The sequence below is a fragment of the Vibrio sp. R12-SG2-ISO1 genome (genome assembly GCF_059834045.1).
Map to the genome: position 1 here is coordinate 1 of NZ_JCBDGO010000027.1, position 57,475 is coordinate 57,475.

Below are 57,475 nucleotides of genomic sequence, written 5' to 3' on the forward strand. Positions count from 1 at the left end.
TTATCACCGGCAGTCTCCCTGGAGTTCCCACCCGAAGTGCTGGCAAACAAGGATAAGGGTTGCGCTCGTTGCGGGACTTAACCCAACATTTCACAACACGAGCTGACGACAGCCATGCAGCACCTGTCTCAGAGTTCCCGAAGGCACCAATCCATCTCTGGAAAGTTCTCTGGATGTCAAGAGTAGGTAAGGTTCTTCGCGTTGCATCGAATTAAACCACATGCTCCACCGCTTGTGCGGGCCCCCGTCAATTCATTTGAGTTTTAATCTTGCGACCGTACTCCCCAGGCGGTCTACTTAACGCGTTAGCTCCGAAAGCCACGGCTCAAGGCCACAACCTCCAAGTAGACATCGTTTACGGCGTGGACTACCAGGGTATCTAATCCTGTTTGCTCCCCACGCTTTCGCATCTGAGTGTCAGTATCTGTCCAGGGGGCCGCCTTCGCCACCGGTATTCCTTCAGATCTCTACGCATTTCACCGCTACACCTGAAATTCTACCCCCCTCTACAGTACTCTAGTCTGCCAGTTTCAAATGCAATTCCGAGGTTGAGCCCCGGGCTTTCACATCTGACTTAACAAACCACCTGCATGCGCTTTACGCCCAGTAATTCCGATTAACGCTCGCACCCTCCGTATTACCGCGGCTGCTGGCACGGAGTTAGCCGGTGCTTCTTCTGCAGCTAACGTCAAATGAGTGTGCTATTAACACACCCACCTTCCTCACTGCTGAAAGTACTTTACAACCCGAAGGCCTTCTTCATACACGCGGCATGGCTGCATCAGGCTTGCGCCCATTGTGCAATATTCCCCACTGCTGCCTCCCGTAGGAGTCTGGACCGTGTCTCAGTTCCAGTGTGGCTGATCATCCTCTCAGACCAGCTAGGGATCGTCGCCTTGGTGAGCCCTTACCTCACCAACTAGCTAATCCCACCTGGGCATATCCTGACGCGAGAGGCCCGAAGGTCCCCCTCTTTGAGCCGAAGCTATTATGCGGTATTAGCCATCGTTTCCAATGGTTATCCCCCACATCAGGGCAATTTCCCAGGCATTACTCACCCGTCCGCCGCTCGACGCCGTTATCGCCACCCGAAGGCTTTGATAACTCGTTTCCGCTCGACTTGCATGTGTTAGGCCTGCCGCCAGCGTTCAATCTGAGCCATGATCAAACTCTTCAATTTAAAGTTTTGTTGGCTCAATGAATACTGATAAGTTTCTAGTGACTAGAAGCTAGTTCCTAGAAAACTTGAATTGACTGTGCTCGAATGCCCATCCTTTAACAAGGAAAGTCATTCAAATGGTCACTCAGTTCATTGAAACCTAAATTGTTTCCGAAGAAACTATTTGGATTATCATTAACGAGTGCCCACACAGATTGATAGGTTTATATTGTTAAAGAGCGTTCTTGGCTGTGACCTTGGTCACTCACAAGAGGCGGTCATTTTAGCGATTCAAGTTTTAGTGTCAACCACTTTTTTCAAACTTTTTTCAAGCATTTTGCTTGGCTATTTGACCTTGCTGGAAAGGTTTCAACTTATTCAGTCGTCTTCCCTTGTCAGCGAGGGGGCATTATAGAGATCGGCGTCACATTGGCAACCCCTTTTCAGCGATTTTTTTGATTTTTTTACTGTTTGCGTATTTTCTATGCGCAACGGGCTATTTTTGCCACTATTCTTGGCAACATATCGTGCTATCGCATATAGGAGAAGAGATGAGTTCCCTACGCAGTTATAAAGGTATCCAACCTCAAGTTGGCGATCGTGTCTATATAGATAGCAGTGCTGTCTTGGTTGGCGACATCACACTGGGCGATGATGCCAGTGTTTGGCCTTTGGTGGCCGCTCGTGGAGACGTCAACCATATCCGAATTGGTGCGCGTAGCAACATTCAAGATGGTTCGGTGCTTCATGTCACCCATAAGAATGCAGAAAACCCTCAAGGCTACCCACTGATTATCGGTGATGATGTGACCGTGGGTCATAAAGTGATGCTGCACGGCTGTACCATTGGTCATCGCGTGCTCGTTGGCATGGGCGCGATCGTGCTCGATGGTGTGGTCATTCAAGATGAGGTGATGGTGGGAGCAGGCAGTTTAGTTCCACCGGGAAAAACATTGGAAAGTGGCTATCTGTATGTCGGCAGTCCGGTTAAGCAGGCTCGCCCTTTGACAGACAAAGAGCGTGCTTTCTTACAAAAGTCTGCCGATAACTACGTGCAGAATAAAGACGACTACTTAAATGAGGTTGAGATCATTGCTGGTTGAGCTCAATTTCACCGCGGCTGTTAAACATCTCGTCTTCTATTAAAGACTCCGCTTGCTCTTCGAGGTCAAAGCGCCATTGTTCAAACAGTTCGATGGCGTGTTGGCCCGATGTAATGCTTTGCTGCGCATACGACTCCAGTACCGCTTGGCTCACCACACACTCAATCAAGGCACCCGCTTGCTGAGCAGGGAAGCAAACCGCAGCGCGCTCTTCATCCCAATGCTGTCGATCGGGAAACAAAATCGATTGATTCATCTTTTACCCTTGTAAATTTCTACGCAGCTCGCGCAGCACCTGCTTAGTGCCTGGGCGTAAACCTCGCCACAGCATAAAGCTTTCTGCCGCTTGGCCAACCAACATCCCTAAGCCATCATAGCTGACGGGCGCACCCGATTGTTCCGCCCAGGCATTAAAAGGCGTTTTACCTGCGCGGTAGACCATGTCATACACCACTTGGCAACCTTGAAAAATGGTCGGTGATACCGCTGGCAACTCACCACTCAATCCCGACGACGTTGAGTTAATGATGACATCAAAGCCAGTCTCGACCTCTTCCAGTGAGGCGGCTTGCACCACACCAAACTCAGCGAAAAGCTCTGCCAACTGTGATGCTTTGGCTTTGGTGCGATTGGCGATCACTATTGAATGCGGGTGCTGGTCGAGCAGCGGTTTGATCACGCCGCGCGCCGCGCCGCCTGCGCCAAGCAATAGTATTCTCGCCCCTTTCAGCACCACTTGCTGGGCAAGCAAATCTTGCACTAATCCTTCACCATCAGTGTTATCACCAATGATGTCTCCATCATCTAACTTCTTTAAGGTATTAACGGCACCGGCCAATTGCGCTCGCTCAGTCAGGCGGGTCGCAAACTGAAACGCCTCTTCTTTAAACGGTGCAGTGATGTTGCACCCCTTACCACCTGCGGCAAAGAACTCCGCTACCGCCGTTTTGAATGTGCCGATCTCAGGCTGCTGCGCTTGATAGGTTAACGCTTGGTTGGTCTGGCGAGCAAATAAGGTATGGATAAAAGGCGATTTACTTTGGCTAATGGGATTGCCAAACACCACATAGCGGTCAAGAGGTTGTGTCATGTCCTTACCTACACAAAAATAAACGGGTCAACGGTCATTGACCCTATCACTATCCCGGCCAGGATCAAGCGCTATGCCGAGATAAACATGTTACCAATCACGCGGTTTGAGGAAATCGCGATACAAAACCGCTTCAGGGCTGTCTGGCTCAATCTGATAATTGTACTCCCAGCGAGCCAGTGGCGGCATCGACATCAAAATCGACTCGGTTCGGCCACCACTTTGCAAACCAAACAAGGTTCCTCGGTCATAGACGAGATTAAATTCCACATAGCGACCACGGCGATAAAGCTGAAATTGACGCTCTCGGTCAGTGTAGGGGGTCTCTTTGCGGCGCTCAACAATCGGCAAATACGCCTGGGTATACCCTTCACCGACCGCTTTGATGTAATCAAAACACTTATCAAATGGCCACTCGTTGAGATCATCAAAAAATAGCCCACCGACGCCACGCGTTTCATCACGGTGCGGCAGATAGAAGTAATCATCACACCATTTTTTGTGCTTGGCATACACATCATGACCAAAAGGTTCACACACCTCTTTCGCACTGCCATGCCAGAACTGAGCATCTTCTTCAAATGGGTAGAAGGGGGTCAAATCGAACCCGCCGCCAAACCACCATATCGGCGCCTCGCCCTCTTTTTCGGCAATAAAAAAGCGCACGTTGGCATGGGAGGTGGGCACATAAGGGTTATTCGGATGCATCACCAACGACACGCCCATGGCTTCAAAGCGTCGCCCGGCGAGCTCTGGGCGATGGGCAGTGGCCGAGGCGGGCATCGCTTTGCCAGAGACATGAGAGAAGTTGACGCCGCCTTGCTCAAACACCGCGCCCGCTTTCATCACTCGGGTGCGACCACCGCCACCGAGCCGCTCTCCGGGTTCACGCTGCCAAGCATCTTCCACAAACAGCGCTTGGCCGTCGGCCTGCTCAAGCTGCTGACAAATGGTATCTTGCAGTGCCAACAAAAACTGCTTCACCGCCTGCTTATCTATTACTGACATTTTACTTCCTTGCAGGGTAGGCCCTGTTTCACCACGCAGTCACTGGCTGCGTCTTTTTGGGATGAGACTCAGTGTACAAAGAATCTGCGTCGAAGACTAATCACTGCGCGGTTCAAAGTGCGCGCAAACGTTTGCTTGCCAGGAAAAACGCCGTATAATGCGCACAAATTGACGATGTGGTTGTACTGGGTTTACGACACATCCTGTTTTTCATTCCACACAAAAGGTTGAAGGAGTTTGAGATGAAAGTCGGTATCATCATGGGTTCAAAATCAGATTGGCCAACAATGAAGCTCGCCGCGGAAATGCTGGATAGATTTGGTGTTGAATACGAAACTAAAGTCGTCTCTGCGCACCGCACTCCTCAATTATTGGCAGACTACGCCAACAGCGCGAAAGAGCGCGGTCTGAAAGTGATCATTGCTGGCGCTGGCGGCGCTGCGCACCTACCGGGCATGGCTGCGGCGTTCACAAGCTTACCTGTCTTGGGTGTTCCTGTTCAATCACGTGCCCTAAAAGGGATGGATTCGCTACTTTCTATCGTGCAAATGCCAAAAGGCATCGCGGTCGGTACACTGGCGATCGGCGAAGCGGGCGCAGCGAATGCGGGTATTTTGGCCGCGCAAATCATCGGTACCCACGATGAGACCGTGATGGAGAAAGTCGAAGCGTTTCGCCAAGAGCAAACCGAGACCGTCCTTGCTAACCCAAACCCAGCCGAGGACTAAACCATGCATGTGTTGGTGTTAGGTGCAGGCCAATTAGCACGAATGATGTCTCTTGCGGGCGCACCACTGAACATTGAGATCTCGGCGTACGATGTCGGCAGTGAAAACATTGTCCATCCTCTCACCCAACACGTGGTGGGCCACGGTCTTCGCAATGCCATTGAGAGTGCCGATGTGATCACGGCTGAGTTTGAACATATCCCACACGATATTTTGACCCTCTGCGAGCAAAGCGGGAAGTTTTACCCGTCAGCAGAAGCGATCAAAACCGGTGGCGATCGCCGTATTGAGAAGGCGCTATTAGACAAAGCGGGCGTTCGCAACGCCAACTACCATGTCATTGAGAGCCGGGAAGATTTTGATCGCGCGATCGAAAAAGTCGGCATTCCTATGGTGCTGAAAAGTGCCCTAGGTGGCTACGATGGTAAAGGCCAATGGCGATTGAAAGACGCCGCTCAAGCGGACAGCATTTGGCAAGAGATGGCACAATGCATCCAAGCCAGTGAGACACAAGCGATTGTGGCGGAAGAGTTTGTCCCGTTTGGCCGAGAAGTTTCCTTGGTGGGCGCACGAGCCAAAGACGGCTCGGTCGCTGTTTACCCGCTGACTGAGAACGTCCACACCCAAGGGGTGCTGAGCCTATCGACCGCCATTTCTGACCCTGAGCTGCAAGACCAAGCGCAGGCGATGTTTAGCGCTGTAGCCGAGAGTCTCGACTACGTGGGCGTGCTTGCCCTTGAGTTTTTCGATGTCGATGGCACCCTGCTCGTGAATGAGATTGCACCGCGCGTGCACAACTCCGGCCACTGGACGCAGCAAGGCGCAGAGACCTGTCAGTTTGAAAACCACCTAAGAGCCGTGTGTGGCTTACCGCTTGGCAGCACCAAACTGGTTCGTGAAACGGCGATGATCAACATCCTTGGCGAAGACACACTGCCACAAGCGTTGCTGGCCATTGAAGGGTGCCATATCCATTGGTACGGCAAAGAGAAGCGTGCAGGACGCAAGATGGGTCATATCAATGTCTGCGGCGACTACAGTGGTGAGCTGCAACGAAAGTTGTGTGAACTGGCCACCCTGCTCGACAGTGATGCCTTCCCTGCGGTGCATGAGTTTGCTCAAAACTTCGAATCGTAATCGAATCAAATGAGTGTCGACTCTACGAACACTGGATTGAAAAAGGCGCTCATGGCGCCTTTTTTGTCTTTGATGACATTGTATTTGCGGAAACGCTCGGCCGATCCGATGTCGCCTTACCACGGTATAGTCTTAAGCCACGATATAGTCTTAAATAGGCACTCGCCCAAAAATTAAGACTGAATGGCCTGACAACGGCGAGCCGCACACTGCAACTGTTGGCCTTTCGCGCTGTGTTTTTCCACCAGCAGTGGAAACCCACACACTTGGCACTCCCCACTGACGGGCGGCTGATTGACGGCAAACTTGCATTTCGGGTAGCGGTCACATGCATAAAACAGCTTACCAAAGCGAGATTTACGCTCGGTCAGCTGACCTTGATGGCATTCAGGGCAGGCGATGGCGACGTTGTCCTCACTCGGCTCTGCGGGGGCATCGATCGACTCAATGTGGTGACACTCAGGGTAATGACTGCAACCGACAAACATCCCATAGCGACCTTGGCGCAGCACCAACTCATGACCACACTCAGGACATGGCACACCTAACTCTTTAACGATGTGGCCATCATTTTGATGCAAAGGTTTGATGTAATCGCATTGCGGGTACAAGGTGCACCCCAAGAAAGGACCATGTTTGCCATGGCGCAGCGACAGCTCCCCCGCCAAGCCTTGAGCTTGGCATTTCGGGCACGCCTGATGTTCTAAGGCGTGCTCGTGGGCAGAAAACAACTGATGGTCGATTTTTTTACTCATATCACTTAGGGTCGCAAAGCGACGGTATCAGTGCAAGATACCCTGCTCTTTGGTGTAAAGAAGCTCTTCCATAAGCGTGTATTCATTTTCATTGCCCGGTACATTAAACAGCACCATTAGGACAATCCACTTGAGGTCATCAAGCTCAAACTCATCGGTTTCGAGCCCCATCACTCGGTCAATGACCATCTCACGTGTTTCCGCCGTCAAAACGCTCACTTGCTCTAAAAACATTAAAAAGCCACGACACTCAAGGCTGAGGCGGTCGCACTCTTTGGCGGTATAGATACGCGTAGACGGAGACGAGGTACTGACAGAGATCGCCGAGTGCGCTTCCGTTTGCTGGAGCGCCGCCAACTCTTCTAACCAGACCAGGGCCTTATATATGTCTTTCTGATGAAAACCAGCGCGAAGTAACTCTTCTTCTAGCTCATCTTGGTCGACCTGTAACTCTGCATCGCTATGGATGTAGGTCTCAAACAGATACATCAAAATATCCATCATCATAGCTAGCCCCTCCCCTTTAAAATGTAGCCACCGGAAACTGCAACAACGTGCCCTAAAAGCTCGAGCTCCAAGAGCTGCATCATGACATCCTGCACGGGTATATGGGTCCGCGATGCTAAGATATCAACTGGTGTAGCCTCATTACCTACGTTAGCTAACAGCTCGGGAAATGGCAATTCTTCTTTACTCACTTTCGTCGCTTCTTTATCGTTAGAAGATAAAAGCGCTCGGAAATGCGAGCAGCTCGGCGTCTGGGTGCGGGATTCGCTCTGTTTATCCGCCTGTTGCCGCGACCAAGCTAGCAAGCTGTCAAGTTCGCACAAGATGTCCTCAACCTCTTGGACTAAGCTCGCCCCTTGCTGAATTAAACGGTGGCAACCGCGCGCATAGACTTGATGAATAGAGCCGGGAATGGCAAACACTTCTCGGCCTTGCTCAAGGGCATAACGCGCGGTAATTAATGAGCCGCTTTTCTCGGCCGCTTCCACCACCAGCACGCCCAGCGATAAGCCACTGATAATGCGATTGCGGCGAGGAAAGTGATCCGCCTTAGGTTTGGCCTGCGGATGCAACTCACTGACCAACGCGCCTTGCTGAGTGATACGATCTGCCAGCGCTCGGTGGCGAGCAGGGTACACTTCGCCAAGACCACTGCCGAGCACCGCGACCGTCTCGCCGCCCGCTTTCAGCGCGCCATCATGGGCATAGCCATCGATGCCGAGCGCTAGTCCGCTGGTGATACACAGCCCCTCTTTGACCAACGCACTGGCAAACTCTCTGGCGAGCGAAAGCCCATCCTGACTAGCATTGCGACTGCCCACCATGGCCAATTGCGGTAAGTGAATCGCCTCAAGCTTGCCTTTGACAAACAGCACCGCCGGCGACGCAGGGGCGTTGGCGAGCAGTGGCGGATAGTCACTCGCGTCACGGGTGACGATATGGTGATCCGCCTCGCGCTCGCGCCAAGCCAAACACCCATCCACCTCTTTTTCTGCGCGCCGCTGAATATACTCCACCTGATGCTCACTCAAGCCAAACGCGCGCATCTCGTCGCTCGAACTGGAGACAATCTCGTGCGGCTCGGCCACCTTTAGCAAACGCTCAAAGGTCTTCGGACCAATTCTGGGCGTAAAATAGAGCGTCAGCCAAGCGCGCAGCTCACGCTCTGTCATCCTTGCTCCTTACCCTGTAGCTCTGCGTCCACAACGTCTTCAGCGGATTTAAGCGTCGCCAGGGGAGAGCGCAAACGGGTTTCAGTGGCAATCGGCTGCTCACTCTGAGTAACCAGCGCCAGACTAAAATCTTGATAAGGACGAATCACCATCAAATGCCCAATGCGCACATCCGGCAATTGCTGCACCTCTTGCCTAGCCAATACCCCTTGGCCAGCTTTGGCCACCTTGTGACCCGGCTGATAGAGGTCGAACATACTGCCTTGACGCAGCGCATCGCGCGCGCCGCGATCGATGACCACCACTTGATGCTTGCCCACATATTGGCTGCCTTCCAGCGACCCCAAGATGGACGCATCGATGGCCTTAGGTGAAGGCTGGGGATAAAAGCGTTGACTGAAATCAGACTGAGTCTCACGCACGGGCAAGGCGATGTCTTGCGCGAGAATTTCCTGCGTTTGTTGGCGAACTTTGAGCGCCGTCATGTCCGTATCGCTCGGCGCCGCAGGCTCATCCGCAGACTCGGCGACTGCGATTTTTTTCAGCGCAATGACGCGCTTATCATCGCGTGTAAAGGTGGTCATTTTGCGGTAAATATGCCACTCACCTTGCGCTTGTTGCCCCGTGACATAGAGCAGTTGCTGCCCGGTGAGATATTGCAAGCCATTGCTCGATCCAATCACCTTGGCGCTCTCTGCCAATAACGACTCGTCAAGCAAGAGATCCGATTCGAGGTACGGCAACACCCACTCTTCACGCAGCGTCGGCAGCGCTTGTTTATCAAGCTTTCTGACTTTAGGGCTCAGCTTGTGCATTGGTTTCACCGTCAGAACCGGCTCGCCATTGCGCCAGATCAGATTGAGCTTGTCACCGGGATAAATCAGGTGAGGATTATCAATATCGGGATTGACCTGCCATAGCCTTGGCCAAAGCCAAGGGCTATCGAGGTAGAGCGCCGAAATATCCCACAAGGTATCGCCTTTGACCACGACATACGTCGTGGGCGCATCGGGTTTGAGGGTTAACACCGACGAGACAGAGAAAGGAACCCAAGCCACCCACAGGGTCGCCACGCAGAGAAGTGGCCTGCGCCAACTGGAACACCGTTTGAAACTCATCATCACCTAAATCCTTGGTTATCTGAAAGAAACCGCTGCTCAACTTAAGCGTCTGTGCTCAACATTGACACCGAGAGTGGCAGGGAAAATGCGTAATGATGCTGTCATTTAGGTTATAAAATGTCTAGAATTGAGCCAACAAGCTTTACCCTGATTCGGCACAGTTCAACATTTTGAGTGTATATGTCTGTATTACAAGTATTAACATTCCCAGATGATCGCCTTCGTACCGTGGCTAAGCCCGTAGAGAAAGTGACGCCTGAGATTCAAAAACTCGTCGATGACATGATTGAAACCATGTACGACGAAGAAGGAATTGGTCTTGCGGCCACCCAAGTCGATGTTCACCAACGTATCGTGGTGATCGACATTTCGGACACCCGTGATGAGCCAATGGTGCTTATCAATCCAGAAATCATCGAGAAACGCGGTGAAGATGGGATTGAAGAGGGCTGCCTATCGGTGCCTGGCGCACGCGCTTTAGTGCCTCGCGCAGCCGAAGTGACGGTCAAAGCGCTCAATCGCGATGGTGAAGAATTTACCTTCGAGGCGGATGACCTACTGGCGATTTGTGTTCAGCACGAACTTGACCACCTAGAAGGCAAGCTCTTTGTCGATTACCTATCGCCACTGAAGCGTAAACGCATCCAAGACAAACTGGCGAAGATCAAGCGCTTCAACGAGAAACAATCCGCCGGTAAGTAAGCGTATTACTGAGAAAGAAAAGATAAGGAACGTACCTTGAGCAAACCACTTAAGATTGTTTTTGCTGGTACTCCGGACTTCGCCGCCCGTCACTTGGCGGCGTTGTTGTCTTCGGAGCACGACGTCATTGCCGTGTACACCCAACCCGACCGCCCTGCAGGTCGTGGTAAAAAGCTCACCGCGAGCCCAGTCAAACAGATTGCCCTTGAGCATGACATTGCGGTCTACCAACCGGAAAACTTTAAGTCTGAAGAGGCCAAGCAAGCGTTGGCGGATTTAGACGCCGATTTGATGGTCGTCGTCGCATACGGCTTGCTGCTGCCGCAAGCGGTATTGGACACGCCTAAACTTGGCTGTATCAACGTGCACGGTTCGATTTTGCCACGTTGGCGAGGCGCAGCGCCGATTCAGCGCGCCATTTGGGCGGGCGATGAAGAAACCGGCGTCACCATCATGCAGATGGACATTGGCCTGGATACTGGCGACATGCTCTCCATCGCGCGCTTGCCGATCGAAAGCAGCGACACCAGTGCATCCATGTACGAAAAGTTGGCCGATTTAGGCCCAAGTGCGCTATTGGACTGCCTCACTGACATCGCACAAGGCAGCGCCGTCGCCACTAAGCAAGATGATGCCCTAGCCAACTACGCCAAAAAGCTCAGCAAAGAGGAAGCCCGCATCGATTGGAATGACGACGCCGAGCACATTGAGCGCTGCGTACGCGCATTCAACCCGTGGCCAATGAGCCACTTTGAAGCGGCCGACAACAGCATCAAGGTGTGGCAAAGCCGCGTGGCGGAGCACACCACAGACCAAGCGGCGGGTACCATTATCCAAGCAGACAAAACCGGCATCTATGTCGCAACAGGCAAAGGCGTATTAGTCCTTTTGCAACTGCAAGTGCCGGGTAAAAAAGCCATGTCGGTGCAAGATATTCTCAACGCCCGAGCAAGTTGGTTCGAAGTGGGCTCGGTACTGAGCTAACCCTTCACACCCTGTCATTGCGCTGCAATGAATCACGTACATTTTGAGGGCAGAGATGCCCTCCCTTATTTAAGGTATTGATTATGAATGTTCGCGCTGCTGCCGCTAACGTTATCTTCCAAGTGGTCGACAAAGGTCAATCACTCTCGCATGCGCTGCCTGCCGCGCAAAAGACCATCAAACCGCGTGACCACGCTCTGCTGCAAGAGATTTGCTACGGTGCTTTGCGTTACTTGCCGCGTTTAGAGTCTATTGCCAACGAATTGATGGATAACCCGCTCAAGGGTAAAAAACGCGTTTTTCACCATTTGATTTTGGTGGGGATCTACCAACTGAGTTTTATGCGCATCCCTTCGCACGCAGCGGTCGCGGAAACCGTGGAAGCGACCAAAACCTTGCGCGGCCCGAGTCTGCGCGGTTTGATTAACGCGGTGTTGCGTAACTACCTACGCAATCAAGAAGAACTGGATGCCTTTGCGACCAGTCACAATGCCGGCAAGTATGGCCACCCTAACTGGCTACTGAAGCTGCTGCAAGAGCACTACCCACAGCAGTGGGAGCGTATTGTTGAGGCGAACAATCAAAAAGCGCCGATGTGGCTGCGCGTCAACCGCCAGCACCACACCCGCGATCAGTACATCGCTTACCTGAATGATGAAAACATAGAATTCACTCTTCACCCCGAGGCCGCTGACGCCATAAAATTGGCCAAACCTTGTGATGTGACCCTATTGCCCGGCTTCGATCGCGGTTGGGTTTCCGTGCAGGATGCCGCCGCGCAGTTGTCTGTCGATTACCTTCAGCCACAAGAAGGGGAGCTGATCCTCGACTGCTGCGCCGCGCCAGGGGGCAAGACGGCACACATTCTTGAGCACACGCAAGACACCGAAGTGGTGGCGATTGATGCCGATCCTACTCGCCTTAACCGCGTGCATGACAACCTCGAGCGATTACAGTTGAGAGCCGATGTGATTTGCGGCGATGCACGCTACCCACATCAGTGGTGGCAAGGTGAGCAGTTTGACCGTATTCTACTCGATGCCCCTTGCTCGGCGACCGGTGTGATTCGACGCCATCCGGACATCAAATGGCTGCGCCGCGCTGATGACATTGAAGCGCTGTCCGCTTTGCAGAGTGAAATCCTGGATGCCATGTGGCAACAACTGAAAGCGGGCGGTACCTTAGTCTATGCCACCTGCTCGATTGCGCCGCAAGAGAACGTTGAGCAAGTGCGCGCTTTCCTCTCACGTACGTCCGATGCACAGTTGATCGGCAGTGAGGAATCTCAGCCTGGCCGACAAATTCTTCCAGGTGAAGAGGACATGGACGGCTTCTACTATGCAGTTTTGAAAAAAAAGCGGTTTTGAAAAAAGCGGTGTGAAGAAAAAGCGGTAGGTCTTAAGTCAAGCAATACGCCGCAATAAACAAGGACAGTGCGCCCCGTCATCGGGGCGATGACGACGTTCAAGAGAGCAAAAGATGAAGATCATTATTCTCGGTGCCGGACAAGTTGGCGGTACATTGGCAGAAAACTTGGTGGGTGAAAACAACGACATCACCATCGTCGACAAAGACAGCGACCGCCTACGTGAACTGCAAGATAAGTACGATCTGCGCGTAGTCAATGGTTACGCCAGCCACCCTGACGTACTGCGCGAAGCGGGCGCTCAAGACGCCGATATGTTGGTGGCCGTGACCAATATGGACGAAACCAACATGGCCGCCTGCCAAGTGGCCTTCACGTTGTTCAACACGCCAAACCGCATTGCACGTATTCGTTCGCCCCAATATCTCGCCGAAAAAGAAGCCCTGTTTCAATCCGGTGCCGTGCCGGTCGATCATCTGATTGCACCAGAAGAGTTGGTCACCAGCTACATTGAACGTCTGATCCAATACCCCGGCGCCTTACAAGTGGTCAGTTTTGCTGAGCAAAAGGTTAGCCTAGTGGCCGTTAAAGCCTACTACGGCGGCCCTTTGGTTGGTAACGCCCTCTCTGCGCTGCGTGAACACATGCCGCACATTGACACCCGCGTGGCGGCGATTTTCCGTCAAGGTCGCCCTATTCGTCCGCAAGGCACCACCATCATCGAAGCGGACGACGAAGTCTTTTTCGTCGCTGCAAGTAACCACATTCGCTCCGTCATGAGTGAATTGCAACGTCTTGAGAAACCCTATCGCCGAATTATGATTGTCGGCGGGGGCAACATCGGCGCCAGCTTGGCCAAGCGCCTCGAACACACCTACAGCGTTAAACTGATTGAACGCAGTTATCAACGCGCCGAACGTCTCTCAGAAGAGCTGGAAAACACCATTGTCTTTTGTGGTGACGCCGCCGATCAAGAGTTGCTCACCGAAGAGAATATCGACCAAGTCGATGTCTTTATTGCGCTCACCAACGAAGATGAAACCAACATCATGTCCGCCATGCTGGCCAAACGCATGGGCGCGAAAAAGGTGATGGTGCTGATCCAACGCGGGGCTTACGTCGATTTGGTCCAAGGCGGCGTGATAGATGTGGCGATTTCGCCGCAGCAAGCGACGATTTCAGCGCTGCTGACGCATGTGCGCCGTGCTGACATTGTTAACGTCTCTTCATTGCGCCGTGGCGCGGCAGAAGCGATTGAAGCGGTGGCACACGGTGACGAATCGACCTCGAAAGTCGTCGGCCGCGCGATTGGTGAAATCAAACTGCCTCCAGGTACCACTATCGGTGCCATTGTTCGCGGTGAAGAAGTGCTGATCGCACACGACAGAACCGTGATTGAACAAGATGACCACGTGGTGATGTTCCTTGTCGATAAGAAATACATCCCTGACGTGGAAACCCTCTTCCAACCGAGTCCGTTCTTCCTTTAAGGGGACGACCTTATGGTGAATTTTCGCCCGGTTCTATTCGTCATTGGACTCGTGCTCTCTAAGCTGGCGCTGTTTATGTACGTGCCGACGCTGGTGGCGTTTGTCACCGGCACTGCAGGCTTTTTGGAGTTTGGTCAATCGGTGCTGATCACCCACTTGGTCGCCTTTGTCTGCTTGACGATTGGCCGAACTCGGCGCTTTCGCCTGAGCGTGCGAGACATGTTCCTCATCACCAGCTTGGTGTGGACGATTGCCAGCGCGTTTGCCGCCCTGCCGTTTGTGTTCATCAATCACATCAGCTTCACCGACGCCTATTTTGAAACCATGTCGGGCATCACCACCACAGGTTCAACGGTCCTCAGCGGACTCGATGAGATGGCGCCGAGCATCTTATTGTGGCGCTCGATTTTGCAGTGGCTTGGTGGCATTGGCTTTATTGTTATGGCGGTCGCCGTCTTGCCAATGCTCAATGTCGGCGGTATGAAACTGTTTCATACCGAATCCTCTGATTGGTCGGACAAAAGCAGCCCGCGCGCTAAAACCGTGGCAAAAAACATCGTCATCGTCTATTTGACCCTCACCGGCCTTTGCCTGCTCGGCTACTTGATGACGGGCATGACGCTGTTTGAAGGGATCAACCATGCCTTTACTACCTTGTCGACGGGCGGCTACTCGACCTCTGACGGTTCGATGAACCATTTCTCCCATGGCGCGCATTGGGTGGGCACACTCTTTATGTTCTTGGGCGGGTTACCGTTTTTGCTTTTTGTCTCCGCGCTGCGCAAACGCCGTTTGAATGAGCTGGCCAGCGACGCGCAAGTGCGCGGTTTCACCCTTTTGTTTCTCGCCAGCAGCGTGATCATTGCCAGTTGGCTGGTCGTGCGTGATGGCTACGCGGTGGCGGATGCGCTGCGAGTCTCCATGTTTAACATCGTCTCGGTGGTCACCACCACCGGGTTCGGCTTAGAAGATTTCACCGCTTGGGGCGCGCTACCGACCACCTTGTTTGCCTTCTTAATGATGGCGGGCGCCTGCTCGGGTTCCACCTCTGGCGGCATCAAGATCTTCCGTTTTCAAATCGCCATTACGCTGCTCAATAAGCAGATGATGAAACTGATTCACCCGTCTGGGGTCTTCGTCCAGCGCTACAATCAGCGCCCTGTCAACGATGATATTGTGCGCTCAGTGGTGGCGTTTGGTTTGATGTTCTTCATCACCATTATTTTCATTGCAGGTTGCTTGAGTGCACTCGGCCTTGACCCTATCACCAGCATTTCCGGTGCGATTACCGCGGTCGCCAACGTCGGCCCGGGCATGGGCAGTGTCATCGGCCCCACCGGTAATTTCGCTCCCCTGCCCGATACCGCTAAATGGTTACTCAGTTTTGGGATGCTGATGGGGCGACTAGAAATTCTCACCTTGCTGGTGTTGTTCTTCCCCGCCTTTTGGCGCCGATAGGCACTCGGCCTTCCTCTGTGGGCTTATCGGACCGGCAGCTGATAAATGGCAAAGAAGTGACAGGCGCAGCCCGCCAAAACAAACAGATGCCAAATAGCATGGTTGTAGGGAATACGCTTCGCGACATAAAACACCACGCCCAGTGAGTAGACCACGCCGCCAATCGCCAGCAGCATCAAGCTTTCCAGTGGTAAGGTCATCGCCAGTTGATAAATCACCACCAGCGACAGCCATCCCATCAATAAATAGGTCACCAGAGAGAGGCGTTTGAAGCGATAAACGAACGCCACTTTCATCACGATCCCCACCAAGGCAATCAGCCAGATCACCACCATCAAACCGATCGCGAGCGGCGTTCTGAGCGCAATCAATAAAAATGGCGTGTAACTGCCGGCAATCAGCAAGTAAATGGCGCAGTGATCGAAGGTTTTCAGTGCCCGTTTGGCTCGCGGCACATCAATGGCATGATAGAGGGTCGACGCCAAAAACAGCAGTATCATGCTGGCGCCGTACAGGCTATAGCTGACCCATGACAAGGCATCCGCCTGTTGCTCGAAGGCGCGCAGCAGCAAGGCCAACAGCCCGACCACACTGAGCAATAAACCCAGACCGTGGCTGAGCATATTGGCTCGCTCTTCTTCGCGGCTGTAAGAGGATAAAAGCGTCGACATAGGCATCACTCTGGAGCATTAGAATAAACACTCCAGAGTATGCCATGTTCAGCTTACAAGTGTAAGCTTAAATTAGATGAGGTGATAGGTGAGGCTCGCTGTCGATGTCGCGCCCAAGTATCAAATATGAGCCTCAAGAATGCGCATCGAGGTAGTTCAGTACCTGCTCGCCCGCCTCTTCTGCGGGGGTACAGAGCGAAATGGAAAGTTGGCGTTTCAACTGCCCCATACCCAGCAGGCTCGCGAGCATCCCTTTTGCCCCTTCACGATGACGATCAATTTCAAACCACATTTGCAGTTCGTCTTCACTGCGATACGCCACCACTTCTAACTCTCGCCAACGACCATGAAACGGCCCTGTGGTCGGCACAAACTCAAACTCCTGCACAAAAGGCAGAGCAAAGCCATCCACCTCTTCACACTCTACCTGGCGAATACGCAGCCCCTGTGCTTCTAACGCAGTAAAGATGCCATCAAGCAGAGGATCGGGGCGCACCGTCAAAATATCTTTGTCGGTTGGATCTTTGGCCATCGCAATGTCGAGGCCAGTCTCAAGCCACACCTTGGAATCACCAATGGTGACCGGCGTATTCCACGGCACATCCAACTCAACTTCGAAATCGCGCGTCTCACCAGGCTCAATCGTAAACGCGTAAGGCAGCGTCCACGTCGCCAGTGTATAACTGGTGGGCACGCGGCGCATTCGACCGGCGTTGTGGTCACTTTTATGGTGATTGTCCGGCACTTCTTTGATGTAACGGCAGTAGAGTTTGAGTTCGATGTTGTCTATCTCTTGCGCACTCGAACCGCCATAGACATGAATGGTGACGTTCACCTTCTGCCCCGGGTATAACACCTCTTGGCGCAGCACTGAATCCACTTTGGCACTTCCAATACCAAAGCTCGCGAGGGTTTTCTTGAAAAACGACATATACACCTCCCTTATGGGTGAAACCACCAAGCAGACCCTCACTATAGCGCGCTTTATCTCGCCAAAGTTTCTGTCTACTCACAGAATAATAGAGAATGAAAAACAGTGATCGATTAGTTATCGACCAATTCTACCCTTAGTGCTACTCTAACGATTGATATGCATGCATATCAACAATCCTGGTTAATTATTTGGATTGGCGAAAGCCAGAAGAGCCAACCTTCAGCAGCATCAAGGTGACGTTGAAGCTCAACTCATAGTTAATACAGGCCATTAAATTGGCAATGGAGATGCCTGACAGTTAGGTACATCGATGCGCCCAGCAGCAGTCAGGTTTTCGCACACAAACCGTAGTGCGATGCGTCGTCGTAGTGGATTTGCGTCTGCTCCAACGGCAAAAAAAGTCAACCCTGCGATGACGTTAGTGGAACAGACAACTCTTTTGATGTCTGCCCCATCAAAAGCGGTAAAAGCAGCATAATGAAAAGCGCAGCTTCGTCTGCGCTTTTTCTTTGCCCCCTGATTACGCCCATTGACGATAAGCACGGCACGATTCGCGTTGCTCTCTGCACGTCCCTTTTGCTACCTTAAGGCAAAACATTATAAAAATTGTGGAGAACAGCATGAAGTGTCACCGTATTGAAGAGTTATTGGAACTGCTTGAGCCAGAATGGCAAAAAGACCAAGAGATGAACTTATTGGCGTTTATCGTCAAACTCAGCCAAGAGGCGGGGTATCAAGGCAAACTTGAAGAGCTGACCGATGATGTACTTATCTATCATCTAAAAATGCGCAATAGCGCAAAAGACGAGATGATTCCCGGGCTCAAAAAAGATCAAGAAGATGACTTTAAAACCGCGATTTTGCGTGCGCGCGGTTTAATTGATTAAGCGACACATTGCGTCACGGATCAGATATGGCGACCTAAGGGTCGCTTTTTTATCGCTAAACCATCTAGTAGCACGTGTTATTAGTCATTATGGTTATAGCATGTAGGCTAATTTGTGGTTAAAGCTTGATAGTCTTAAAGAAAACCCATTCCTATTGCGTATATAATCGCCAGCTAACAATAAAAAACAGATCACAAGATCTCCAACAACTTGAACTCGGCTGCATCGCGCTGGGCCAAGTTGACAGGAGACCAGAGCAAAGTCGGACGTAACAAGGGCGACACACCCTTGCTTTAGCCTATAAGGAAGCACCATGAGTCAAGATAAGATCGATGTCAAAGACGTGACTCCAAAAACCTTCAATCCCAAAACTCACAAAAACAACGGCGACAGATTTAACCCAAGCAATCGCATCTACGTCAGAGAAAGCAAAGGCACCTTCCAAAAGCTGCGCCGCTATGGTGGCTGGTTTCTATTGCTGCTGTTTACGCTTATCCCATGGATCCCTTACGGCGACCGTCAGGCGATTTTGCTCGACATCGGTCAGCAACAATTTAACTTTTTTAGTACCACACTCTACCCGCAAGATCTCACCTTGCTCGCGTTGCTGTTCGTGATTGCGGCCTTTGCGCTGTTTTTTATCACCACGTTTTTAGGTCGCGTCTGGTGTGGCTACCTCTGCCCGCAAACCGTGTGGACCTTTATGTACATCTGGTTTGAAGAGAAACTGGAGGGCAGCGCAAATAAACGCCGCAAACAAGACTCTGGCCGCCTGACCGCCTCACTCGCGTGGCGAAAAACCCTCAAGCACATGGCGTGGCTGGCCATTGCGTTAGCGACGGGCTTTACCTTCGTTGGCTATTTTGTGCCAGTGAAATCCTTAGTGGTCGAGTTTTTTACCCTCAACGCATCGTTTTGGCCGGTATTTTGGGTGCTGTTTTTCGCCGGCTGTACCTACGGCAATGCCGGGTGGATGCGCTCGATCATGTGTATTCACATGTGCCCATATGCACGTTTCCAATCGGCGATGTTCGACAAAGACACCTTTATCGTCGGTTATGACAGTGCACGCGGTGAGCAGCGCGGCCCCCGCTCACGCAAAGCCGATCCCAAACAGCTCGGTTTAGGCGATTGCATCGATTGCGACTTGTGCGTGCAAGTGTGCCCAACCGGCATCGATATTCGTGATGGCTTGCAATATGAGTGCATCAACTGCGGCGCTTGTATCGATGCGTGCGATCACACCATGGAGCGGATGGGCTACGACAAAGGGCTCATCAGCTACACCACCGAGCACCGTCTCTCCGGCAAGCACACCAAGGTGATGAGGCCAAAACTGCTCGGCTACGGCGCGGTGCTATTGGTGATGATTGGCCTGTTCTTCGTTCAAGTCGCCAGCGTTGACCCCGCAGGGCTGAGCGTGCTGCGTGACCGTAATCAGCTGTTTAGAGTCAACGGCTCTGGGGAAATTGAAAATACCTACACGTTGAAGATCATCAATAAAACCCAGCAGCGTCAGGCGTATCAACTCTCTGTTGAAGGGCTGAGTGATGTCACTTGGTATGGTAAACAGACAGTACAAGTGGCGCCTGGGGAAGTCCTCAACTTGCCAATGAGCTTGGGTGTTGACCCGGACAATCTCAGCTCACCTGTCGCGACAATCCAGTTTATACTGTCCGACAGCCAAGACTTTACCACCCAGGTGGAAAGTCGCTTTATCAAGAAGCTGTGACCATCGTTTAGCAAGAGAAGGTCAATTCAATCACCTTGATAAAAATGCGTCGAGAGGCGACGCGCTAGGGTGAAGGGCTCATGATGAGCCCTTTTTGCCCCTCACGACCATGCTCGCGTCATGCATGGTTCTTTTTCTCAGTCACAAGAAACCGGCTATGACACAAAAGATTCCCTCAACACACGCCTTTAACTTTGATGCCCTTACCCCGGATTTTATGTGGTACGCGCTAGAGAGCATCGGCATTCGCGCTGAATCCGGCTTTTTGCCACTCAATAGCTATGAAAACCGCGTGTATCAATTTAGCGATGAAGAGCGCCAACGTTATGTGGTCAAGTTCTATCGTCCTGAGCGCTGGAGTGCCGAACAAATTCAGGAAGAGCACGATTTCACCCAAGAGATGGTCGAAGCGGAGATCCCCGTCGCGCCGCCACTGGTCATCAATGGCGCCACGTTGCATCACTACCAAGGCTATCGCTTTGCGCTGTTTGCCAGCGTGGGCGGCCGCCAATTTGAAGTGGATAATATAGAGCAGCTCGAGGGCGTCGGTCGCTATTTAGGGCGCATTCACAGTATCGGAGCCAAACAAGCGTTTGTGCATCGCCCCAGCATGAGCCTTGAAGAATACCTATACCAACCGAGAGCACTGCTGCAAAATTCCGACTTTATTCCTCTTCATCTGCAAAGCGCCTTTTTCAACGATCTCGACCTGCTGATCGCCTCACTCGAAGCACAGTGGGACAACAGCTATACACCGATCAGGCTGCATGGTGACTGTCATCCCGGCAATATTTTGTGGCGTGATGGTCCGATGTTTGTCGACCTCGATGACGCGCGCAATGGACCAAGTGTTCAAGATCTTTGGATGCTGCTCAGTGGCGAACGTAGTGACAAACTGATGCAGCTTGATATTATCCTCGAAGCGTACCAAGAGTTTCATGATTTTAATGTTAACGAATTGAAACTAATCGAGCCGCTGCGCGGTCTACGTATGGTGCACTACATGGCATGGTTAGCAAAACGGTGGCAAGATCCTGCGTTCCCACTCGCCTTTCCTTGGTTTAACGACGCAAAATATTGGGAAAATCAGGTACTCGGGTTCAAAGAGCAGATATCCGCACTGAGCGAGCCCCCCTTGTCATTAATGCCACAGTGGTAAAAAAGCCTTTTAAAATGGAGTCATTATGAAAAAACTGTTTGCACTTGTCGCCGCCCTATTCCTCAGTGTTTCGGCACACGCGGCTCAGTACAACGAAGGTGAGCACTACAAAGTGTTGAACATGGAACCATCAAGCAAGCCTTTGGTGACGGAGTTTTTCTCTTTCTACTGCCCACACTGCAACTCGATGGAACCCGTGATTGTCCAGCTCAAAGCTCAGCTACCTGAAGGGGTGAAGTTGCAGAAAAATCACGTCTCGTTCATGGGTGGCAACATGGGCCTTTCCATGAGCAAAGCATACGCGACTATGGTATCGCTTGGCGTGGAAGATCAAATGGTGCCGGTGATGTTTAACCGTATCCACAACTTGGGTAAAGCACCGAAGAGTGACGAAGAGCTGCGCCAAATCTTCACTGACGAAGGCATCGATGGCAAAAAATTCGACTCGAACTTCAATGGCTTTGCGGTGGACTCTATGGTGCGTCGCTTTGACAAGCAGTTCAAAGACAGCGGCCTAACGGGTGTGCCTTCTATCGTGGTCAACAACCGTTACTTGGTTCAGCCGCCACGCGGTTTTACCCTAGAGCAATACTTTGACTTGGTGAACTACCTGCTGACTCAATAAGCCAGTCACCATCGTCAAACGAAAAAAGGAGCCTCGGCTCCTTTTTTGATGGGTCACTGTTTTGATGGCGGTGGGTTTGATGATGGCGGCTCATGGATTGCTTTGAGCTGCGCATCTTTCCTCTGCCAAACCTCACCGAGCCACTGCTGAAACTGGCGTTTATAGGGCTTGTCATTGAAATAGTCACCCAGCACCTGCTCATCCACCGGCAACACGTGCACGCGAACTACGATCTTGGTCATTTTGCCCATCAACACATCGCGAAACGGTTTATCTGGGTTATTCGGGTACGCGAGCGTTACGTCTAGGATATTATCAAACTGCTCGCCCATCGCCGCTAAGGTATAGGCTATACCACCGGATTTCGGTTGCAGAAGATACTCATAACCGGCTTTGCTGCGACGCAATTTCTCTGGCGTGATACGGGTGCCTTCCACGTAGTTCACCACTGTGGTCGGGCTATGTTTGAATTTGGCGCACGAGCGACGTGTGGTTGCCAAGTCTTGTCCCCGTTTTTCAGGATGACGCAGCAGGTATTCGCGCGAATAACGGCGCATAAATGGCATGTCCAGCGCCCAGCACGCCATGCCAATAAACGGTACGTAGAGCAATTGCTGCTTGAGGAAAAACTTCGGCATCGGGATTTTGTCTTTAAACACCGAGCAGAGCACCACAATGTCGGTCCAGCTTAGATGATTGCTGATCATCAGATACCAACCATCGCGCTTCAGCGCATCTGCCCCTTGTACATCCCACTCCACACGGTTTGAGAGGCTCAAAATCGCGGTGTTGACCGTCGCCCACAACCACATCACCCGATTGGCCAATGCCGTCCCCTTCGCTTTCAGCTCGGGCGTTGGTAACAGCAACTTCAACAGCGCAATGAGACAAATGAGCAGAGAGCAGACAGCAGAATTGAGCGCCACCAGCAACACGTTCATTACCAGTAATAAATAGGCCAACATAGTGAAATAGTGAGATCCAATGAGTAGTTTACGATGTATGTTGCGTAATAATCTTGTCGTGTGTTCAAGATAACTTGGGTTTTAAAAAAGCGCGTGCAATTATACAAGTCCTTGACCACATTGGAATCGTTAAGGCGATGGTCTGAGTAGTTGGCCACGCCACGCACTGGAGTTTTAGGAGACGAAAATGGATGTTCGCTTTGCAATACCGGTTTTATCGCTTATCGCCACCTCGTTATGTTCGGCAAGCGCCGCAGCCAACCCGAACGGTCGCCCTGGGCTCAGTGGCGAGATTTCGCTCAATGCGCTCTATCTCTCCTCCACCTCCAACTTCAACACGTCAGGTGATGAGGTCATCAACAGCATCGATCAAAGTGGCACCAGCGACAGCAGTGTGGTCCCTGCGCCGCTTGGCAACCTTCGCTATACCTTTGGCTCAAAAGGCGACAAACAACTCTATGCCGGTACCTCGCGCGATGACATTGCCATCGGCACCCTCGCACTTGAGCTCGGCTATAAACAGCGTTTAGCGTATGGCACCACGGTGGATGTCTCCTATTTGCCAACGGTGATGTCTGGCGAAGTGTGGCAAGACCCGTATCTTGTCGGCGTAGCGCGCGCCTCCACCGATGAAAAAGGCGACGCGTATCGACTCAAGCTGGGCAATATTCTCGGCACAGGCATCAACCTTGATAGCGCTTACGGCAAAAAAAAGGTCGATGACGAACGTTCAGGACTGACACAACTCACGCCAGACAATGCCTTAGCCCTGCGCCGTGACAGCGACAACTACTACCTCAAAGGCAGTGTGCGCGTGCCTTTCAGTCGCGCCGCCTTTGTGGTGCCTGCGATCATCTACACGCGCAGTGATGCCGAAGGGGCCGCCAACTCATTTCGCTCATGGGGCGGAGAGGTCTCTCTCTTTCAGCGTATTGCCCGTCATCAGCTAGTGCTCACCGCGGGCTATCGCAGCCGCGACTATGACGCCATTCACCCTCTGTATGGTCAAACTCGCAGTGAAGACAAACTCAGTGTGTTTGCCGCTTATGAGCTGCAACAGTTTCTCGGCTGGCCAAATTTATCCTTGGTCTCCTTCGCCGGGTACAATGAAACCGACGCCAACCTCGACTTTTTTGACGAAAAACAAGCGCTGTTCTCTTTGGGTTTAAGCTTTCAGTTCTAACCTGCCCCACAGGGCTTGCGGCGTTCGTTGGCCCTCAACTTGATGTCACACCGCCTGCGCAGTCAACTGCTTGAGCAAGCGATCCATCGCGCGATAACCGAGCGCCTCGGCCAAATGAGGTCGCTCTATGTCCTTTGCGCCATCCAAATCGGCGATGGTGCGTGCCACTTTGATGATGCGGTGATAGGCGCGAATCGACAGCCCCAATCGGTGCAACGCCGTTTCCAAAAATTCTGCATCGGCTTTCTTGAGCGGGCAAAACGCCTCAATATCGCGACTGCCTAGCAGCGCGTTGACACACTCACTGCGCGCCAACATGGTCTCTCTTGCCTGCGCCACGCGCTGCCTGACCTGCTCGGTAGGCTCACCGCGATCGCCCCCTTCAGATAAGGTGCCTTTGGGCAATGCAGGGATCTCAATCGACATATCAAACCTATCCAGCAAAGGACCAGATAAACGGCTCAAATAGCGCAAAATGGCCTGAGGATTAACGCGAGTTTGGTTGCCCTCGTAGTAGCCAGTCGGACTCGGATTCAGCGCACCCACCAGCTGAAAGCGAGCGGGAAAGCGCGTCTTACCTTGCGCTCTGGAGATAATGATCTCCCCGGATTCGAGTGGCTCGCGCAGTGAATCGAGCACTTTTCTCTCGAACTCGGGCATCTCGTCCAAGAAGAGTAAGCCATTGTGCGCCAAAGAAATTTCACCCGGCCTTGGCAAGCTCCCCCCGCCCACCAAGGCCGCCATAGAGCTGGAGTGATGCGGCGCGCGAAAGGGGCGCTGTTTCCAGTTGTGGGCGTTGATTTCTTGCTGAGTCAGCGAAGTGACGGAGGCGGTTTCCATCGCTTCAGCTTCGGTCATCTCTGGCAGTAAATCGCACAGACGCGACGCAAGCATGGTTTTGCCCGTACCGGGTGGGCCCAAAAACAACAAGTTATGGTTGCCTGCTGCGGCAATTTCCAATGCGCGCTTGCCTTGTTGCTGACCAATAATGTCTTGCAAACAACGGGTCGTGCGCAGCGGCTTGATGGGCTCTGGCGCACTTTGAAACAGATTCAAGCTCTGTTGTCCGCACACATCCGCGCAGACCTCTAGTAAGCTGCTGGCCGACTTGTGCACCGCCGCGCCCACTAGCGCCGCTTGATCGCCATTGTGCTTGGGCACCACCAAGCAGCGCTGAGCTCGACTGGCAGCAAGCGCGGCGGGCAACACCCCTTTCACGCGGCGAATTTTGCCCGACAGTGCCAATTCGCCGATGTACTCTTTGTCGCTCATCGCCGAGAGTGGGATCTGATCTGAGGCCGCCAAAATCCCAAGCGCGATCGGCAAATCAAAGCGGCCGCCCTCTTTAGGCAAATCAGCGGGCGCGAGGTTGACGGTAATTCGCTTGGCGGGAAATTCAAACCGAGAGTTGATGATGGCGCTGCGCACTCTATCTCGTGACTCTTTGACGGTGGTTTCCGGCAGCCCCACTAGGGTAAACCCGGGCATCCCATTGCTGATATGGACTTCCACCGTTACCGGCGGGGCTTCGACCCCCACCGATGCGCGGCTATGAATCACGGCTAAACTCATGTGTTCTCTCTGATTGAATTGACTAGGCGTGATGTTATATAGCGTGTAGAGAAGCAACGGGAATGTGAAAAAAGAATGACTTTTTGCTTGTCATGTAACGGAATTCTATGTTACCACTAGTGACGCAATCAATTTCGTACGAAATTAAGCCGACGCACGTAACCAAAACTGCACAAACAGCAGAACCAGTGAAATGCGCGATTGGTACGAATGGCGACACAACATCAACGTAAATAATTAAATATGAATTTCTACGCCCGCTTCACTTCACTGCTAGCCCTGATTATCGTGGTCATTATTGATTCCGCGCGGGGGATGGTGGGCGACAAATAACCACAGATTCTAAAAAACCCCCGCACTGAAAAGTCCGGGGGTTTTTTTCAACCTATGGGATGGCAGAATTTTAAGCGTTAGACAGTTCATCGTTAAGAACTGCAGGAAGAATGGGAGCGCACATGACGTGCAAAGCAACACAACAAGACTGCCAAGCCACTCGCTGTCACAAGACACAAGGTCGCAGTCACAAGACACAAGGAGGCCTTTGATGACTGGTGCAGAGTTAGTCGTAGCCGCATTAAAACAGCAAGGCATCCAAACCGTCTTTGGGTACCCCGGCGGGGCCATCATGCCAATTTACGATGCCCTTTATGATGGCGGTGTTGAGCACATTTTGTGTCGACACGAGCAAGGCGCCGCAATGGCCGCCATTGGAATGGCGCGAGCCACTCAAGAAGTGGCCGTCTGTATGGCAACCTCAGGACCGGGAGCCACCAACTTGGTCACTGGCCTTGCCGATGCCTTTATGGACTCCATTCCACTGGTGGCGATCACCGGACAGGTCGCCAGTTCACACATCGGCACCGACGCGTTCCAAGAGATGGATGTGATTGGCATGTCGCTGTCGTGTACCAAGCACAGCTACCTAGTGACCGACATCAACGAACTGGCGCCTACCTTAGCCGAGGCATTTGAAGTCGCCAAGACCGGCCGCCCGGGCCCTGTGATTGTCGATATTGCCAAAGATGTCCAACTCGCCAACGCGCCGGTCTCTGTTCTTCCTTCTTTCACTCCACCTGCCATGCCACGCGCCAGCGCTGACGAGATTGCCAAAGCGCAGGATCTGCTGTCACACAGTGCCCGCCCCGTTTTATACGTCGGTGGTGGTGTGCAACTTGGCCATGCCACGGGTGCCGTGCGCGAGTTTTTGCGCCTCAACCCGATGCCCTCGGTCAGCACACTCAAAGGCTTAGGGACGATTGAACGCCATGACCCACACTACTTAGGCATGCTTGGCATGCACGGCACCAAAGCCGCCAACTTGATTGTGCAAGAGTGTGATCTGTTGATTGCCGTTGGTGCCCGTTTTGATGACCGCGTGACCGGCAAACTCGACACCTTTGCGCCCAACGCCAAAGTGATTCATATCGATATCGACGCCGCCGAAATCCACAAGCTACGCCAAGCCAATGCGCCTGTTCGCAGTGAAATTGGCGTTGCGCTCTCTCAGCTCGAATTGTCTCAAGACATTACACCGTGGGTGAAACACAGCGAGAGCTTACGCAGTGGCTTTAAGTGGCGCTATGACCACCCAGGCTCATTGATTTACGCGCCGGGCTTATTGAAAACCTTGTCGGATATGATGCCTGACAGCAGCATCGTCTCGACCGATGTTGGCCAGCACCAAATGTGGGCGGCACAGCACATCCAGCCGCGCGAGCCGCAAAACTTCATCACCTCAGCCGGTCTTGGCACTATGGGCTTTGGCTTACCGGCAGCCATGGGCGCCGCCGTTGCCAGACCGGGCGATCAATCGATTCTGGTCACCGGTGATGGCTCATTTATGATGAACATTCAGGAACTGGGCACGTTAAAGCGTCGTCAGATCCCGGTGAAAATTGTGCTGCTCAACAACCAACGCCTCGGCATGGTGCGTCAATGGCAATCGCTGTTCTTTGATGGCCGCCACAGTGAAACCATTCTGGATGACAACCCTGATTTCGTCATGTTGGCGAAAGCGTTCGACATTCCGGGTAAAACCATCAGCCGCAAAGAAGAAGTCGGTCCTGCGCTCAAAGAGATGCTTGAGAGCGAGACGTCGTACTTGCTGCATGTCCTTATCGATGAAGAAGAAAACGTATGGCCGCTGGTTCCACCGGGCGCGTCCAACAACGATATGCTGGAGAACACTTAACATGGAAAGATACTTAATTGATATTAAAGCCGATGATAAACCGGTACTGCTTGAGCGTGTGCTTCGCGTGGTTCGTCATCGTGGCTTTGTCGTCAAACAGGTGGCCGGTACGCAAAACCACTCCAGCAAAATCGCCAGCGTAGAGATCATCGTCGACAGCGATCGCCCAATTTCATTTCTCACCAATCAGATTGAAAAACTGTGGGACGTGCGCAGTGTCGAAGTGACGCAAATTGCGAATGACGCATTGCCAAACAATAACCTACAACAACAAATTTGCGCATAAGGAAGGCAATCATGGCAACAAAAACCGCAGACTACATCTGGTTCAACGGCGAGATGGTCCCTTGGGCCGAAGCCAATGTGCACGTGCTGACCCATGCGATGCACTATGGCACCTCCGTGTTTGAAGGCGTGCGCTGCTACAACACGCCTAAAGGGCCGATTGTTTTCCGTCACCGCGAACACGCGCAGCGTCTCAAAGACTCCGCCAAAATTTACCGTTTCCCAATTCCTTACAGCATCGATGAGATCATGGAAGCAACCCGCGAAACCCTGCGCCAAAATAAGCTTGATAACGCTTATATCCGTCCGCTCGGTTTTGTCGGCAACGTCGGCTTGGGCGTTTGCCCGCCCGCGGATACCGAAATGGATCTCATCATTGCCGCCTTCCCTTGGGGCTCTTACCTAGGTGAAGAAGCGCTAGAGAAGGGTGTTGATGCCATGATTTCCAGTTGGAATCGCGCCGCACCGAACACCATTCCAACCGCAGCAAAAGCGGGCGGTAACTACCTCTCTTCCTTGTTAGTTGGCGGTGAAGCGCGTCGTCACGGCTACGATGAAGGGATCGCGTTGAGCGTCGATGGCTACCTGTCTGAAGGGGCCGGTGAGAACATTTTTGTCATCAAAAATGGCGTGATCACCACTCCACCCGCCACCAGTGCGATTTTGCCTGGCATTACCCGTGATTCGATCATGACGCTCGCGCGTGACATGGGTTATGACGTCCGCGAAGCCAACATTGCGCGTGAAGCGCTCTACCTTGCCGATGAAGTCTTTATGACCGGCACCGCGGCGGAAGTCGTTCCCGTCGCAACCATTGATAAAATCGAAGTGGGCAGTGGCCGTCGAGGCCCTATCACTCAAGCCCTTCAAACGGCTTACTTTGGCCTATTCAACGGCACCACTGAAGATAAGTGGGGCTGGTTAGATTACGTTTACCCCGCAGACGCAGCAAAATAAGGAAGTATGCAAGATGCCTAAATACAGATCCGCCACCACCACTCATGGACGTAACATGGCCGGTGCTCGTGCACTTTGGCGCGCAACTGGGGTAAAAGATGAAGATTTCGGTAAACCGATCATCGCGGTAGTGAACTCGTTCACTCAGTTTGTTCCCGGTCACGTTCACCTCAAAGACATGGGCCAATTGGTGGCCCGCGAAATTGAGAAAGCAGGCGGTATTGCCAAAGAATTCAACACCATCGCGGTCGATGATGGCATTGCGATGGGTCACGGCGGCATGCTCTACTCGCTGCCTTCTCGTGAGCTGATCGCCGACTCGGTGGAGTACATGGTCAACGCCCACTGCGCGGATGCCATGGTGTGTATCTCCAACTGTGACAAAATCACACCGGGAATGCTGATGGCCTCAATGCGCCTCAATATTCCGGTAATTTTCGTCTCGGGCGGACCAATGGAAGCGGGCAAAACCAAGCTGTCTGATCAACTGATCAAGCTCGACTTGGTCGACGCGATGATCCAAGGTGCTGACCCTAAAGTCTCCGATGAGCAAAGTGAGCAGATTGAGCGCAGCGCCTGTCCAACTTGTGGTTCGTGCTCAGGTATGTTTACCGCCAACTCGATGAACTGTCTCACCGAAGCCCTCGGTCTATCTCAGCCGGGTAACGGTTCGATGCTGGCCACACACGCCGATCGCGAGGCGCTGTTCATCAATGCCGGTAAGCGCATTGTCGAGCTGACTCGCCGCTACTACGAGCAAGAGGACGAGTCTGCCTTGCCGCGCAACATTGCCACCTTTGACGCGTTTGAAAATGCTATGGCGCTCGACATCGCCATGGGCGGCTCCACCAACACCATTTTGCACCTGCTTGCTGCGGCGCAAGAGGGTGAAGTGGACTTTGATATGGAAGACATCGACCGTCTGTCACGCCAAGTGCCTCACCTATGTAAAGTGGCGCCGTCGACGCAAAAATACCACATGGAAGATGTCCACCGAGCAGGTGGCGTCATGGCGATTTTGGGTGAGCTCGACCGCGCTGGCTTGCTGCACAATGATGCCCGCACCGTACTGGGCCTATCGATGAAAGAGCAGTTGGCGCAATACGACATCATGCAGACCGAAGATCCAGACGTGTTGACCTTTTTCCGCGCAGGACCGGCCGGTATTCGCACCACCAAAGCCTTCTCTCAAGACTGCCGCTGGGATCGACTCGATGACGATCGCGTCTCGGGCTGTATTCGCGCCAAAGACAACGCCTTTAGCCAAGAAGGCGGCCTTGCGGTACTAAAAGGCAACATCGCACTTGATGGTTGTATCGTCAAAACCGCTGGAGTGGACGAGAGTATCCTCAAGTTCACTGGCCCTGCGGTAGTATTTGAAAGCCAAGAAGATGCCGTAGAGGGCATTCTCGGTGGAAAAGTCAAAGCGGGCGATGTGGTCGTCATCCGCTATGAAGGCCCGAAAGGCGGCCCGGGCATGCAAGAGATGCTCTACCCTACCACCTACTTGAAGTCCATGGGACTTGGTAAAGAGTGTGCTCTGCTTACCGATGGCCGCTTCTCAGGCGGTACTTCGGGTCTCTCTATCGGTCACGCCTCTCCAGAGGCGGCCAATGGCGGCGCGATTGGCTTGGTGAAACCGGGGGATTTGATTGCGATCGACATTCCAAACCGCACCATCTCGCTTGAGGTATCTGAGGAAGAGCTGGCGACTCGTCGCGCAGAGCAAGACAAGCTTGGCTGGAAACCGGTTTCTCGCGAGCGTGAGGTCTCTTTTGCTCTGAAAGCCTACGCCAGCATGGCCACCAGCGCAGACAAAGGCGCGGTGCGTGATAAGTCCAAACTCGAGGGCTAAACCATGAATGACACGGCCACCAGCGAGAAAAAAACGACCAAAAAGCCTCAGCCCTCTGGCGCCGATTATCTGCGCCAGATCCTGCGAGCCCCAGTGTATGAAGTGGCCACAGTAACGCCGCTGCAAGCGATGCCGCGCCTATCCGCGCGCATCCATAACCATGTGCAGCTCAAACGAGAGGATCGCCAGCCGGTCCACTCGTTCAAGCTTCGCGGCGCTTATACTATGGTCTCTAGCCTGACGCAGGCGCAAAAATCCGCCGGTGTGATTGCCGCCTCGGCGGGCAACCATGCCCAAGGGATGGCGCTTTCGGGCACCAAACTGGGCATTAAAACCATCATAGTGATGCCCAAAACCACGCCGGACATCAAAGTGGAGGCCGTGCGCGGTTTTGGCGGCGAAGTGGTGCTGCACGGGAGTAATTTCGATGAAGCAAAAGCCCAAGCGGAGTTACTGGCTGCCGAACATGGCTATACCTTTGTGCCGCCTTTTGATCACCCATTGGTGATCGCAGGGCAAGGGACGATCGGGATGGAGATGTTGCAGCAAAATGGCCACCTCAACTACATCTTCGTTCCTGTCGGCGGTGGCGGTTTAGCGGCCGGTGTGGCGGTATTGGTGAAGCAGTTGATGCCGGAAGTCAAAGTGATCGCGGTGGAGCCGGAAGATTCGGCCTGCTTAAAAGCGGCGTTAGACGCCGGCGAGCCTGTGGTGCTTGACCAAGTCAGCATGTTTGCCGATGGCGTCGCGGTCAAACGCATTGGTGATGAGACCTTCCGTCTGTGCCAAAAGTACATTGATGGTCACATCAGCGTATCCAGTGATGAGATCTGCGCCGCAGTCAAAGACATTTTTGAAGACACGCGTGCCATTGCCGAGCCTTCTGGGGCACTGGCGTTGGCCGGTCTGAAAAAGTACGCGGAAAAACATCAGCTGCGCGACCAAAACCTCGGCACTGTGCTCTCTGGCGCCAACACCAACTTCCACGGTTTGCGTTACGTCTCTGAGCGCTGTGAGCTGGGCGAAAAACGAGAAGGCTTGCTCGCGGTAACCATACCGGAGCGACAAGGCGCGTTTTTTGAGTTTTGCAACCTGATCGGCGGTCGTGCCGTGACCGAGTTTAACTACCGCTACAACGACGACACCTTGGCCAATATTTTTGTTGGTGTGCGTCTGCAAGGCGGCCAAGAGGAACTCGACCACATCATTGCCGATCTGCGCGAAGGGGGCTATCCGGTGGTGGATCTCTCCGACGACGAGATGGCCAAACTGCATGTGCGCTACATGATTGGCGGCAAGCCGTCGAAACCGCTCAAGGAGCGCCTCTACAGTTTTGAGTTTCCGGAATACCCAGGGGCGCTACTGAAGTTTTTGTCCACGCTCGGTACGCACTGGAACATCAGCTTGTTTAACTATCGCAATCATGGCGCCGATTACGGTCGCGTGCTGTGTGGCTTTGAGTTAAGCGAAGACGATCTCTCCCGCTTTGGCGCGCACCTACGCGAGCTCGGCTATCAGTACAAAGACGAAACGGACAACCCGTCCTATCAGTTCTTCTTGTCCTGATCTCTCGATCATCAAAATCGATGGGAATGAATAGTGAGCCAGTCTTCGGACTGGCTTTGTTCTTACTGGTTTTTTCTTTCATCCGCATCGCCCCTCATCCCTCTCTCGCTTCCTACTCACCTTACCCATTGAATAATGCGTGATACGCATGAACATAATGCTAAAGTTTCATTTTAGTCATAGTGGTTTTGCGTCTACACTCAACACAGTTCTTACTATTGCTGCACCACTGTGGAGAGTTTTATGTTTAACGCACTGATCCTAAACCAAGAAGAAAAACGCACCATCGCATCGATTGAGCAAATTGACGAAAACCAACTGCCCGAAGGCGAGGTGTTGGTGGAGGTCGATTACTCATCATTGAACTACAAAGACGGTTTGGCGATCACGGGTAAAGGTAAAATCATCCGTCAGTTCCCTATGGTTCCCGGGATTGATTTAGCGGGCACCGTGGTGCGCTCTGACGACGCTCGTTACCAAGCGGGCGATCAGGTGGTGTTAACCGGCTGGGGCGTGGGCGAAAACCATTGGGGCGGTATGGCGCAACGTGCGCGCCTAAAAGCCGATTGGTTGGTTCCACTGCCACAAGGGCTAGATAGCAAGAAGGCGATGATGGTGGGCACCGCAGGCTTTACCGCGATGCTGTGTGTCCAAGCGCTACTGGATGCCGGCATCAAACCGGAACAAGGTGAGATTCTTGTCACTGGTGCCAGCGGCGGTGTGGGCTCAGTGGCGGTGACGCTGCTGGCTGAGCTCGGCTACAGCGTTGCTGCGGTCACAGGGCGTGTTGAACAAAATGGCCCACTTCTTGAAAAGCTCGGTGCGAAACGCATCATCGATCGCGCAGAATTTGAAGAGCCTGCGCGCCCACTTGAAAAACAAATTTGGGCCGGCGCGGTTGATACTGTGGGTAGCAAGGTACTGGCAAAAGTGCTTGCGCAGATGGATTACAACGCCACCGTGGCCGCCTGTGGCCTTGCGGGGGGTTTTGATCTGCCGACGACCGTGATGCCATTTATCTTGCGTAATGTGCGTCTGCAAGGCGTTGATTCGGTCTCTTGCCCAACCGACAAGCGTATTCAGGCGTGGGAAAGCCTCACCAAGCTGCTACCTGAAAGCTACTTCGCGCAAGCGTGTAACGAAATTACCCTTGAGCAAGCGCCGCAATTTGCCGAGCAGATCACCAACGGCCAAGTGACGGGTCGTGTGGTCATCAAGCTGTAATTGCGCACATTTGACGAGACCTCTGCCATGCACTCGAGAGGGTGCATGGCATTAATCTAACCCCATATCTTCTATGCGCTTGGCGATGAGTCGTCCGCACTCTTCTTTGACAATCGCTCTTAGCCACTCTTGCGCCGGCGAATGTTCACAACGCGCATGCCAAATCATCGAGTAATCAAACGGCGTGAAGTGAAACGGCAAAGGTTTGATCACCAAGTCATAACGCTCCGCGACCAGATACGCCAAATCCGCCGGGACAGTAATGATCAGCGGCATGGTATCCACTATCGCTAGCGCGGCTTCTAAATGATACGCGCGCAGCACCATTTTTCGTTTGGGTAGATCCACCAGCGCTTGCTCTATCAAGGCGTTCACACCATCACTGATGGCAATCATCGCATTGGGGTAGTGCAGGTAGTCGTCGAGCCGCATCGTCTTCTCAGCCAATGGATGCTGCTTAGACAGCAAACACAACACGCCCACTCTGCCGAGCACCTCACTGCGCAGCGGTTCAACGGGGCCTGTCGGTCGGCAAATGGCTAAATCTGCACCTTCATAAATCAGTTGATCGGCAAGTCGGTCATGCTGAAGCGGCTGAAAGTGAAACGACACATTCGGCGCTTCTTGATAAATCCTCGGCAGAGCAAACGGCAAGATGGTTTGCATCGCGTAGTCGGTGGTGGCAATGGTGAAGGTTTGGTCGCAGCGCTGCGGGTCAAAATCGAGCGGCGAGAGCAATTGCCGCAGTGATTCCAACGGCTCGCCGAGCGCGCGATCTATCTCCAACGCTTTTTCTGTCGGGATAAGCTGCTGACCTTGACGGGTAAACAAGGGATCACCCAGTAAATCACGCAATCGCCCCAACACACGGCTCATGGCCGATTGACTCAAATTGAGCCGCTGCGCCGCTTTGCTCACGCTGCACTCTTCAATCAAGACTCGCAGTGCAACCAATAAATTGAGGTCGCGGCGATACACATCTTCTAGTTCCACAATGACCACTCTGGAGATAAGGTATTGTTAGTGTAACCGCTAAGAAAAAAAAATCCCGCCTTTCAGCGGGGAAGCCCAAGAAAACTGGGGGATAGTGTCGGAATGTATTTGGAGATGGGGTTAGGTCAACGCCACTAGGAAGGGAAGCGTTAACCTCTATGTTCGTCAGAGGCTTTTGAAAATCGGTGCATCTCTAACCAGATCCCTGTCACGCAGGCCACCATACCGAGCAAAGGCATGAAGGAAGCGTCCGCCGGGGCGCGTAACACAAGCGCGCAAAATGAGATCAAGCAAAGCACCGAGTAAATGGTCAATCGATCCAATGCGGTCAACATAAGCGCTCCTTGCTGGTGTCAACTCAAGTCAGCGTATCCCTGCCTTGAGCTTTAAATGTTACCAAGTTGTTAACTAAGTTAAAACAAAATGATCCATTTGCCAAGTGCTTATTGAAGTTTTTTTCACCGCCAGTATTATCAAGCGCCTAATTGACCTGACAAAGAGCGCCCGATGACTATCGATACCACCCAGGCAACCCACACCTTAGAGGCAGAAGGACTTCGCTGTCCGGAGCCCGTTATGATGGTCAGGAAGACAATTCGAAACATGGACGATGGCGATGTATTACTGGTCACGGCGGATGACCCCTCGACCACGCGCGACATCCCGAGTTTTTGTCGTTTTATGGATCACCAGTTGCTGGCTGCGCAGACCGACGCTGTGCCATATCAATACTTGATTAAGAAAGGGGTCGCCTAAGATCTCGCAAGCAACGATCTCGCAAACAAAAACGGCAGCCCATCTGGCTGCCGTTGTTGATTTGATTCTCTCGATTTCGCGTCGCTATTCGTCGTATTCCAAGCTGCGCACTTCTGCTTGCAGTTTTTGCAACTGCTTTTGCATTGCCCGCATCTCTTCATGCATTGGGATAATGTGCGCGACTCGAATCCAGGCCTCCACCGTGAGACCGGTTAATATGAACGAGCCGGCAACAATAGGCAGCCACATATCGGTCAGTGGGAGTGCCAATAAGCAAAGCGCCAAACCAAAGGTGAACAGATAACTTTGACTTTTCGGTGTGATACCCATGTAACGTGTCAGCATGTATTTGCCCTCTCGCTATCATCGACAGCACTACGTTAACACGCACGCACAGTGGCAAATCAAACCTAGATCACGACTCAGGGCAAATGTTGCCTGTGTGACGCCGAGGCCATCATGGCCATAAGGCCGCGCCTAAAGCGAGCGCGACAAACAGCAGTGCGGTGATTTTACGAATCAAACCCAGCGGCATCTTGTCCGCAGAAAGCTTACCAATCACAACAACCGGCACGTTCGCCGCCAACATACCAATGGTGGTGCCTAAAATGACCCAAGTCAGCGCGTCAGCAAACTGGGCGCCAAGAATCGAGGTCGCAATTTGGGTTTTATCGCCAATCTCAGCAATAAAAAACGCAACAAAGCTTGCGACAAAGGGGCCACGATTGGAAATGGATTCTTCATCATCGAGTTTATCGGGGATCAGCACCCAGCCGGCCATCGCCAAAAAGCTGGCAACAACCACCCACTTGAGTACCTCTGGCGAGAGGTAGTCCGCGACAACCACACCGAGCCACGCCGCAAGGGCATGATTGGCGATGGTGGCAAAAAAGATCGCCGCTATAATCGGGATGGGTTTGCGATACCGACTGGCCAACAATAAAGACAATAATTGGGTTTTGTCGCCAATCTCAGCAAGGGCAACAGTAGTAATAGAAATGGCTAAAACGCTCACGACATGCTCATTGGGGCAGGATTATTATTTTTACCATAGACAAACCTCGCGCCCCACCCCGGTTCACGATGTTTATCTAAGGTCTTGCTTAATTCATCGGGCGATGAATCTCGAGCGCCACGGTGATTTTGCACCGATTATGTTGACGGTCGAACCAAACAGAAGCCCTCTATTTGGTCAGCTACTCCCCAAAGATGGCGGCAATTCTATCCATCTCACTGAAAAATCTCAAGTCGCAAACGTGCACATATACCCAAAGGGGCGTTCGGCGAGATTTCTCATAGAAATGCGACTTTAAGAAAAATTTGGTCATTAAGTCGATAAAATTCCATTAAAGGAGATTTTTCAGCGAGAATTTCTCCCGATTTGCTCTACTCGGACATCGAATATCTCGGTATACTTGATTGTTATTTTTTCTTCATTTAGACAGAACTTTCTCAGAGAATCGCGCGAATACTATGCAAAAATACGACATCAAAACCTTTCAAGGTATGATCCTCGCGCTGCAGGATTATTGGGCCCAACAAGGCTGTACCATTGTTCAACCACTCGACATGGAAGTAGGTGCAGGTACCTCTCACCCAATGACATGTTTGCGCGCCCTTGGCCCAGAGCCAATGTCAACCGCTTACGTTCAGCCTTCTCGTCGTCCTACCGATGGCCGTTACGGTGAAAACCCTAACCGTCTTCAGCACTACTACCAGTTCCAAGTAGCACTTAAGCCATCGCCAGACAACATTCAAGAGTTGTACCTAGGCTCACTGGAAGTGTTGGGTATCGACCCGCTAGTCCACGACATCCGTTTCGTTGAAGATAACTGGGAGAACCCAACGCTAGGCGCTTGGGGTCTAGGCTGGGAAGTTTGGCTAAACGGTATGGAAGTGACGCAGTTTACCTACTTCCAACAAGTCGGTGGCTTAGAGTGTAAACCGGTGACTGGTGAGATCACTTACGGTATCGAGCGTCTTGCTATGTACATCCAAGAAGTTGACTCCGTTTACGACCTAGTATGGAACGTCGCACCAGACGGCTCGAACGTGACGTACGGTGATATCTTCCACCAAAACGAAGTGGAGCAGTCAACGTACAACTTTGAGCACGCTGACGTCGATTTCCTATTTAGTTTCTTCGACCAGTGTGAAAAAGAGTCGAAAGAACTCCTTGAGCTAGAGAAACCTCTACCTCTACCCGCTTACGAGCGCATCTTGAAAGCGGCGCACGCTTTCAACCTGTTAGACGCACGTAAAGCCATCTCGGTCACCGAGCGCCAACGTTACATCCTTCGTATCCGCAACCTGACTAAATCTGTTGCAGAAGCCTACTACGCATCACGTGAAGCACTAGGCTTCCCAATGTGCCGTACCCAAGATGCAAAGAGCGAGGAGAAGTAATCATGGCGAAAGAATTTCTAATTGAACTGGGTACTGAAGAGCTACCACCAACGCAACTTCGCACTCTAGCGGAAGCGTTCGCAGCCAACTTCGAAGCTGAGCTAAAAGGCGCAGACCTAGCACACCAAGGTGTGAAATGGTACGCCGCGCCTCGTCGTCTAGCGCTTAAGGTTTCAGCGCTAGCGGAAGGCCAAGCAGACAAAGTGGTTGAGAAGCGTGGTCCTGCAGTTTCTGTCGCATTCGATGCTGACGGCAATGCAACTAAAGCGGCTCAAGGCTGGGCGCGTGGTAACGGCATCACGGTTGAACAAGCTGACCGTCTAGTGACAGACAAAGGCGAATGGCTACTGTTCAAACAAGAAGTGAAAGGCCAAGCAACGTCTGACATCGTAGTCGACCTAGCTGCTAAAGCACTGGCTAACCTACCTATCGCCAAGCCAATGCGTTGGGGTGACAAGACGACTCAGTTTATCCGCCCAGTTAAAACACTGACCATGCTAATGGGCTCTGAGCTGATTGAAGGTGAGATCCTAGGTGTCGCATCCAGCCGCACTATCCGTGGTCACCGCTTCATGGGTGAACAAGAGTTCACTATCGATTCTGCCGAGCAATACCCTGCTATCCTAGAAGAGCGCGGTAAAGTCATGGCCGACTTTGAGGCGCGTAAAGCGATCATCCTTGCCGATTCGCAAAAAGCAGCAGCAGCGCTTGGTGGTACAGCGGATCTAGAAGATGACCTAGTAGAAGAAGTGACGTCTTTGGTTGAATGGCCAGTGGTTCTAACCGCGAAGTTTGAAGAAGAGTTCCTAAAAGTGCCTTCTGAAGCACTGGTTTACACCATGAAGGGTGACCAGAAGTACTTCCCTGTCTACGATGACAATAAGAAGCTACTGCCTAACTTCATCTTCGTATCGAACATCGAATCAAAAGAGCCTCGCTACGTCATCGAAGGTAACGAGAAGGTGGTACGTCCACGTCTAGCAGATGCCGAGTTCTTCTTTAACACTGACCGTAAGCGCCCGCTTATCGACCGTCTCCCTGAGCTAGAGCAAGCGATCTTCCAAAAGCAGCTTGGTACGATCAAAGACAAAACTGATCGCATCACTGAACTTGCTGGCTACATCGCTGAGCAGATCGATGCTGACGTTGAAAAATCGAAGCGTGCGGGTCTACTCGCCAAGTGCGACCTAATGACCTCTATGGTATTCGAATTTACCGATACTCAAGGTGTCATGGGCATGCACTACGCAACCCACGATGGTGAAGACGAGCAAGTGGCCCTAGCGCTGTACGAGCAGTACATGCCGCGTTTCGCCGGTGACGCCCTACCAAGCACAGGTATCTCATCTGCTGTCGCTATGGCTGACAAGCTCGATACGATTGTAGGTATCTTCGGTATTGGCCAAGCACCTAAAGGTAGCGACCCATTCGCACTGCGCCGCGCATCTCTAGGTGTGCTACGTATTATCGTCGAAAACGGCTACAACCTAGACCTAACAGACCTTATCGCGAAAGCGCAGTCTCTATTTGGCGACAAACTCACCAACGCGAACGTTGCAAACGACGTTATCGAGTTCATGCTGGGTCGTTTCAATGCATGGTACAAAGACCAAGGCTTCAGCGTGGACATCATCCAAGCGGTATTGGCGAATCGTCCAACCAAACCAGCAGACTTCGACCAACGCGTTAAAGCGGTCTCTCACTTCCGTGAGCTAGAAGCCGCGGAAGCACTGGCCGCAGCGAACAAGCGTGTCGGTAACATCCTAGCGAAATTCGATGGTGAGCTGGCCGCAGAGATCGATCTCGCTCTTCTACAAGAAGACGCAGAGAAAGCACTGGCAGAAAGCGTTGAAGTGATGACAGAAGCGCTCGAGCCTGCGTTCGCAACAGGCAACTACCAAGAAGCACTCAGCAAGCTAGCAGGTCTACGTGAGCCTGTGGATGCCTTCTTCGATAACGTCATGGTTATGGCCGATGACGAAGCGCTGAAGAAGAACCGTCTAACGCTACTGAACAACCTACGTAACTTGTTCTTGCAGATTGCCGACATTTCTCTCCTGCAGAAATAATCGCGCGTACGGATAGATGACACCAAGCCCAACTCAATGAGTTGGGCTTTTTTATGCCAACAAAACAGACCAGTTCTGCGCACTAAAATAGTGCTTTGCCTCACATTGCCATTGCTGTATGTTCAAGGATTACTCTATTGGTCAGCCACGCACTGATCAACACACCCATTCAGTAAAGCAATAATCAGATCAAGGTTAGTGAGTCATGCAGTTCTCAAAGTTTGGTGAAAAATTCAATCAATATTCCGGCATTACCCAATTAATGGACGACCTCAATGATGGTCTACGCACACCCGGCGCCATCATGCTCGGTGGCGGTAACCCTGCGGCCATTCCCGCCATGATTGATTACTTTCACCAAGCCAGCCAAGAGATGCTGACCAGCGGCGAGTGGATTCAAGCGCTCGCCAATTATGATGGCCCACAAGGCAAAGATGCCTTCGTCAAAGCACTCGCTGCCCTGCTCAAAGAGACCTATGGCTGGGAGGTCAGTGAAAAGAACATCAGCTTAACCAATGGCAGTCAAAGCGGCTTTTTTTACCTGTTTAATTTGCTGGCAGGCACGCAGCCCGATGGCTCACACAAAAAGATTCTGCTGCCGTTAGCGCCTGAGTACATTGGCTATGGGGATGCGGGCATTGATGAGGATATTTTTGTCTCTTACCACCCGGAAATTGAGCAACTCGACAGTCGCATGTTCAAATACCACGTCGATTTTGAGCAACTAAAGATCGATGACTCGATTGCAGCGATCTGCGCGTCTCGCCCGACCAACCCGACGGGCAATGTGCTGACCGATGAGGAGATCATCAAGCTCGATAAACTCGCGCGCGACAACAATATTCCGCTCATCATCGACAACGCTTACGGCGTGCCCTTCCCCAATATCATTTTTGAGGAGGTGACGCCCTTTTGGAATGAGAACACCATTCTCTGCATGAGTTTGTCCAAGTTAGGCTTGCCTGGCGTGCGCTGTGGGATTGTGATTGCCAATGAAGCCATCACAGAAGCGCTCACCAACATGAATGGCATTATCAGCCTAGCGCCAGGCAGTGTAGGGCCGGCGCTGGCACACCATATGATTGAAAAAGGCGATCTTCTGCGTTTGAGTGAAGAGGTCATCAAGCCGTTTTATCAGCAAAAATCTCAGCGTGCAGTCGAACTGCTGCAAGAGGCGATTACCGATCCGCGCTTTCGTATTCATAAGCCAGAAGGGGCGATTTTCCTCTGGCTCTGGTTTGATGCACTGCCTATCACCACCATGGAACTCTACCAACGTTTGAAAGCACGCGGGGTGTTGATTGTTCCGGGTGAGTACTTCTTTATCGGCCAAGAAGATGAGTGGGATCATGCGCACCAGTGTCTGCGAATGAACTATGTACAAGACGACGAGATGATGCAAAAAGGCATCCAAATCATCGCTGAAGAAGTGCAAAAAGCCTACCAGCAGGGCTAACCGCCCTAACATTACCAAGCATAAAAAGAGCGCCGATTGGCGCTCTTTCACTATTTATACCTGCATTTTATATCGCATATAGCGGCGCGGAAGCTCGCTTATTTGTTTTCCAGCAAGTGGCTTGAGTTGATGGCAATTTTACGCGGTTGCATCGCTTCAGGAATTTCACGCTCAAGATCAACGTGCAGCAAGCCATTTTCCATACTCGCACCGGTCACTTTTACATAGTCGGCCAATTGGAACTTGCGCTCAAAGTCGCGCTCAGCAATGCCTTGGTAAATATAGTTCTTACCCTCTTCCTCTTTACGCTCACCTTTAACAATCAAGGTGTTCTCTTTTTGCGTCAGTTCAAGCTGCTCTTCGGCAAAGCCTGCCACTGCCATGGTAATACGGTAGTGGTTTTCATCTTTCTGTTCGATGTTATACGGAGGGTAACCGCCGGAGCTGTTTTTCGTGCTGTTGGCTTCCATCATATTAAGAAGACGGTCAAAACCAATCGCGTTGCGGTATAAAGGAGTGAAATCTACAGTTCTCATCATACTATCCTCTTGATTAAGCAATAGTCTTAGTCGTGACTGTGTAGGGACGATGATTAACTCGACCCCTAGCGACTAAGGGATTCGTTCACTATTCCTCTGGCTGCCTCTATAGGGCCAGCACGTAGGACATAGCAACAAACTCAGTGTTAACGTGTGCTGTTAAGGCCATCCTCATAGGAGCGATACCTCTTCAGCGAGTCCAGAAGGTCTGTTTCTTCTCATCGGAGCAAGACAGCTTCCCTCTTCAACAATAGATATAGGGATCGGCCAAAATGGTTTCAAGAGGAAAGAGTGAAAAAGTTTATAGTTCCTAGATCCTAGAGTGGGACAATGTATTGGATTGAAATGGAAAATAGAAACCAATAAAAAAGCGCAGCTCGTTCGACCTGCGCTTTTTCTAATTCTAGAAACTCGCTTCTAGAAACTAGGAACTTTACACATCCAAGTTCGCCACTTTCAACGCGTTCTCTTCGATAAAGTGACGACGAGGCTCAACCTGATCACCCATCAATGTCGTGAAGAGCTGATCAGCGCCAACCGCATCTTCGATGGTCACTTGCATCATGCGACGCGTTTCTGGGTCCATGGTGGTTTCCCAAAGCTGATCTGGGTTCATCTCACCCAGACCTTTGTATCGCTGTGTGCTCAATCCGCGGCGAGACTCTTTGATCAGCCACTCTAGCGCTTCGACAAAGCTGCTCACCGGCTGAGTGCGTTCACCACGTTTGATGTACGCGCCCTCTTCAATAAGGCCATTCAGCGCTTCAGAGAGATCGGCCAATTTGGCAAACTCTTTCGAGTTGATCAAATCGACGCTCAGTGCGTATTCATGTCTTACGCCATGTGTGCGCACGATGATTTTCGGCAAGTTCAAGCCGAGCTCAGCATGCTGCTCTACTTCATATTGGTACTGACTCGCGCCCACTTCTTTGGCGTTCAACTGCTCTACCAAAGTCTTGGTCCAAGCCTCTACCACAGCAGCGTCATGACACTGCTCTGCGGTCAAACGTGGCACGTAAATCAACTCATGAATCAAGGCGTGCGGGTAACGGCGGCTCATGCGATCCACCAGCTTGATGCCCGCATTGTATTGCTGAACCAGCTTCTCTAGAGATTCACCCGCCAACGCTGGCGCGTCCGCGTTGACGTGCAGCGCTGCGTTGTCCAAGGCCAAAGAGACTTGGTACTGGTTCATCGCTTCTTCATCTTTGATGTACTGCTCTTGCTTACCCTTCTTCACTTTGTACAGCGGTGGCTGAGCGATGTAGACGTAACCACGCTCAATCAGCTCAGGCATTTGACGGTAGAAGAAGGTCAACAGTAGCGTACGGATGTGCGAACCATCGACGTCCGCATCGGTCATGATGATGATGTTGTGGTAACGCAGTTTGTCTGGGTTGTATTCGTCACGACCGATACCACAGCCAAGCGCAGTGATCAGCGTCGCTACCTCTTGAGAAGAGAGCATCTTGTCGAAACGCGCTTTCTCTACGTTGAGGATTTTACCTTTCAGTGGAAGAATCGCTTGGTTCTTACGGTTACGGCCTTGTTTAGCGGAGCCGCCTGCCGAGTCACCCTCCACTATGTAGAGTTCAGACAGTGCTGGATCTTTTTCCTGACAGTCCGCCAATTTACCTGGCAGACCAGCAAGGTCTAGTGCGCCTTTACGACGAGTCATCTCACGTGCTTTACGCGCCGCATCACGAGCACGTGCCGCATCGATGATCTTGGTACAAACGATTTTTGCTTCTGTTGGATGCTCAACAAGGAACTCTGACAGTTTCTCGCCCATTGCTGACTCAACCGCAGATTTCACTTCAGAAGAAACCAGCTTATCTTTGGTTTGGCTTGAGAACTTTGGATCCGGCACTTTCACTGAGATAACCGCCGTGAGACCTTCACGCGCATCATCACCAGACGTTGCGGTTTTCGCTTTCTTCGAGAAGCCTTCTTTGTCCATGAACGAGTTCAAGGTACGCGTCAAGGCTGCACGGAAACCAGCAAGGTGAGTACCACCATCACGCTGTGGAATATTATTGGTGAAACAGAAGATATTCTCTTGGTAACCATCATTCCACTGCATCGCTACTTCAACAGAGATGCCATCTTCACGCTCGGAGTTGAAGTGGAATACTTTTTCGATGATCGGTGTCTTGTTGGTGTTCAAGTGATCGACAAAGGCTTGAATACCCCCTTCGTACATGAAGTGATCTTGTTTGTCTTCTTCACGCTCATCACGTAGCTTGATCGATACGCCAGAGTTTAGGAAAGAGAGCTCACGCAGACGTTTTGCAAGAATGTCGTAATGGAACTCAGTGTTAGAGAACGTCTCTTCACTAGGCCAAAAACGAATTTCTGTCCCCGTCTTTTCTGTATCACCAATCACAGCCAGTGGCGCTTGAGGTTCACCATGGTGATAAGTTTGAGTGTGAATTTTTCCACCGCGATGGATTGTCAGCGTCACTTTCTTAGACAGCGCGTTCACTACCGACACGCCCACACCGTGCAGACCACCCGAGACTTTGTACGAGTTGTCATCAAATTTACCGCCTGCGTGAAGTACGGTCATGATCACTTCTGCCGCCGAGACTTTCTCTTCCGGGTGAAGCTCTGTTGGGATACCACGGCCATCATCGCTGACAGAGACAGAGTTATCCTCATGAATGGTCACCACGATGTCTTTACAGTGACCCGCCAACGCTTCATCAATTGAGTTATCTACCACCTCAAAGACCATGTGGTGCAGACCGGTGCCATCATCCGTGTCGCCGATGTACATACCCGGACGCTTACGAACCGCATCCAGACCCTTTAGTACTTTAATACTCGATGAATCGTAATTTTCAGCCATGAGTTATCTTCCGCTATATATTTTGCTCTATTGTGCCATGTTCCACATGGAACATCCTGCCATTTTCATCACGCATGTCGCTGATTTGGCTTTCAGTAATAGAGCTGACAAAAACTTGAGCCCCCGTCTGTTTCAAGCAATCAGCAAGACGCTTGCGACGTTGACTGTCTAATTCAGAGGCAAAGTCATCTATCAAGTAGATGCATTGCTTGCCCGTCATCTCAGTCAGATGTTGGCCTTGTGCGACGCGTAGCGCGCACACCATCAACTTTAACTGACCCCGAGACAGGACATCTTCCACTGGCGTACCATTTACCTTAATGCGTAAATCCGCCTTATTTGGGCCACTGAAGGTGTAACCCAGCGCCTGGTCGCGCTCAAAGTGGCTCTCGAGAATCGCTTGGTATGGCGTCTCTTTGTCCCAACCACGATAGTACTTGAGCGAGATATCAAACTCAGGCAAAAATGCCCGGCATATCTCTTCGGCTTTGTGCGTCAATTGCTCAACGTACTCACCACGCCAACGACTGATGCTTTCCGCCAGTGTCGCCATCTCTTGATCCCAATAACTGAGCTCTCGATAGCTACGGGCTGTTTTCAGCAGTGCGTTGCGCTGTTTGTTTAGGCGCTTAAAACGCCCCCATGCATCATAAAAGGCCGATTCGGTATGAAATACACCCCAATCAATAAATGCACGGCGATGTTTCGGTCCATCGGTCAACAGATCAAACCCTTCAGGATGAATCAGTTGCAGTGGTAACACTTGCGCCAACTGGGCTAACTTTTGCCCAGATTGACCGCCTATTTTAACCTCTGTTGAGCCATCACGCTGCTTATTAATGCCAATGGGTAGCTCAAATTGATCCGAGTTCAAAAAACGACCGTGAACAAACAGCTCATCATGGTCATTTTGAATCACTCGCCCGGTCAAACTGCTTTTGAACGACCGACCGTGGCCCAGTAAATAGATGGCTTCCAGGACACTGGTTTTCCCGCTGCCGTTCGGGCCAATAAGAAAGTTAAAGCCTGATGATAACGAGATATCACAGGCTTTGATATTGCGAAACTGCTTAATAACAAGACGAGAGAGCGGCATGCTAGAGTCGGATCGGCATCACCACGTACATGGCACTGTCATCGACGCTGTTCTCAATTAACGCACTGGCGTTGGCATCAGACATCGAGACTCTCACGGTCTCGCAGCGCAGCGTATTGAGCACATCGAGCACGTAGCTGACGTTAAAGCCAATCTCAATCGGCTCGCCGTCAAAATGCACATCGAGCATCTCTTCCGCTTCTTCTTGCTCTGGGTTATTGGCGGTAATGCGCATTTCGCTGCCGTCTAGGTTAACGCGCACGCCACGAAACTTCTCATTCGAGAGGATCGCCGCACGCGAGAACGCTTGGCGCAGCTCATCGCAGCCCGCTTCCAATGTTTTGGTGGTGCTTTGTGGCATCACGCGGCGGTAGTCAGGGAAACGACCGTCCACCAGCTTAGAGGTAAAGACGTAATTGTTGACCTCAGCGCGCAGGTTTGAGCTACCAATTTGTAGCACCACAGGTTGCTCTGGTGCATCCAGCAGCTTGACTAATTCCAGCACTCCTTTACGCGGCACGATGATCTGCTTTTTGGCAAACTCGCCGACCAGCGGAGTTTGAGCAACCGCCATACGGTGACCATCGGTGGCCACGCTGCGTAGCGTGGTGTCTTCAATCTCGAACAACATGCCATTGAGGTAGTAACGCACGTCTTGGTTCGCCATCGAGAATTGCGTTTTTTCTACTAGCCCACGCAGTTCACTTTGCGTTAGGGAGAGTTCGACTTCACTCTGCCAATCTTCAATGTTTGGAAAATCGCTGGCTGGCAGTGTAGAGAGAGAGAAACGACTGCGACCAGAGCGCAGTTGCACGCGATCGCCCTCTAAAACAAAGGTGATCACCGCGTCATCAGGCAGTCCACGGCAAATATCGAGAAACTTACGCGACGGGACAGTAACGCTGCCCGCTTCAAATTCACCTTCAAGCTGCACACGGCTGACCAGCTCCACTTCTAAATCCGTCGCCGTCAACGTTAGTTGGTTGTCCACTACTTTGATCAATAAGTTACCAAGGATAGGTAGAGTGGCACGGCCACCTAACGCCCCTGAGACTTGCTGCAGTGGTTTCAGCAGATGACTACGTTGAATGGAAAATTTCATAGCACGCTCTTAAAGAAATCTTGTTGTTGGCGAAGAGAACAAACATGGCCACGATAAGGGATTGAGCCCTATCTTGGCCATGAATATAAACCGTTAGAATAGCGCGATTTACGAAGAAAGAGTACGGATTAAGTTGGAGTAATCCTCTTTAATATCGTGACTCTCTTCACGCAGTTGTTCAATCTTACGACACGCATGCAGTACGGTCGTATGATCGCGGCCACCAAAGGCATCACCAATTTCTGGCAAGCTGTGGTTGGTCAGCTCTTTAGCCAGCGCCATCGCCAATTGACGAGGTCGCGCAACTGAACGAGAGCGGCGCTTAGAGAGCAGATCCGCCACTTTGATTTTGTAGTATTCCGCGACCGTTTTTTGAATATTGTCGATGGTGACCAGCTTTTCTTGCAGGGCAAGCAGATCACGCAGAGCTTCACGCACAAAATCGATCGTAATAGGACGCCCCGTGAAGTTGGCGTTCGCAATCACACGATTGAGCGCCCCTTCTAGCTCACGAACGTTGGAGCGCAGGCGCTTAGCAATAAAGAACGCCACTTCATCCGCCAGATGGATTTGGTGATCTTCCGCTTTTTTCATCAAGATGGCGACGCGCGTTTCAAGCTCAGGTGGCTCGATGGCGACCGTCAATCCCCAACCAAAGCGAGATTTCAGGCGATCTTCTACGCCGTTGATCTCTTTCGGGTAGCGATCCGAGGTCAAGATGATCTGCTGATTGCCCTCAAGCAAGGCGTTAAAGGTATGGAAGAACTCTTCTTGTGAACGCTCTTTGTTGGCAAAAAATTGAATGTCATCGATCAAGAGAGCATCGACACTGCGGTAGTAACGCTTGAACTCTTCAATCGCGTTGTTTTGCAGCGCTTTCACCATGTCTTGCACAAAACGCTCTGAGTGCATGTAAACGACTTTCGCGTTGGGTTTGTTGTCGACAATCGCATTGCCCACAGCGTGCAGCAGGTGAGTTTTACCCAAACCGGTGCCGCCATACAGAAAGAGCGGGTTGTACGCCGCGCCTGGGTTGTCCGCCACCTGACGTGCCGCCGCCAAGCCCAATTGGTTCGATTTACCTTCAACAAAGTTGTTGAACTTATGCTTAGGGTTCACATTAGAGCGGTGGTTGATGTCTGCCATCGCTTGCGGGTCATCATCCCAGGTTTTATGCACAGGCTTACGCGCCTGCAATTGTGCCGGGGCTGACGATTCCGCCGCCACATCGGCCGGAGTGCGTTTGGGCGCAGGCGTCGGCGCTTGCACAGGGCGACTGCCCACCTCAAAACGCAAGTTTGGAATATCGTTACCACAATATTCCTGCAAAAGACGGTTAATGCTGTTGAGGTATTTATCGCGAACCCAATCAAGGACAAAACGGTTGGGCGCAAATAAAGTGAGAGTATTGTCGTTGAGTTCAGCTTGCAAAGGACGGACCCACATGCTGAATTCAGTTGCTGGAAGCTCTTCTTGAAGCTGTTGCAAACATTGCAACCAAAGCGAAGATGACACGATGCCCTCACTCGTAATTCTATGATCGGAAAAGACTGGCAATTTTACCTGTTGATAACCGAGATCGCCAGCGATTGATCGAGGATCCAGTGAATAAGATCGAAGTTATTCACAATATTTCTGCCATTATTGGTGAGATCATCACACCCTGCCCCATTTTTACCCACACATTGATCCACAATGGCGCAATGATCGCAGGATCGTCGATCTGGTGATAACTCTGTGAATGAATCGTCTCACGGCGATCATTATCTGGCGGATCTTGGCATGAGGAATCGCCCCAAACCCATAGGTAGAGCGTCAATGATTATCCACAGCTATAATCTTATTCCGCATCCATCTAGATTATGGCAACTTGTTATTTATCTAAATGACAAGGATGACAGTAGTATTTCTCCCTATAAATTTTAGGAGTTGTAAAATGAAAAACTGGATTAAAGCGGCTGTTGCCGTTATCGCACTTTCTGCTGCCACCGTTCAAGCTGCGACTGAAGTCAAAGTGGGTATGTCTGGCCGTTACTTCCCATTCACCTTCGTTGAGCAAGACAAACTGCAAGGCTTTGAAGTGGATCTGTGGGATGAGATTGGCAAACGTAACGACTACCAAGTGGAATACGTGACCGCCAATTTCTCAGGTCTTTTTGGTCTTCTAGAGACGGGCCGCATCGACACCATCTCAAACCAGATCACTATGACAGAAGCGCGCCAAGCGAAATACCTGTTTGCTGACCCATACGTCGTAGATGGCGCGCAAATCACCGTGCGTAAAGGCAACGACGACATCCAAGGCGTGGAAGATCTCGCAGGTAAAACCGTAGCGGTGAACTTAGGTTCAAACTTTGAGCAACTGCTACGTAGCTACGACAAAGACGGCAAAATCAACATCAAAACCTACGACACAGGTATCGAACACGATGTGGCACTAGGCCGCGCGGATGCGTTCGTTATGGACCGTCTCTCTGCACTTGAGCTGATCAAAAAAACGGGCCTACCGCTACAATTAGCCGGTCAGCCGTTTGAAACTATTCAAAACGCATGGCCATTCGTGAACAATGAGAACGGCCAAAAACTGCAAGCAGAAGTGAACAAAGCACTGGCAGAAATGCGTGCTGACGGTACACTAGAGCAAATTTCTCAAAAGTGGTTTGGCGCTGACATTACTCAGTAATCGGCTCCGCCTCCATAAATCCGTTTCGGATTGACGAAAAAACCCACTGCTCCCTTGCTTGCAGTGGGTTTTGTTTTTCTCGCCTTAGTCATTGGGATACGTAATGGGATTCGACTTTAATTACATGCTCAACCTGATGCCAATACTGCTCAAGTACCTTGGCACCACCATGGAAATGGCCACTTGGGGTTTGGTGTTTTCACTAATTTTAGCCGTGATATTGGCCAATATTCGCGTATTTCGCGTCCCAGTGCTCGATCAGTTGAGTCAGCTCTATATCAGCTTCTTCCGCGGTACGCCGCTGCTGGTGCAGCTGTTTCTTCTTTATTATGGCCTGCCACAAATCTTTCCTTTATTGGTGGGACTCGATGCCTTTAGCGCCGCAGTGATTGGCTTAACGCTCCACTTTGCCGCCTATATGGCAGAGAGCATTCGCGCCGCCATCATCGGCATCGATCGCAGCCAAATGGAGGCGAGCTTGTCGGTGGGTATGACGACACCTCAAGCCATGCGCCGCATTATTTTGCCGCAAGCAACGCGCGTAGCACTGCCATCGCTGATGAACTACTTTATCGACATGATCAAATCGACCTCGCTTGCTTTTACCCTTGGCGTGGCCGAAATCATGGCCAAAGCGCAGATGGAAGCGTCATCCAGTTTTCGTTTTTTCGAAGCGTTTTTGGCGGTCGCGCTGATTTACTGGGGCGTGGTGGTCATTTTGACCCGCGTGCAGATTTGGGCAGAAGCGAAACTCAATAAGGCGTACGTACGATGATTACACTGACCAATATTCATAAGCGCTTTGGTGACAGCGAAGTATTGAAAGGGATTGATCTCAACATCAAACAGGGCGAAATCATCGTGATCATCGGCTCAAGCGGTACCGGTAAATCGACGCTGCTGCGCTGTGTGAATTTCCTTGAGAATGCTGATCAAGGCACCATCACCATTGATGATGTCACGGTCGACAGCGCCAAACACACCAAATCGGACGTGTTAGCCCTAAGGCGCAAAACCGGCTTTGTGTTTCAAAACTACGCGCTGTTTGCCCATATGACCGCCAGACAAAACATTGCCGAAGGGCTGATTACCGTACGTGGCTGGAAAAAAGAGCAAGCGCTGGCTCGCGCGCAGCAAATCCTCGACGATATTGGCCTTAGTGACAAAGGCGACAGCTACCCAGCGGCCCTCTCTGGTGGTCAGCAGCAACGGGTCGGCATTGGTCGAGCGATGGCGCTGCAACCGGAACTGCTGCTGTTTGATGAACCCACCTCAGCCTTAGACCCAGAATGGGTGGGTGAGGTACTGCAACTGATGAAAGATCTCGCCACTAAACACCAAACCATGCTGGTGGTCACTCATGAAATGCAGTTTGCAAAAGAAGTGGCGGATCGCGTGATCTTTATGGCTGAAGGCCATATTGTTGAGCAGGGATCGCCAGATGAACTCTTCAATCACCCACAAGATCCAAGGCTGAAGAAGTTCTTAAGACAGGTAGGCGCTGAGTAACTATCGCTGAAAGGGATCACCGGTAAACAGCGACAAGGATCGCCGATAAGGATCCTTTGATCCTTGAGATTTTGCTCACACTACGTATAATCCCCCGGCGCGGAATTTCATCATTGACTCTTAATGTGACAGTGATTACAATTCCGCCTCTTTGTTGAGAGGCGTCGGTTTGTCCTCCTTATCTTAATAAAGAAGACGCTTTGACCCACGCCGGGTTAACATCGACCTAAAACTACTGATCAGTAAAGGTAATTATCATGAAACGCACTTTTCAACCTACAGTTCTAAAGCGCAAGCGTACTCACGGCTTCCGTGCTCGCATGGCAACTAAGAACGGTCGTAAAGTAATTAATGCACGTCGTGCTAAAGGCCGTGCGCGCCTGTCAAAATAATTTTTTATTTTGAATACGTACGCGTTCAATCGGGAGTTACGTTTGTTAACTCCCGAGCATTATCAAAATGTCTTCCAGCAAGCTCACCGAGCTGGCTCACCTCATTTCACCATCATTGCCCGTAACAATACCCTTTCCCATCCAAGACTGGGACTTGCGGTACCTAAAAAGCAAATCAAAACTGCCGTTGGCCGTAATCGCTTTAAACGCCTTGCTCGCGAAAGTTTTCGTAACAAACAACACCAACTTCCTAATAAAGATTTTGTTGTTATTGCCAAGAAAAGCGCGCAAGATCTCAGCAATGATGAAATTTTCGCCCTGTTTGATAAATTATGGCAGCGTCTGTCTCGCCCTTCACGTGGCTAGCCATCGGGCTGGTCCGTCTCTATCAAGGCCTGATTAGTCCTCTTATTGGGCCGCGCTGTCGTTTTACTCCAACCTGTTCTACCTATGCCATTGAAGCGTTGAAAGCTCACGGTTTTGTAAAAGGGTGTTGGTTATCAAGCAAACGTCTATTAAAATGCCACCCTTTGAATGAAGGTGGCTATGACCCCGTTCCACCAGCCCAAACACAAGACAGAGATAAATAACGATGGATTCTCAACGTAATATCCTGTTAATCGCGCTAGCACTGGTTTCTTTCCTCTTGTTCCAACAATGGCAAGTCGCAAAGAACCCAGCACCGCAGCCGGTTGAGCAGGCACAATCAAGCAGTACTTTACCTGCACCATCTTTTGCAGATGAGCTTGATCCCGCACCGTCACAACAAGCTTCAGCAAAAACCATCACCGTAACCACTGACGTTTTGACGTTAACCATTGATACGGTAGGTGGTGATGTGGTTCATGCAGACCTAAACCAGTACTCCGCTGAACTTGATTCCGCCGATCCATTCGTTCTTCTCAAAAACGAAGCGGGCCACCAGTTCATCGCTCAAAGTGGCCTTGTTGGCCCACAGGGCATTGACTTAAGCAGCTCGAATCGTCCGCAATACGCCGTTGATGCCGACAGCTTTACCTTGGCAGAAGGTCAAGATGAGCTGCGCATTCCAATGACGTACGCGGCCAACGGTCTTGAATACACCAAAACCTACATCCTAAAGCGTGACAGCTACGCAGTGGATGTCGAATTTGATGTTCGCAACCTATCAGGCAACAACGCAACTTTTGGTATGTACGCGCATCTTCGTCAAAACCTGATGGACGATGGTGGCAGCATCACTATGCCAACTTACCGTGGCGGTGCGTACTCCAGCGACGACACTCGTTACAAAAAGTACAGCTTCGATGATATGCAAAGCCGTAATCTGTCGATCACCTTACCGAATGGTCAAGGTTGGGCAGCGATGATCCAACACTACTTTGCGAGTGCATGGATCCCACGCAATGAGCCTGGCACCAATCTCTACACTCGCGTGATCGGTAACATGGGCGACATCGGCGTTCGCATGCCAAACAAAACCATCGCTGATGGTGAGTCTGCGCAATTCAACGCCACGCTGTGGGTGGGTCCAAAACTGCAAGACGCGATGGCGGAAACAGCACCTAACCTAGACTTGGTGGTCGATTACGGCTGGCTATGGTTCATCGCGAAGCCACTGCACTCTTTGCTCTCTTTCATTCAGAGCTTTGCGGTGAACTGGGGTGTCTCTATCATGATCCTCACGTTCATTGTCCGTGGTGCCATGTACCCACTGACCAAAGCCCAATACACCTCAATGGCGAAAATGCGTATGCTTCAGCCTAAGCTGCAAGCAATGCGTGAGCGTATCGGTGATGACCGTCAGCGCATGAGCCAAGAGATGATGGAGCTGTATAAGAAAGAGAAAGTGAACCCGCTGGGTGGCTGTCTACCGCTTATTCTCCAGATGCCGATCTTCATCGCCCTCTACTGGGCATTGATGGAATCGGTCGAGCTTCGCCACTCGCCGTTCTTCGGTTGGATTCACGACCTCTCTGCGCAAGACCCATACTACATCTTGCCGCTACTGATGGGTGCGTCGATGTTCCTCATCCAGAAGATGAGCCCAACCACAGTGACAGACCCAATGCAGCAGAAGATCATGACCTTTATGCCGGTGATGTTTACCTTCTTCTTCCTGTTCTTCCCGTCTGGCCTAGTACTTTACTGGTTGGTTTCGAACGTGGTAACACTTATCCAGCAAACGCTCATTTACAAGGCGCTGGAGAAAAAAGGCTTACATTCGAAGTAACAGCTAAGCATCATCAAAAGGCGGCCAAAAGGTCGCCTTTTTGTTTTGCGCTGTTTACAATTTGCTGACGACCATTGCGCCATACAGATTCAGCGCCTAATTCGCTGTTTATTGACCATAGAGATAATCTTATGACCACAGAGACCATCGTAGCCCAAGCCACCGCCCCAGGCCGAGGCGGTGTCGGCATCATTCGCGTGTCAGGCCCGCTTGCCGAGCAAGTGGCTATCGCGGTGACCGGCAAATCACTGCGTCCTCGCTACGCCGAATATTTGCCGTTTATGGCCCAAGATGGCAGCCAACTAGACCAAGGCATTGCACTCTATTTCCCCAATCCCCACTCGTTCACGGGCGAAGATGTCCTTGAACTGCAAGGGCATGGCGGCCCTGTCGTGATGGACATGCTGATCAAACGCATCGTCGATATTCCGGGGATTCGCATCGCACGCCCAGGGGAATTTTCCGAGCGCGCGTTTTTAAATGACAAGCTCGATTTGGCGCAAGCCGAAGCGATCGCCGATTTGATTGATGCGAGCTCAGAAGAAGCGGCTAAATCGGCGCTCCAATCGCTTCAGGGCGCGTTCTCGGGCCGAATTAATACCCTGGTCGAGTCACTGATTCATCTGCGTATCTACGTTGAAGCCGCGATTGATTTCCCCGAGGAAGAGATCGATTTTCTCGCCGATGGTAAAGTCGCCGCCGATCTGCAAACCATCATCGACAACCTAGAAGCTGTGCGCAAAGAGGCCAACCAAGGCGCCATCATGCGTGAAGGGATGAAAGTGGTGATCGCTGGTCGACCTAACGCCGGTAAATCCAGCCTACTCAATGCGCTATCAGGCAAGGAATCTGCGATTGTGACCGACATTGCAGGCACAACGCGTGACGTGCTGCGCGAGCACATCCACATTGACGGCATGCCTTTGCACATTATTGATACCGCTGGGCTGCGTGATGCGTCGGATGAAGTGGAAAAAATCGGTATCGAGCGCGCTTGGGATGAAATTGCCCAAGCGGATCGCGTGCTATTTATGGTCGATGGCACCACCACCGACGCCACCGATCCCAAAGAGATTTGGCCGGATTTTGTCGATCGTCTGCCCGACAGCATCGGCATGACAGTGATCCGCAATAAAGCCGATCAAACTGGCGAGGAACTTGGGATCTGCCATGTGAACACACCGACGCTGATCCGCTTGTCCGCGAAAACTGGCGCTGGTGTCGATGCGCTGCGCACTCACCTGAAAGCCTGTATGGGCTTCTCCGGCAGCAGTGAAGGTGGCTTTATGGCCCGCCGCCGCCATCTCGATGCACTCGCCAAAGCGGCTGAGCACCTCGATATCGGTCAGCAGCAACTTGAAGGCTACATGGCCGGAGAAATCCTCGCTGAAGAGCTACGTATCGCTCAGCAGCATCTCAATGAGATCACTGGCGAATTCAGCTCTGATGACCTACTAGGCAGAATTTTCTCTTCATTCTGTATCGGTAAATAACTCACAATGCGCGGCACACGGTCGCGCTTTTTATTGGCGTAAGGAAAACCCATGATCCACATAATAACAGGCAGTACCTTAGGCGGAGCCGAATACGTTGGCGATCACCTCAGTGATCTGCTGATTGAACAAGGCTTTGAAACCACAATCCACAACCAACCGGATCTGAATGAGATAGAGGCACAAGGCACTTGGCTCATCATCACTTCAACCCACGGTGCGGGCGAATACCCAGACAACATTCAGCCCTTCATTGCCGCGCTGCAAAACACGCCGCCAAATATGGCGAACGTCAACTATGCGGTGATCGCGATTGGTGATTCGAGCTACGATACCTTTTGCGCAGCAGGCCAACATGCCTACGCCCTATTGGAAGACATAGGTGCCACGCCGCTCGCGGAGTGCGTGACGATTGATGTCCTTAGCCATGACGTACCAGAAGATGCTGCACAAGCCTGGCTAGAAACTCATATCGACCGTTTCTGATCCCCCTCCTCGGCCAGTATTGTGCGCAATATTGGCCGCTGTTCACCTCTCCTTCTCTTTTCCACTCGTACTGTTCGCTGCTTTTTTAATCAAAACATCTGTGGATAACTAAGATGATATCCCGTTATCTTCCTTTAGTTATCCAAATAACAACTTTTACCTTTCTCGACCCCTGTGTATAACCATCGATTTTGATCTCAGGAAATCCTCGATCTGATCAAGGTAAGATCACATGATATGATCATAAAAAGATCCATGATCTTGTTGATCATTTTTTAGTTATCCACAGAGATCGTCGATCCTAATAGTAGATCTAATAAAAGATCATATATATAGATCTTATATATATAAGAGTGTCAGCCCTTTAAGACAAAAGCGTCAAAAGCATTTTCTCTCCCTTGGAAAGAAGGTAGAATAACGCTCTTTTAACTTTTCTATTGCTTGATTGAATACCTGAGGTCAGTTCATGCTTTATCACGAAAACTTTGACGTCATCGTTGTCGGTGGCGGTCATGCAGGAACGGAAGCCGCCCTCGCGTCTGCACGTACAGGTCAAAAGACGCTGTTGCTGACGCACAATATCGACACCCTAGGACAGATGTCGTGTAACCCTGCCATTGGTGGGATCGGTAAAGGCCATCTTGTCAAAGAGGTCGATGCAATGGGCGGTTTGATGGCACAAGCCATCGACCACGCAGGTATTCAATTTCGTACACTCAACGCCTCCAAAGGCCCAGCGGTACGCGCCACTCGCGCTCAAGCGGATCGTGCTTTGTACAAAGCGTATGTTCGCCATGCGTTGGAAAACGCGCCAAACCTAACCCTATTCCAACAATCGGTGGATGACCTGATTGTTGAGAACGAAGTGGCGGTCGGTGTGGTGACTCAAATGGGTCTCAAGTTTCGCGCCAAAGCAGTGGTACTCACCGTCGGGACATTCCTCGGTGGCAAGATCCACATTGGCATGGAAAGCTCTTCTGGTGGCCGAGCTGGGGATCCACCATCGATCGCGCTTGCGGATCGTCTGCGTGAATTACCGTTTCGCGTTGATCGTTTGAAAACCGGTACGCCTCCGCGCATCGATGCTCGCAGTGTGGATTTCTCACAGCTAGAAGTGCAACACGGTGACAACCCGACTCCAGTATTCTCGTTTTTAGGTGATCGTCGCCAACATCCGGCGCAGATCCCGTGTTACATCACCCACACCAACGAGAGCACCCATGAAGTAATCCGCAACAACCTCGATCGTAGCCCAATGTACGCCGGGGTGATTGAAGGGATTGGGCCACGTTACTGTCCGTCGATTGAAGACAAAGTGATGCGTTTTGCGGATAAGAACAGCCACCAGATTTTCATTGAGCCGGAAGGCTTGACGACACACGAACTCTACCCGAATGGTATTTCCACCAGCTTGCCGTTCGATGTTCAGGTACAAATCGTGCGTTCAATGAAAGGGTTTGAAAACGCGCACATCGTGCGTCCGGGATACGCAATCGAATACGATTTCTTCGACCCACGCGATCTCAAGCAAACCTATGAAACCAAATTTATCTCTGGTCTGTTCTTTGCGGGCCAGATCAATGGTACCACCGGTTACGAAGAAGCGGCGGCACAAGGTTTGATGGCCGGTTTGAACGCCAGTTTGCACAGCCAAGGCAAAGAAGGTTGGAACCCGCGACGCGACCAAGCCTACATGGGCGTGTTGATTGATGACCTCTCAACCATGGGCACGAAAGAGCCTTACCGTATGTTTACCTCGCGCGCCGAGTACCGTTTGCTGCTGCGCGAAGACAACGCCGATCTGCGTTTGACCGAAAAAGCGCATGAACTGGGCTTAGTGAGTGAG

55 protein-coding genes and 1 rRNA gene (1 of these 56 cut by a window edge) are annotated in these 57,475 nt (G+C 51.6%); 34 read left to right on the plus strand and 22 right to left on the minus strand.

The features are described from left to right. Positions 1–1,180: ribosomal RNA gene (locus AC6R10_RS17595) — 16S ribosomal RNA — on the minus strand; the annotation flags it as partial. Between the two features lie 530 nt (positions 1,181–1,710). On the opposite strand from AC6R10_RS17595, the gene AC6R10_RS17600 reads away from it, so the two are divergent. After that, positions 1,711–2,262: a gamma carbonic anhydrase family protein gene (locus AC6R10_RS17600; protein WP_500626298.1), complete on the plus strand. Its 552-nt coding sequence runs from the start codon at positions 1,711–1,713 to the stop codon at positions 2,260–2,262. Here AC6R10_RS17600 and AC6R10_RS17605 read toward each other — a convergent pair. The 3 genes from AC6R10_RS17605 to hemF all read right to left on the minus strand — a co-directional run bounded on the left by AC6R10_RS17605 (position 2,249) and on the right by hemF (position 4,360). Continuing rightward, on the minus strand, positions 2,249–2,518 hold the full coding sequence (locus AC6R10_RS17605) for a DUF1488 family protein (RefSeq protein WP_500626297.1): 270 nt from the start codon (positions 2,516–2,518) through the stop codon (positions 2,249–2,251). The genes AC6R10_RS17600 and AC6R10_RS17605 overlap by 14 nt on opposite strands. A gap of 3 nt (positions 2,519–2,521) precedes the next feature. Beyond that, on the minus strand, positions 2,522–3,352 hold the full coding sequence (aroE, locus tag AC6R10_RS17610; RefSeq protein ID WP_500673075.1) for a shikimate dehydrogenase: 831 nt from the start codon (positions 3,350–3,352) through the stop codon (positions 2,522–2,524). A gap of 90 nt (positions 3,353–3,442) precedes the next feature. Beyond that, positions 3,443–4,360, minus strand: a complete 918-nt coding sequence (hemF, locus tag AC6R10_RS17615) for an oxygen-dependent coproporphyrinogen oxidase (RefSeq protein ID WP_500673076.1) — start codon at positions 4,358–4,360, stop codon at positions 3,443–3,445. A 242-nt stretch (positions 4,361–4,602) separates the two neighbouring features. Between hemF and purE the strand changes: the two genes are divergently transcribed. Both purE and AC6R10_RS17625 read left to right on the plus strand, forming a co-directional pair. Next, on the plus strand, positions 4,603–5,088 hold the full coding sequence (gene purE, locus AC6R10_RS17620) for a 5-(carboxyamino)imidazole ribonucleotide mutase (protein ID WP_500673077.1): 486 nt from the start codon (positions 4,603–4,605) through the stop codon (positions 5,086–5,088). Positions 5,089–5,091: 3 nt separating this feature from the next. Continuing rightward, positions 5,092–6,225 carry a 5-(carboxyamino)imidazole ribonucleotide synthase gene (locus tag AC6R10_RS17625; protein ID WP_500673078.1) on the plus strand — a complete coding sequence of 378 codons (1,134 nt, stop codon included), beginning with the start codon at positions 5,092–5,094 and terminating at the stop codon, positions 6,223–6,225. 173 nt (positions 6,226–6,398) lie between these two features. On the opposite strand, the gene AC6R10_RS17630 is transcribed toward AC6R10_RS17625, so the two are convergent. Genes AC6R10_RS17630 through AC6R10_RS17645 form a run of 4 tightly spaced genes read right to left on the minus strand, consistent with a single transcriptional unit; the run spans position 6,399 to position 9,780 of the window. Continuing rightward, on the minus strand, positions 6,399–6,980 hold the full coding sequence (locus tag AC6R10_RS17630) for a DNA topoisomerase family protein (RefSeq protein WP_500626293.1): 582 nt from the start codon (positions 6,978–6,980) through the stop codon (positions 6,399–6,401). Positions 6,981–7,007: 27 nt separating this feature from the next. After that, positions 7,008–7,487, minus strand: a complete 480-nt coding sequence (locus AC6R10_RS17635; RefSeq protein WP_334555489.1) for a DUF494 family protein — start codon at positions 7,485–7,487, stop codon at positions 7,008–7,010. Positions 7,488–7,489: 2 nt separating this feature from the next. Beyond that, positions 7,490–8,659 carry a DNA-processing protein DprA gene (dprA, locus tag AC6R10_RS17640; protein WP_500673079.1) on the minus strand — a complete coding sequence of 390 codons (1,170 nt, stop codon included), beginning with the start codon at positions 8,657–8,659 and terminating at the stop codon, positions 7,490–7,492. Continuing rightward, a complete protein-coding gene (locus AC6R10_RS17645; protein WP_500673080.1) occupies positions 8,656–9,780 on the minus strand; it encodes a LysM peptidoglycan-binding domain-containing protein in 1,125 nt (374 codons plus the stop codon). Before AC6R10_RS17645 ends, dprA begins: the two co-directional genes overlap by 4 nt. Positions 9,781–9,960: 180 nt before the next feature. On the opposite strand from AC6R10_RS17645, the gene def reads away from it, so the two are divergent. The 5 genes from def (at position 9,961) to AC6R10_RS17670 (ending at position 15,780) form a co-directional block, all read left to right on the plus strand. Next, entirely contained in the window at positions 9,961–10,482 is a 522-nt protein-coding gene (gene def, locus AC6R10_RS17650; RefSeq protein WP_487903324.1) for a peptide deformylase, read from the plus strand. Between the two features lie 36 nt (positions 10,483–10,518). Next, positions 10,519–11,466, plus strand: coding sequence for a methionyl-tRNA formyltransferase (gene fmt, locus AC6R10_RS17655; protein WP_500673081.1), 948 nt, complete (start codon positions 10,519–10,521; stop codon positions 11,464–11,466). Between the two features lie 83 nt (positions 11,467–11,549). After that, a complete protein-coding gene (gene rsmB / locus AC6R10_RS17660; protein WP_500673082.1) occupies positions 11,550–12,833 on the plus strand; it encodes a 16S rRNA (cytosine(967)-C(5))-methyltransferase RsmB in 1,284 nt (427 codons plus the stop codon). A 112-nt stretch (positions 12,834–12,945) separates the two neighbouring features. Next, the gene (gene trkA / locus AC6R10_RS17665; protein WP_334555495.1) at positions 12,946–14,322 is read left to right on the plus strand and encodes a Trk system potassium transporter TrkA; all 1,377 of its coding nucleotides are present in this window, start codon (positions 12,946–12,948) and stop codon (positions 14,320–14,322) included. A gap of 12 nt (positions 14,323–14,334) precedes the next feature. Then, positions 14,335–15,780: a TrkH family potassium uptake protein gene (locus tag AC6R10_RS17670; protein WP_500673083.1), complete on the plus strand. Its 1,446-nt coding sequence runs from the start codon at positions 14,335–14,337 to the stop codon at positions 15,778–15,780. Between the two features lie 23 nt (positions 15,781–15,803). Here AC6R10_RS17670 and trhA read toward each other — a convergent pair whose 3' ends face one another. Both trhA and AC6R10_RS17680 read right to left on the minus strand, forming a co-directional pair. Further along, a complete protein-coding gene (gene trhA, locus AC6R10_RS17675; RefSeq protein WP_500633438.1) occupies positions 15,804–16,451 on the minus strand; it encodes a PAQR family membrane homeostasis protein TrhA in 648 nt (215 codons plus the stop codon). A gap of 133 nt (positions 16,452–16,584) precedes the next feature. Then, the gene (locus AC6R10_RS17680; RefSeq protein ID WP_500673084.1) at positions 16,585–17,382 is read right to left on the minus strand and encodes a sporulation protein; all 798 of its coding nucleotides are present in this window, start codon (positions 17,380–17,382) and stop codon (positions 16,585–16,587) included. A 313-nt stretch (positions 17,383–17,695) separates the two neighbouring features. On the opposite strand from AC6R10_RS17680, the gene AC6R10_RS17685 reads away from it, so the two are divergent. From AC6R10_RS17685 to AC6R10_RS17705, 5 genes are all read left to right on the plus strand, one after another. Further along, the gene (locus AC6R10_RS17685; protein WP_334555499.1) at positions 17,696–17,863 is read left to right on the plus strand and encodes a hypothetical protein; all 168 of its coding nucleotides are present in this window, start codon (positions 17,696–17,698) and stop codon (positions 17,861–17,863) included. 142 nt (positions 17,864–18,005) lie between these two features. After that, on the plus strand, positions 18,006–18,272 hold the full coding sequence (locus tag AC6R10_RS17690) for a YihD family protein (protein WP_334555500.1): 267 nt from the start codon (positions 18,006–18,008) through the stop codon (positions 18,270–18,272). 313 nt (positions 18,273–18,585) lie between these two features. Beyond that, entirely contained in the window at positions 18,586–20,004 is a 1,419-nt protein-coding gene (gene ccoG, locus AC6R10_RS17695; RefSeq protein WP_500673085.1) for a cytochrome c oxidase accessory protein CcoG, read from the plus strand. Between the two features lie 157 nt (positions 20,005–20,161). After that, entirely contained in the window at positions 20,162–21,163 is a 1,002-nt protein-coding gene (locus AC6R10_RS17700; RefSeq protein WP_487903331.1) for a serine/threonine protein kinase, read from the plus strand. A 25-nt stretch (positions 21,164–21,188) separates the two neighbouring features. Beyond that, positions 21,189–21,788, plus strand: a complete 600-nt coding sequence (locus AC6R10_RS17705) for a thiol:disulfide interchange protein DsbA/DsbL (protein WP_500673086.1) — start codon at positions 21,189–21,191, stop codon at positions 21,786–21,788. Positions 21,789–21,841: 53 nt separating this feature from the next. On the opposite strand, the gene yihG is transcribed toward AC6R10_RS17705, so the two are convergent. Then, positions 21,842–22,753 carry a 1-acylglycerol-3-phosphate O-acyltransferase, YihG family gene (gene yihG / locus AC6R10_RS17710; RefSeq protein ID WP_500673087.1) on the minus strand — a complete coding sequence of 304 codons (912 nt, stop codon included), beginning with the start codon at positions 22,751–22,753 and terminating at the stop codon, positions 21,842–21,844. 187 nt (positions 22,754–22,940) lie between these two features. Between yihG and AC6R10_RS17715 the strand changes: the two genes are divergently transcribed. Further along, positions 22,941–23,936, plus strand: a complete 996-nt coding sequence (locus AC6R10_RS17715) for a DUF2860 domain-containing protein (RefSeq protein WP_500673088.1) — start codon at positions 22,941–22,943, stop codon at positions 23,934–23,936. Positions 23,937–23,981: 45 nt separating this feature from the next. Here the strand turns inward: AC6R10_RS17715 and AC6R10_RS17720 are convergent, their stop codons facing one another. Continuing rightward, positions 23,982–25,508 (minus strand): YifB family Mg chelatase-like AAA ATPase, encoded by a 1,527-nt coding sequence (locus AC6R10_RS17720; RefSeq protein WP_500673089.1) that lies wholly within the window; start codon positions 25,506–25,508, stop codon positions 23,982–23,984. Between the two features lie 544 nt (positions 25,509–26,052). Here AC6R10_RS17720 and ilvG point away from each other — a divergent pair. The 6 genes from ilvG (at position 26,053) to acuI (ending at position 33,586) form a co-directional block, all read left to right on the plus strand. Beyond that, entirely contained in the window at positions 26,053–27,699 is a 1,647-nt protein-coding gene (gene ilvG, locus AC6R10_RS17725) for an acetolactate synthase 2 catalytic subunit (RefSeq protein ID WP_500673090.1), read from the plus strand. Between the two features lies 1 nt (position 27,700). Then, complete coding sequence (gene ilvM / locus AC6R10_RS17730) at positions 27,701–27,985, plus strand: acetolactate synthase 2 small subunit (RefSeq protein ID WP_334555508.1); 285 nt, start codon at positions 27,701–27,703, stop codon at positions 27,983–27,985. Between the two features lie 11 nt (positions 27,986–27,996). Next, a complete protein-coding gene (gene ilvE / locus AC6R10_RS17735; RefSeq protein WP_500626281.1) occupies positions 27,997–28,941 on the plus strand; it encodes a branched-chain-amino-acid transaminase in 945 nt (314 codons plus the stop codon). Between the two features lie 13 nt (positions 28,942–28,954). After that, on the plus strand, positions 28,955–30,796 hold the full coding sequence (ilvD, locus tag AC6R10_RS17740) for a dihydroxy-acid dehydratase (protein ID WP_500630508.1): 1,842 nt from the start codon (positions 28,955–28,957) through the stop codon (positions 30,794–30,796). Between the two features lie 3 nt (positions 30,797–30,799). Next, entirely contained in the window at positions 30,800–32,362 is a 1,563-nt protein-coding gene (gene ilvA, locus AC6R10_RS17745; protein WP_500673091.1) for a threonine ammonia-lyase, biosynthetic, read from the plus strand. Positions 32,363–32,605: 243 nt separating this feature from the next. Then, positions 32,606–33,586 (plus strand): acrylyl-CoA reductase (NADPH), encoded by a 981-nt coding sequence (gene acuI / locus AC6R10_RS17750; protein ID WP_500630507.1) that lies wholly within the window; start codon positions 32,606–32,608, stop codon positions 33,584–33,586. A gap of 51 nt (positions 33,587–33,637) precedes the next feature. Here the strand turns inward: acuI and AC6R10_RS17755 are convergent, their stop codons facing one another. After that, positions 33,638–34,579: a LysR family transcriptional regulator gene (locus AC6R10_RS17755; RefSeq protein WP_334555513.1), complete on the minus strand. Its 942-nt coding sequence runs from the start codon at positions 34,577–34,579 to the stop codon at positions 33,638–33,640. 149 nt (positions 34,580–34,728) lie between these two features. After that, positions 34,729–34,914, minus strand: a complete 186-nt coding sequence (locus AC6R10_RS17760) for a hypothetical protein (protein WP_334555514.1) — start codon at positions 34,912–34,914, stop codon at positions 34,729–34,731. A 172-nt stretch (positions 34,915–35,086) separates the two neighbouring features. Here AC6R10_RS17760 and tusA point away from each other — a divergent pair, with 172 nt between their 5' ends. Continuing rightward, positions 35,087–35,335: a sulfurtransferase TusA gene (tusA, locus tag AC6R10_RS17765; RefSeq protein WP_334555515.1), complete on the plus strand. Its 249-nt coding sequence runs from the start codon at positions 35,087–35,089 to the stop codon at positions 35,333–35,335. An 84-nt stretch (positions 35,336–35,419) separates the two neighbouring features. Here tusA and AC6R10_RS17770 read toward each other — a convergent pair whose 3' ends face one another. After that, positions 35,420–35,680 (minus strand): hypothetical protein, encoded by a 261-nt coding sequence (locus AC6R10_RS17770; protein WP_334555516.1) that lies wholly within the window; start codon positions 35,678–35,680, stop codon positions 35,420–35,422. Positions 35,681–35,792: 112 nt separating this feature from the next. Then, complete coding sequence (locus AC6R10_RS17775) at positions 35,793–36,350, minus strand: TMEM165/GDT1 family protein (protein WP_500673092.1); 558 nt, start codon at positions 36,348–36,350, stop codon at positions 35,793–35,795. Positions 36,351–36,808: 458 nt separating this feature from the next. Between AC6R10_RS17775 and glyQ the strand changes: the two genes are divergently transcribed. The 3 genes from glyQ to AC6R10_RS17790 all read left to right on the plus strand — a co-directional run bounded on the left by glyQ (position 36,809) and on the right by AC6R10_RS17790 (position 41,266). Further along, positions 36,809–37,741 (plus strand): glycine--tRNA ligase subunit alpha, encoded by a 933-nt coding sequence (glyQ, locus tag AC6R10_RS17780; protein WP_334555518.1) that lies wholly within the window; start codon positions 36,809–36,811, stop codon positions 37,739–37,741. A 2-nt stretch (positions 37,742–37,743) separates the two neighbouring features. Next, positions 37,744–39,810, plus strand: a complete 2,067-nt coding sequence (glyS, locus tag AC6R10_RS17785) for a glycine--tRNA ligase subunit beta (protein WP_500673093.1) — start codon at positions 37,744–37,746, stop codon at positions 39,808–39,810. Between the two features lie 205 nt (positions 39,811–40,015). Continuing rightward, positions 40,016–41,266 carry a valine--pyruvate transaminase gene (locus AC6R10_RS17790; RefSeq protein WP_500673094.1) on the plus strand — a complete coding sequence of 417 codons (1,251 nt, stop codon included), beginning with the start codon at positions 40,016–40,018 and terminating at the stop codon, positions 41,264–41,266. A gap of 98 nt (positions 41,267–41,364) precedes the next feature. On the opposite strand, the gene AC6R10_RS17795 is transcribed toward AC6R10_RS17790, so the two are convergent. The 6 genes from AC6R10_RS17795 to AC6R10_RS17820 all read right to left on the minus strand — a co-directional run bounded on the left by AC6R10_RS17795 (position 41,365) and on the right by AC6R10_RS17820 (position 48,673). After that, positions 41,365–41,802 (minus strand): Hsp20 family protein, encoded by a 438-nt coding sequence (locus tag AC6R10_RS17795; RefSeq protein ID WP_334555555.1) that lies wholly within the window; start codon positions 41,800–41,802, stop codon positions 41,365–41,367. A gap of 436 nt (positions 41,803–42,238) precedes the next feature. Beyond that, on the minus strand, positions 42,239–44,656 hold the full coding sequence (gyrB, locus tag AC6R10_RS17800) for a DNA topoisomerase (ATP-hydrolyzing) subunit B (RefSeq protein ID WP_500673095.1): 2,418 nt from the start codon (positions 44,654–44,656) through the stop codon (positions 42,239–42,241). Positions 44,657–44,669: 13 nt separating this feature from the next. After that, a complete protein-coding gene (recF, locus tag AC6R10_RS17805; protein ID WP_500673096.1) occupies positions 44,670–45,752 on the minus strand; it encodes a DNA replication/repair protein RecF in 1,083 nt (360 codons plus the stop codon). A 1-nt stretch (position 45,753) separates the two neighbouring features. Continuing rightward, positions 45,754–46,854 carry a DNA polymerase III subunit beta gene (gene dnaN, locus AC6R10_RS17810; protein WP_500626275.1) on the minus strand — a complete coding sequence of 367 codons (1,101 nt, stop codon included), beginning with the start codon at positions 46,852–46,854 and terminating at the stop codon, positions 45,754–45,756. Positions 46,855–46,962: 108 nt separating this feature from the next. Then, entirely contained in the window at positions 46,963–48,369 is a 1,407-nt protein-coding gene (dnaA, locus tag AC6R10_RS17815; RefSeq protein ID WP_334555524.1) for a chromosomal replication initiator protein DnaA, read from the minus strand. A gap of 109 nt (positions 48,370–48,478) precedes the next feature. Beyond that, positions 48,479–48,673 carry a hypothetical protein gene (locus AC6R10_RS17820; protein ID WP_500673097.1) on the minus strand — a complete coding sequence of 65 codons (195 nt, stop codon included), beginning with the start codon at positions 48,671–48,673 and terminating at the stop codon, positions 48,479–48,481. Between the two features lie 117 nt (positions 48,674–48,790). Here AC6R10_RS17820 and AC6R10_RS17825 point away from each other — a divergent pair, with 117 nt between their 5' ends. From AC6R10_RS17825 to mnmG, 10 genes are all read left to right on the plus strand, one after another. Then, positions 48,791–49,537 carry an amino acid ABC transporter substrate-binding protein gene (locus tag AC6R10_RS17825; RefSeq protein WP_334555525.1) on the plus strand — a complete coding sequence of 249 codons (747 nt, stop codon included), beginning with the start codon at positions 48,791–48,793 and terminating at the stop codon, positions 49,535–49,537. 103 nt (positions 49,538–49,640) lie between these two features. Beyond that, positions 49,641–50,312: an amino acid ABC transporter permease gene (locus AC6R10_RS17830; protein ID WP_334555526.1), complete on the plus strand. Its 672-nt coding sequence runs from the start codon at positions 49,641–49,643 to the stop codon at positions 50,310–50,312. Further along, the gene (locus AC6R10_RS17835; RefSeq protein ID WP_500633428.1) at positions 50,309–51,046 is read left to right on the plus strand and encodes an amino acid ABC transporter ATP-binding protein; all 738 of its coding nucleotides are present in this window, start codon (positions 50,309–50,311) and stop codon (positions 51,044–51,046) included. Before AC6R10_RS17830 ends, AC6R10_RS17835 begins: the two co-directional genes overlap by 4 nt. A gap of 257 nt (positions 51,047–51,303) precedes the next feature. Further along, positions 51,304–51,438: a 50S ribosomal protein L34 gene (rpmH, locus tag AC6R10_RS17840; protein ID WP_005378825.1), complete on the plus strand. Its 135-nt coding sequence runs from the start codon at positions 51,304–51,306 to the stop codon at positions 51,436–51,438. Positions 51,439–51,480: 42 nt separating this feature from the next. Next, complete coding sequence (rnpA, locus tag AC6R10_RS17845) at positions 51,481–51,804, plus strand: ribonuclease P protein component (RefSeq protein ID WP_334555528.1); 324 nt, start codon at positions 51,481–51,483, stop codon at positions 51,802–51,804. Further along, positions 51,771–52,028 carry a membrane protein insertion efficiency factor YidD gene (gene yidD, locus AC6R10_RS17850; RefSeq protein WP_334555529.1) on the plus strand — a complete coding sequence of 86 codons (258 nt, stop codon included), beginning with the start codon at positions 51,771–51,773 and terminating at the stop codon, positions 52,026–52,028. The genes rnpA and yidD overlap by 34 nt, the downstream gene beginning before the upstream one ends. A 2-nt stretch (positions 52,029–52,030) precedes the next feature. Then, a complete protein-coding gene (gene yidC / locus AC6R10_RS17855; RefSeq protein WP_500673098.1) occupies positions 52,031–53,650 on the plus strand; it encodes a membrane protein insertase YidC in 1,620 nt (539 codons plus the stop codon). A gap of 131 nt (positions 53,651–53,781) precedes the next feature. After that, a complete protein-coding gene (gene mnmE / locus AC6R10_RS17860) occupies positions 53,782–55,143 on the plus strand; it encodes a tRNA uridine-5-carboxymethylaminomethyl(34) synthesis GTPase MnmE (RefSeq protein ID WP_334555531.1) in 1,362 nt (453 codons plus the stop codon). Between the two features lie 51 nt (positions 55,144–55,194). Further along, positions 55,195–55,629 carry an FMN-binding protein MioC gene (gene mioC / locus AC6R10_RS17865; RefSeq protein ID WP_500626271.1) on the plus strand — a complete coding sequence of 145 codons (435 nt, stop codon included), beginning with the start codon at positions 55,195–55,197 and terminating at the stop codon, positions 55,627–55,629. Positions 55,630–56,095: 466 nt separating this feature from the next. After that, positions 56,096–57,475: the 5' portion of a tRNA uridine-5-carboxymethylaminomethyl(34) synthesis enzyme MnmG gene (gene mnmG / locus AC6R10_RS17870; protein WP_500673099.1), read on the plus strand. 519 nt of this gene lie beyond the right edge of the window; only the first 1,380 of its 1,899 coding nucleotides appear in the window; the start codon lies at positions 56,096–56,098; its stop codon lies beyond the right edge, outside the window.

What these genes read in the sequence shown, in the direction of transcription:
- def (WP_487903324.1), top strand. Translation starts at nt 9,961, where the DNA reads ATGTCTGTATTACAAGTATTAACATTCCCAGATGATCGCCTTCGTACC.
- AC6R10_RS17605 (WP_500626297.1), bottom strand. Translation starts at nt 2,518, where the DNA reads ATGAATCAATCGATTTTGTTTCCCGATCGACAGCATTGGGATGAAGAG.
- dnaN (WP_500626275.1), bottom strand. Translation starts at nt 46,854, where the DNA reads ATGAAATTTTCCATTCAACGTAGTCATCTGCTGAAACCACTGCAGCAA.
- gyrB (WP_500673095.1), bottom strand. Translation starts at nt 44,656, where the DNA reads ATGGCTGAAAATTACGATTCATCGAGTATTAAAGTACTAAAGGGTCTG.
- dprA (WP_500673079.1), bottom strand. Translation starts at nt 8,659, where the DNA reads ATGACAGAGCGTGAGCTGCGCGCTTGGCTGACGCTCTATTTTACGCCC.
- mnmE (WP_334555531.1), top strand. Translation starts at nt 53,782, where the DNA reads ATGACCACAGAGACCATCGTAGCCCAAGCCACCGCCCCAGGCCGAGGC.
- AC6R10_RS17720 (WP_500673089.1), bottom strand. Translation starts at nt 25,508, where the DNA reads ATGAGTTTAGCCGTGATTCATAGCCGCGCATCGGTGGGGGTCGAAGCC.
- purE (WP_500673077.1), top strand. Translation starts at nt 4,603, where the DNA reads ATGAAAGTCGGTATCATCATGGGTTCAAAATCAGATTGGCCAACAATG.
- yidC (WP_500673098.1), top strand. Translation starts at nt 52,031, where the DNA reads ATGGATTCTCAACGTAATATCCTGTTAATCGCGCTAGCACTGGTTTCT.
- AC6R10_RS17770 (WP_334555516.1), bottom strand. Translation starts at nt 35,680, where the DNA reads ATGCTGACACGTTACATGGGTATCACACCGAAAAGTCAAAGTTATCTG.
- tusA (WP_334555515.1), top strand. Translation starts at nt 35,087, where the DNA reads ATGACTATCGATACCACCCAGGCAACCCACACCTTAGAGGCAGAAGGA.
- glyQ (WP_334555518.1), top strand. Translation starts at nt 36,809, where the DNA reads ATGCAAAAATACGACATCAAAACCTTTCAAGGTATGATCCTCGCGCTG.
- AC6R10_RS17680 (WP_500673084.1), bottom strand. Translation starts at nt 17,382, where the DNA reads ATGTCGTTTTTCAAGAAAACCCTCGCGAGCTTTGGTATTGGAAGTGCC.
- acuI (WP_500630507.1), top strand. Translation starts at nt 32,606, where the DNA reads ATGTTTAACGCACTGATCCTAAACCAAGAAGAAAAACGCACCATCGCA.
- yihG (WP_500673087.1), bottom strand. Translation starts at nt 22,753, where the DNA reads ATGTTGGCCTATTTATTACTGGTAATGAACGTGTTGCTGGTGGCGCTC.
- AC6R10_RS17700 (WP_487903331.1), top strand. Translation starts at nt 20,162, where the DNA reads ATGACACAAAAGATTCCCTCAACACACGCCTTTAACTTTGATGCCCTT.
- yidD (WP_334555529.1), top strand. Translation starts at nt 51,771, where the DNA reads ATGGCAGCGTCTGTCTCGCCCTTCACGTGGCTAGCCATCGGGCTGGTC.
- AC6R10_RS17690 (WP_334555500.1), top strand. Translation starts at nt 18,006, where the DNA reads ATGAAGTGTCACCGTATTGAAGAGTTATTGGAACTGCTTGAGCCAGAA.
- AC6R10_RS17795 (WP_334555555.1), bottom strand. Translation starts at nt 41,802, where the DNA reads ATGAGAACTGTAGATTTCACTCCTTTATACCGCAACGCGATTGGTTTT.
- AC6R10_RS17825 (WP_334555525.1), top strand. Translation starts at nt 48,791, where the DNA reads ATGAAAAACTGGATTAAAGCGGCTGTTGCCGTTATCGCACTTTCTGCT.
- AC6R10_RS17705 (WP_500673086.1), top strand. Translation starts at nt 21,189, where the DNA reads ATGAAAAAACTGTTTGCACTTGTCGCCGCCCTATTCCTCAGTGTTTCG.
- AC6R10_RS17670 (WP_500673083.1), top strand. Translation starts at nt 14,335, where the DNA reads ATGGTGAATTTTCGCCCGGTTCTATTCGTCATTGGACTCGTGCTCTCT.
- aroE (WP_500673075.1), bottom strand. Translation starts at nt 3,352, where the DNA reads ATGACACAACCTCTTGACCGCTATGTGGTGTTTGGCAATCCCATTAGC.
- AC6R10_RS17760 (WP_334555514.1), bottom strand. Translation starts at nt 34,914, where the DNA reads ATGTTGACCGCATTGGATCGATTGACCATTTACTCGGTGCTTTGCTTG.
- AC6R10_RS17835 (WP_500633428.1), top strand. Translation starts at nt 50,309, where the DNA reads ATGATTACACTGACCAATATTCATAAGCGCTTTGGTGACAGCGAAGTA.
- AC6R10_RS17635 (WP_334555489.1), bottom strand. Translation starts at nt 7,487, where the DNA reads ATGATGATGGATATTTTGATGTATCTGTTTGAGACCTACATCCATAGC.
- ccoG (WP_500673085.1), top strand. Translation starts at nt 18,586, where the DNA reads ATGAGTCAAGATAAGATCGATGTCAAAGACGTGACTCCAAAAACCTTC.
- AC6R10_RS17685 (WP_334555499.1), top strand. Translation starts at nt 17,696, where the DNA reads ATGCGCCCAGCAGCAGTCAGGTTTTCGCACACAAACCGTAGTGCGATG.
- ilvG (WP_500673090.1), top strand. Translation starts at nt 26,053, where the DNA reads ATGACTGGTGCAGAGTTAGTCGTAGCCGCATTAAAACAGCAAGGCATC.
- AC6R10_RS17630 (WP_500626293.1), bottom strand. Translation starts at nt 6,980, where the DNA reads ATGAGTAAAAAAATCGACCATCAGTTGTTTTCTGCCCACGAGCACGCC.
- ilvE (WP_500626281.1), top strand. Translation starts at nt 27,997, where the DNA reads ATGGCAACAAAAACCGCAGACTACATCTGGTTCAACGGCGAGATGGTC.
- rpmH (WP_005378825.1), top strand. Translation starts at nt 51,304, where the DNA reads ATGAAACGCACTTTTCAACCTACAGTTCTAAAGCGCAAGCGTACTCAC.
- trhA (WP_500633438.1), bottom strand. Translation starts at nt 16,451, where the DNA reads ATGTCGACGCTTTTATCCTCTTACAGCCGCGAAGAAGAGCGAGCCAAT.
- AC6R10_RS17600 (WP_500626298.1), top strand. Translation starts at nt 1,711, where the DNA reads ATGAGTTCCCTACGCAGTTATAAAGGTATCCAACCTCAAGTTGGCGAT.
- recF (WP_500673096.1), bottom strand. Translation starts at nt 45,752, where the DNA reads ATGCCGCTCTCTCGTCTTGTTATTAAGCAGTTTCGCAATATCAAAGCC.
- AC6R10_RS17830 (WP_334555526.1), top strand. Translation starts at nt 49,641, where the DNA reads ATGGGATTCGACTTTAATTACATGCTCAACCTGATGCCAATACTGCTC.
- hemF (WP_500673076.1), bottom strand. Translation starts at nt 4,360, where the DNA reads ATGTCAGTAATAGATAAGCAGGCGGTGAAGCAGTTTTTGTTGGCACTG.
- glyS (WP_500673093.1), top strand. Translation starts at nt 37,744, where the DNA reads ATGGCGAAAGAATTTCTAATTGAACTGGGTACTGAAGAGCTACCACCA.
- ilvD (WP_500630508.1), top strand. Translation starts at nt 28,955, where the DNA reads ATGCCTAAATACAGATCCGCCACCACCACTCATGGACGTAACATGGCC.
- trkA (WP_334555495.1), top strand. Translation starts at nt 12,946, where the DNA reads ATGAAGATCATTATTCTCGGTGCCGGACAAGTTGGCGGTACATTGGCA.
- AC6R10_RS17790 (WP_500673094.1), top strand. Translation starts at nt 40,016, where the DNA reads ATGCAGTTCTCAAAGTTTGGTGAAAAATTCAATCAATATTCCGGCATT.
- AC6R10_RS17625 (WP_500673078.1), top strand. Translation starts at nt 5,092, where the DNA reads ATGCATGTGTTGGTGTTAGGTGCAGGCCAATTAGCACGAATGATGTCT.
- ilvA (WP_500673091.1), top strand. Translation starts at nt 30,800, where the DNA reads ATGAATGACACGGCCACCAGCGAGAAAAAAACGACCAAAAAGCCTCAG.
- ilvM (WP_334555508.1), top strand. Translation starts at nt 27,701, where the DNA reads ATGGAAAGATACTTAATTGATATTAAAGCCGATGATAAACCGGTACTG.
- AC6R10_RS17715 (WP_500673088.1), top strand. Translation starts at nt 22,941, where the DNA reads ATGGATGTTCGCTTTGCAATACCGGTTTTATCGCTTATCGCCACCTCG.
- AC6R10_RS17645 (WP_500673080.1), bottom strand. Translation starts at nt 9,780, where the DNA reads ATGATGAGTTTCAAACGGTGTTCCAGTTGGCGCAGGCCACTTCTCTGC.
- mioC (WP_500626271.1), top strand. Translation starts at nt 55,195, where the DNA reads ATGATCCACATAATAACAGGCAGTACCTTAGGCGGAGCCGAATACGTT.
- rsmB (WP_500673082.1), top strand. Translation starts at nt 11,550, where the DNA reads ATGAATGTTCGCGCTGCTGCCGCTAACGTTATCTTCCAAGTGGTCGAC.